The sequence below is a fragment of the Actinomadura opuntiae genome, assembly GCF_030283205.1.
Taxonomy (GTDB): Bacteria; Actinomycetota; Actinomycetes; order Streptosporangiales; family Streptosporangiaceae; genus Spirillospora.
Window position 1 is genome coordinate 1 of the sequence record NZ_JASNWF010000040.1, and the last position, 57,671, is coordinate 57,671.

The 57,671-nt window shown below is 70.0% G+C and carries 47 protein-coding genes (1 of these 47 running past the window's edge); 31 read left to right on the forward strand and 16 right to left on the reverse strand.

All coding sequences use genetic code 11. From position 1 onward, the window contains the following. The coding region (locus QP089_RS46670; protein ID WP_285921099.1) for a 2-oxo acid dehydrogenase subunit E2 at positions 1 to 119 on the forward strand (119 nt) is incomplete at its 5' end. 86 nt (positions 120 to 205) lie between these two features. Here the strand turns inward: QP089_RS46670 and QP089_RS46675 are convergent. Together QP089_RS46675 and QP089_RS46680 are read right to left on the reverse strand one after the other, a co-directional pair. Continuing rightward, complete coding sequence (locus tag QP089_RS46675) at positions 206 to 1,165, reverse strand: amidohydrolase family protein (RefSeq protein WP_285921051.1); 960 nt, start codon at positions 1,163 to 1,165, stop codon at positions 206 to 208. A 338-nt stretch (positions 1,166 to 1,503) separates the two neighbouring features. After that, complete coding sequence (locus QP089_RS46680; RefSeq protein ID WP_285921052.1) at positions 1,504 to 2,319, reverse strand: FadR/GntR family transcriptional regulator; 816 nt, start codon at positions 2,317 to 2,319, stop codon at positions 1,504 to 1,506. A 280-nt stretch (positions 2,320 to 2,599) separates the two neighbouring features. Here QP089_RS46680 and QP089_RS46685 point away from each other — a divergent pair, with 280 nt between their 5' ends. The 5 genes from QP089_RS46685 (at position 2,600) to QP089_RS46705 (ending at position 7,372) form a co-directional block, all read left to right on the forward strand. Further along, positions 2,600 to 3,472: a fumarylacetoacetate hydrolase family protein gene (locus QP089_RS46685; protein ID WP_285921053.1), complete on the forward strand. Its 873-nt coding sequence runs from the start codon at positions 2,600 to 2,602 to the stop codon at positions 3,470 to 3,472. Between the two features lie 241 nt (positions 3,473 to 3,713). After that, positions 3,714 to 4,709 carry an amidohydrolase family protein gene (locus QP089_RS46690; protein ID WP_285921054.1) on the forward strand — a complete coding sequence of 332 codons (996 nt, stop codon included), beginning with the start codon at positions 3,714 to 3,716 and terminating at the stop codon, positions 4,707 to 4,709. A 43-nt stretch (positions 4,710 to 4,752) separates the two neighbouring features. After that, positions 4,753 to 6,213, forward strand: a complete 1,461-nt coding sequence (locus tag QP089_RS46695) for an aldehyde dehydrogenase family protein (protein WP_285921055.1) — start codon at positions 4,753 to 4,755, stop codon at positions 6,211 to 6,213. Between the two features lie 160 nt (positions 6,214 to 6,373). Then, complete coding sequence (locus QP089_RS46700) at positions 6,374 to 7,126, forward strand: SDR family NAD(P)-dependent oxidoreductase (RefSeq protein WP_285921056.1); 753 nt, start codon at positions 6,374 to 6,376, stop codon at positions 7,124 to 7,126. Between the two features lie 57 nt (positions 7,127 to 7,183). Continuing rightward, positions 7,184 to 7,372: a substrate-binding domain-containing protein gene (locus QP089_RS46705; RefSeq protein WP_285921057.1), complete on the forward strand. Its 189-nt coding sequence runs from the start codon at positions 7,184 to 7,186 to the stop codon at positions 7,370 to 7,372. 24 nt (positions 7,373 to 7,396) lie between these two features. Here QP089_RS46705 and QP089_RS46710 read toward each other — a convergent pair whose 3' ends face one another. The 7 genes from QP089_RS46710 to QP089_RS46740 all read right to left on the reverse strand — a co-directional run bounded on the left by QP089_RS46710 (position 7,397) and on the right by QP089_RS46740 (position 12,894). Then, a complete protein-coding gene (locus QP089_RS46710; RefSeq protein WP_285921058.1) occupies positions 7,397 to 8,596 on the reverse strand; it encodes an FAD-dependent monooxygenase in 1,200 nt (399 codons plus the stop codon). 21 nt (positions 8,597 to 8,617) lie between these two features. Continuing rightward, positions 8,618 to 9,517: a fumarylacetoacetate hydrolase family protein gene (locus QP089_RS46715; protein WP_285921059.1), complete on the reverse strand. Its 900-nt coding sequence runs from the start codon at positions 9,515 to 9,517 to the stop codon at positions 8,618 to 8,620. Between the two features lie 61 nt (positions 9,518 to 9,578). Next, complete coding sequence (locus tag QP089_RS46720) at positions 9,579 to 10,619, reverse strand: cupin domain-containing protein (RefSeq protein ID WP_285921061.1); 1,041 nt, start codon at positions 10,617 to 10,619, stop codon at positions 9,579 to 9,581. After that, entirely contained in the window at positions 10,616 to 10,972 is a 357-nt protein-coding gene (locus QP089_RS46725; RefSeq protein ID WP_285921063.1) for a ferredoxin family protein, read from the reverse strand. Before QP089_RS46725 ends, QP089_RS46720 begins: the two co-directional genes overlap by 4 nt. Before the next feature lie 3 nt (positions 10,973 to 10,975). After that, positions 10,976 to 11,530 carry a dienelactone hydrolase family protein gene (locus tag QP089_RS46730; RefSeq protein ID WP_285921064.1) on the reverse strand — a complete coding sequence of 185 codons (555 nt, stop codon included), beginning with the start codon at positions 11,528 to 11,530 and terminating at the stop codon, positions 10,976 to 10,978. A 75-nt stretch (positions 11,531 to 11,605) separates the two neighbouring features. Further along, positions 11,606 to 12,619 (reverse strand): TAXI family TRAP transporter solute-binding subunit, encoded by a 1,014-nt coding sequence (locus tag QP089_RS46735; protein WP_285921065.1) that lies wholly within the window; start codon positions 12,617 to 12,619, stop codon positions 11,606 to 11,608. Next, on the reverse strand, positions 12,616 to 12,894 hold the full coding sequence (locus QP089_RS46740; protein ID WP_285921066.1) for a hypothetical protein: 279 nt from the start codon (positions 12,892 to 12,894) through the stop codon (positions 12,616 to 12,618). The genes QP089_RS46735 and QP089_RS46740 overlap by 4 nt, the downstream gene beginning before the upstream one ends. A gap of 113 nt (positions 12,895 to 13,007) precedes the next feature. On the opposite strand from QP089_RS46740, the gene QP089_RS46745 reads away from it, so the two are divergent. After that, positions 13,008 to 13,823 (forward strand): IclR family transcriptional regulator, encoded by an 816-nt coding sequence (locus QP089_RS46745; RefSeq protein ID WP_285921067.1) that lies wholly within the window; start codon positions 13,008 to 13,010, stop codon positions 13,821 to 13,823. Here the strand turns inward: QP089_RS46745 and QP089_RS46750 are convergent. Genes QP089_RS46750 through QP089_RS46760 form a run of 3 tightly spaced genes read right to left on the reverse strand, consistent with a single transcriptional unit; the run spans position 13,820 to position 15,835 of the window. After that, the gene (locus QP089_RS46750; protein ID WP_285921068.1) at positions 13,820 to 14,608 is read right to left on the reverse strand and encodes a class II aldolase/adducin family protein; all 789 of its coding nucleotides are present in this window, start codon (positions 14,606 to 14,608) and stop codon (positions 13,820 to 13,822) included. The genes QP089_RS46745 and QP089_RS46750 overlap by 4 nt on opposite strands. Continuing rightward, entirely contained in the window at positions 14,559 to 15,098 is a 540-nt protein-coding gene (locus QP089_RS46755; RefSeq protein ID WP_285921069.1) for a cupin domain-containing protein, read from the reverse strand. Before QP089_RS46755 ends, QP089_RS46750 begins: the two co-directional genes overlap by 50 nt. Further along, positions 15,098 to 15,835 carry a hypothetical protein gene (locus QP089_RS46760; protein ID WP_285921070.1) on the reverse strand — a complete coding sequence of 246 codons (738 nt, stop codon included), beginning with the start codon at positions 15,833 to 15,835 and terminating at the stop codon, positions 15,098 to 15,100. Before QP089_RS46760 ends, QP089_RS46755 begins: the two co-directional genes overlap by 1 nt. Before the next feature lie 331 nt (positions 15,836 to 16,166). Here QP089_RS46760 and QP089_RS46765 point away from each other — a divergent pair, with 331 nt between their 5' ends. The 7 genes from QP089_RS46765 (at position 16,167) to QP089_RS46795 (ending at position 26,943) form a co-directional block, all read left to right on the forward strand. Beyond that, complete coding sequence (locus QP089_RS46765) at positions 16,167 to 17,009, forward strand: fumarylacetoacetate hydrolase family protein (protein ID WP_285921071.1); 843 nt, start codon at positions 16,167 to 16,169, stop codon at positions 17,007 to 17,009. 31 nt (positions 17,010 to 17,040) lie between these two features. Continuing rightward, positions 17,041 to 17,967: a VOC family protein gene (locus QP089_RS46770; protein ID WP_285921072.1), complete on the forward strand. Its 927-nt coding sequence runs from the start codon at positions 17,041 to 17,043 to the stop codon at positions 17,965 to 17,967. Between the two features lie 5 nt (positions 17,968 to 17,972). Then, positions 17,973 to 19,583 carry a bifunctional 3-(3-hydroxy-phenyl)propionate/3-hydroxycinnamic acid hydroxylase MhpA gene (gene mhpA / locus QP089_RS46775; protein WP_285921073.1) on the forward strand — a complete coding sequence of 537 codons (1,611 nt, stop codon included), beginning with the start codon at positions 17,973 to 17,975 and terminating at the stop codon, positions 19,581 to 19,583. A gap of 340 nt (positions 19,584 to 19,923) precedes the next feature. Continuing rightward, on the forward strand, positions 19,924 to 20,415 hold the full coding sequence (locus QP089_RS46780; protein WP_285921074.1) for a nucleotidyltransferase domain-containing protein: 492 nt from the start codon (positions 19,924 to 19,926) through the stop codon (positions 20,413 to 20,415). Positions 20,416 to 20,752: 337 nt separating this feature from the next. After that, positions 20,753 to 22,429, forward strand: coding sequence for a discoidin domain-containing protein (locus tag QP089_RS46785; RefSeq protein ID WP_285921075.1), 1,677 nt, complete (start codon positions 20,753 to 20,755; stop codon positions 22,427 to 22,429). Between the two features lie 92 nt (positions 22,430 to 22,521). Continuing rightward, positions 22,522 to 23,871 carry a discoidin domain-containing protein gene (locus QP089_RS46790; RefSeq protein ID WP_285921076.1) on the forward strand — a complete coding sequence of 450 codons (1,350 nt, stop codon included), beginning with the start codon at positions 22,522 to 22,524 and terminating at the stop codon, positions 23,869 to 23,871. Between the two features lie 15 nt (positions 23,872 to 23,886). Next, positions 23,887 to 26,943, forward strand: coding sequence for a discoidin domain-containing protein (locus QP089_RS46795; RefSeq protein ID WP_285921077.1), 3,057 nt, complete (start codon positions 23,887 to 23,889; stop codon positions 26,941 to 26,943). A 167-nt stretch (positions 26,944 to 27,110) separates the two neighbouring features. Here the strand turns inward: QP089_RS46795 and QP089_RS46800 are convergent, their stop codons facing one another. Together QP089_RS46800 and QP089_RS46805 are read right to left on the reverse strand one after the other, a co-directional pair. After that, positions 27,111 to 28,859, reverse strand: a complete 1,749-nt coding sequence (locus QP089_RS46800; protein ID WP_285921078.1) for a beta-L-arabinofuranosidase domain-containing protein — start codon at positions 28,857 to 28,859, stop codon at positions 27,111 to 27,113. Positions 28,860 to 28,980: 121 nt separating this feature from the next. Continuing rightward, entirely contained in the window at positions 28,981 to 30,045 is a 1,065-nt protein-coding gene (locus QP089_RS46805; protein WP_285921079.1) for a LacI family DNA-binding transcriptional regulator, read from the reverse strand. Between the two features lie 108 nt (positions 30,046 to 30,153). On the opposite strand from QP089_RS46805, the gene QP089_RS46810 reads away from it, so the two are divergent. From QP089_RS46810 to QP089_RS46850, 9 genes are all read left to right on the forward strand, one after another. Continuing rightward, a complete protein-coding gene (locus tag QP089_RS46810; protein ID WP_285921080.1) occupies positions 30,154 to 31,497 on the forward strand; it encodes an ABC transporter substrate-binding protein in 1,344 nt (447 codons plus the stop codon). A gap of 13 nt (positions 31,498 to 31,510) precedes the next feature. Beyond that, positions 31,511 to 32,509, forward strand: a complete 999-nt coding sequence (locus QP089_RS46815; RefSeq protein ID WP_285921081.1) for a carbohydrate ABC transporter permease — start codon at positions 31,511 to 31,513, stop codon at positions 32,507 to 32,509. A 110-nt stretch (positions 32,510 to 32,619) separates the two neighbouring features. Beyond that, positions 32,620 to 33,405: a carbohydrate ABC transporter permease gene (locus QP089_RS46820; RefSeq protein WP_285921082.1), complete on the forward strand. Its 786-nt coding sequence runs from the start codon at positions 32,620 to 32,622 to the stop codon at positions 33,403 to 33,405. A 22-nt stretch (positions 33,406 to 33,427) separates the two neighbouring features. Then, positions 33,428 to 35,134 (forward strand): GH39 family glycosyl hydrolase, encoded by a 1,707-nt coding sequence (locus QP089_RS46825; RefSeq protein WP_285921083.1) that lies wholly within the window; start codon positions 33,428 to 33,430, stop codon positions 35,132 to 35,134. Between the two features lie 50 nt (positions 35,135 to 35,184). Continuing rightward, entirely contained in the window at positions 35,185 to 36,990 is a 1,806-nt protein-coding gene (locus tag QP089_RS46830; protein WP_285921084.1) for a glycoside hydrolase family 2 protein, read from the forward strand. A 121-nt stretch (positions 36,991 to 37,111) separates the two neighbouring features. Then, positions 37,112 to 37,555 carry a hypothetical protein gene (locus QP089_RS46835; RefSeq protein WP_285921085.1) on the forward strand — a complete coding sequence of 148 codons (444 nt, stop codon included), beginning with the start codon at positions 37,112 to 37,114 and terminating at the stop codon, positions 37,553 to 37,555. Positions 37,556 to 37,717: 162 nt separating this feature from the next. After that, the gene (locus tag QP089_RS46840) at positions 37,718 to 38,542 is read left to right on the forward strand and encodes an alpha/beta hydrolase (RefSeq protein WP_285921100.1); all 825 of its coding nucleotides are present in this window, start codon (positions 37,718 to 37,720) and stop codon (positions 38,540 to 38,542) included. Then, complete coding sequence (locus tag QP089_RS46845; protein ID WP_285921086.1) at positions 38,539 to 38,721, forward strand: SDR family NAD(P)-dependent oxidoreductase; 183 nt, start codon at positions 38,539 to 38,541, stop codon at positions 38,719 to 38,721. Before QP089_RS46840 ends, QP089_RS46845 begins: the two co-directional genes overlap by 4 nt. Further along, positions 38,718 to 39,599, forward strand: a complete 882-nt coding sequence (locus tag QP089_RS46850; RefSeq protein ID WP_285921087.1) for an NAD(P)-binding protein — start codon at positions 38,718 to 38,720, stop codon at positions 39,597 to 39,599. Before QP089_RS46845 ends, QP089_RS46850 begins: the two co-directional genes overlap by 4 nt. 167 nt (positions 39,600 to 39,766) lie before the next feature. On the opposite strand, the gene QP089_RS46855 is transcribed toward QP089_RS46850, so the two are convergent. Next, positions 39,767 to 40,489, reverse strand: a complete 723-nt coding sequence (locus QP089_RS46855; protein ID WP_285921088.1) for an alpha/beta hydrolase — start codon at positions 40,487 to 40,489, stop codon at positions 39,767 to 39,769. 262 nt (positions 40,490 to 40,751) lie between these two features. Between QP089_RS46855 and QP089_RS46860 the strand changes: the two genes are divergently transcribed. Both QP089_RS46860 and QP089_RS46865 read left to right on the forward strand, forming a co-directional pair. Beyond that, positions 40,752 to 44,027, forward strand: a complete 3,276-nt coding sequence (locus QP089_RS46860; RefSeq protein ID WP_285921089.1) for a family 78 glycoside hydrolase catalytic domain — start codon at positions 40,752 to 40,754, stop codon at positions 44,025 to 44,027. A gap of 42 nt (positions 44,028 to 44,069) precedes the next feature. Then, complete coding sequence (locus tag QP089_RS46865) at positions 44,070 to 45,761, forward strand: glycoside hydrolase family protein (protein WP_285921090.1); 1,692 nt, start codon at positions 44,070 to 44,072, stop codon at positions 45,759 to 45,761. A gap of 23 nt (positions 45,762 to 45,784) precedes the next feature. Here the strand turns inward: QP089_RS46865 and QP089_RS46870 are convergent, their stop codons facing one another. After that, positions 45,785 to 47,395 (reverse strand): hypothetical protein, encoded by a 1,611-nt coding sequence (locus QP089_RS46870; RefSeq protein WP_285921091.1) that lies wholly within the window; start codon positions 47,393 to 47,395, stop codon positions 45,785 to 45,787. A gap of 263 nt (positions 47,396 to 47,658) precedes the next feature. On the opposite strand from QP089_RS46870, the gene QP089_RS46875 reads away from it, so the two are divergent. The 6 genes from QP089_RS46875 to QP089_RS46900 all read left to right on the forward strand — a co-directional run. Next, positions 47,659 to 51,135, forward strand: a complete 3,477-nt coding sequence (locus QP089_RS46875; protein ID WP_285921092.1) for an alpha-L-rhamnosidase — start codon at positions 47,659 to 47,661, stop codon at positions 51,133 to 51,135. Between the two features lie 29 nt (positions 51,136 to 51,164). Next, a complete protein-coding gene (locus QP089_RS46880; RefSeq protein ID WP_285921093.1) occupies positions 51,165 to 52,703 on the forward strand; it encodes a glycoside hydrolase family 43 protein in 1,539 nt (512 codons plus the stop codon). A gap of 44 nt (positions 52,704 to 52,747) precedes the next feature. Next, positions 52,748 to 54,154: an MFS transporter gene (locus tag QP089_RS46885; RefSeq protein ID WP_285921094.1), complete on the forward strand. Its 1,407-nt coding sequence runs from the start codon at positions 52,748 to 52,750 to the stop codon at positions 54,152 to 54,154. 443 nt (positions 54,155 to 54,597) lie between these two features. Then, the gene (locus tag QP089_RS46890; RefSeq protein WP_285921095.1) at positions 54,598 to 55,926 is read left to right on the forward strand and encodes an ABC transporter substrate-binding protein; all 1,329 of its coding nucleotides are present in this window, start codon (positions 54,598 to 54,600) and stop codon (positions 55,924 to 55,926) included. 83 nt (positions 55,927 to 56,009) lie between these two features. Further along, on the forward strand, positions 56,010 to 56,960 hold the full coding sequence (locus QP089_RS46895) for a carbohydrate ABC transporter permease (RefSeq protein WP_285921096.1): 951 nt from the start codon (positions 56,010 to 56,012) through the stop codon (positions 56,958 to 56,960). Continuing rightward, positions 56,957 to 57,671, forward strand: the 5' portion of a protein-coding gene (locus QP089_RS46900) for a carbohydrate ABC transporter permease (RefSeq protein ID WP_285921097.1). The gene runs 116 nt beyond the window's last position; the window shows 715 of its 831 coding nt (coding positions 1-715); it begins with the start codon at positions 56,957 to 56,959; its stop codon lies beyond the right edge, outside the window. The genes QP089_RS46895 and QP089_RS46900 overlap by 4 nt, the downstream gene beginning before the upstream one ends.

Genomic DNA, 57,671 nt, shown 5'->3' on the forward strand with positions numbered 1-57,671 from the left:
CCTACCTGGCGCTGACCTACGACCACCGGCTGATCGACGGCGCGGACGCCGCCCGCTTCCTCGGCACCATCAAGCACCGCCTGGAGGAGGGCAACTTCGAGGCCGACCTCGGCCTCTGACCCGAACGTGGGCGGCGACACGGAGGCCTCCGTGTCGCCGCCGATCTCGCCACATCCCTGCGTTGTCCGGCGGAAATCCGGATGAATCAAGCGAAGCGGTTGAAGAGGCGGCCGGCGTTGCCGCGGTCGACGTCGGTCAGTTGCGCGGTGCTCAGCCCCTCGAAGGCGAGCAGATTGTCAATGTTGCGCTCCACCGTAGCTTCAGGTGCGGCGGGCCAGTCGGTGCCAAACAGGATGTGCTCGGGACCAGTGACCTGGAGAGCGGGAAGCAGGGAGTGGGCGGCGGCCGCCAGGGCCGTTTCGTAGTACAGGCCGCGCAGGACACCTGTCACGTGCCCGGGGTCGATCCCGGCGTCGGTCGGGCCCATGCCCATGGTGGTGTGTTCGGCGATCCGCCACCCCAGAGTCGGCAGGACGCCGCCGCAGTGGGCCAGGATCAGCGTCAGGTCCGGGTAGCGCTGGAAGACGCCGGTGTAGATGGCGTTGACGATGTTGCGAGCGGTGTCGAAGGGGTATTCGCTCACCGAACTGGGACGGCCGAACCCGAGCACGTCCACGTGCGGGCAGTCGGTCGGGTGCAGAAAGACCGGCACCTTCCGCCGGTCCAGGTCGGCCAGGACCGGCTCATAGAAGGGTTGGCCGAAGTAGTGGCCGAGGCTGTTGGAGTTGAGCAGCACTCCGTCCAGCTCCAGCTCGTCGAGAGCGTAGGCGATTTCGGCCAGCATCGTGTCGGGGTCGTCGAGCGGCACAGCGGCGAAAGCCCCGAACCGGCCCGGATGTGCGGCGATCAGTTCGGCGTACTCGCGATTGACATTTCGGCAGAAGCGCTTCGCGAAGGCAGGATCGTCGTCGGTGCCGGCGAACGGCCACGGTGCGGACAGGAGCTGCGTGGAGATCTCATGGCGATCCATGAACGCCAGTGCGGCCTCAGCCGTCCAGCTCGGGGAGATCTTGTAGCCACCGGCCAGGGTGAACCCGGAGTCGAACAGCGCGGCGACCGTGCCTCCCAGGTAGTGGGCGTGTATGTCGATGCGATCGCGGGCCATCAGTCTCGCCTTCTGTTGGGCGTAGGTAAGAGCGTTCAGGCGAGCGCCGCCGCAGCGTCGACGATCGAGTCGTCCCGGTACTCCGGCGCGGGTGCCTCAGCGGGGCTTGTCGTTATCAAATATAGCGCGTACGTTGGGCCCGCCATCCGTACTGCTCGCGGCCGGTGTGGGGTCGGTCTCAGCGGACTTGGTGGAGGGAGATGGAGTCCGTGGATGTTCAGCGATCAGATGCTCGGAGAAGGGCAGGTGCGGCCGACGGCGGTCAGCCGGCCGACGGGTCTGAAGGCATGTTTAGGAGGACCCCTGCCATCGAGCCGCCGGGCAGAGCCGGGAGCCTGTCAGTCGTTGCGCTCCGGGGCCGACGGATCTCGCTCCGTCCCGGCGGCGACCGGAGCGTCCGCCGGGGCGTTGCTGGTGTTGTGTTCTGCGATCAGGCGGTGGGCTCCTTCCCGATCGTGAGACTCCAGGGCGTCGACGATGGCCTCGTGCAGGGCGTGCCGGGAGGAGATGTACTCCGGCAGCGGTTGCGCGCTGCTCGGCAGCACGGCCAGGGTGTGGGACTCGATCTGGTCGAGCAGATTGATGTAGAGCGAGCGCAGCATGGCGTGCGGGCTCACGGCGGCGATTCGGGCGTGCAGCGACCAGTTCGCATGGATGAACGCCGTGGCGTCGTCGCGTTCCACGGCGACGGCCATCTCCGCCAGGATGCTCCGCATCTCCGCGATGTCGGCGAGGGAGGCATGCCAGAGCGCGTCCTCGATCAGCAGTGGATCCAGTGCGTCGCGAATGCGTATCGCCTCGGCGACGGAGGTTTCGCCGGCGTCCAGAGCCAGGACCGAGTTGCCGAGCCGCACCATGGGCGACGGCTCGGCGGCGAACACCCCGCCTCCCGGACCCGGCCGGACCGTCACCACGCCGCGCGACTGCGCTATGCGCATCGCCTCATTGAACGTCCCCACCGACACCGAGCATCGGTCGCGCAGCTCGCTCTTGGAACCGAGCCGGTCGCCGGGCGAGGCCGCGCCGGCGAGGGAGATGAGCAGTTCCGCGGTGCTCTCCGCACGCGACAACCGGGGCGACCGGCCCTCCCGGCCCCGCCCCCGCAGAGCAGGGGCGTCCCGCGACGCCTTGTCGAAGCCCGCCGGACCCGCCATCGCTCCTCCACACCACCTGGGGGGACATTGAGCATGAAGAATACCCCGGCCGCCTTGACGTCGTCCGTCAACCTGGCTCAAGATATCCATATTCATCATGCTTAATTGGGCGTTGCTTCGCGACCGCCCGAGGGCGCCGCCGCCGTCTCCTGGCCGCGCCGGCGCACCGGTCGCGACGGCGACCGCCGTCCCGGAACCGACGTCCGCACGGCGCCACCGCAAGGCCCGAAGCACCCCGCCGGGGGGTGAATCCCATCCCATCGATTGGAACAGCCGACTCATGCGCATCGCCAACCTGTCCGGCCGCCTGGTGATCGTCACCGGCGGGCCCGGCGCCGAAACCGCCTACGACGTCGAGAAGAACAGCAACGGCCGGTTCGGCTCCCGGCCACAGGCCGTCTACGACGAGTGGGAAGCGTTCACCTCCTGGGCGGCGACCGCGGACCTGGCCGGGGGGACCGCCGTGGACCCCGTCGAGCTCGGCTCGCCGGCACCCGAGCCCCGCCAGGTGCTGGCGATCGGCCTGAACTACCGCGACCACGCCGCCGAATCCGGCTTCGATGCCCCGAGCGGCGAGCCCCCGGTCTTCACCAAGTTCCCCAGCTGCATCACCGGGCCCCGCGCGACCATCGCGCTGCCGCCCGGAGGGCACGTCGACTGGGAGGTCGAGCTCGTCGCCGTCATCGGCCGGCGCGCCTACCGGGTAACCGCCGACGAGGCGCTGTCGTACGTCGCGGGATACACCGTCGGGCAGGACATCTCCGAGCGGATCCTGCAGATGGCGGCCCACCCCCCGCAGTTCGGCATGGGCAAGTCCCTCCCCGGTTTCGGGCCGGTCGGTCCGTGGCTGGTCACCCTGGACGAGCTGGACGACCCCAATGACCTGGAGCTCGGCTGCGCCGTCAACGGGGAGCAGATGCAGCACAGCCGCACGAGCGACCTGATCTTCTCGGTTCCGGCGCTGGTCGCGCGGCTGTCGGCGACGCTGCCGCTGCTGCCCGGCGATGTGATCTTCACCGGCACACCCGCCGGAGTCGGGCTGAGCCGCGAGCCGCAGCGGTGGCTGGCCCCCGGCGACGTCCTCACCAGCACCGTCCAGGGGATCGGCGAGATGCGCCACGCGTTCGCCGCGGCGAAGGACGGCGCCCCATGAGCCCGCACCGGCCGGCGTCGGTCACCTCATTCCCGCACCCCGACGACCTCGCCGCCTTCATGACCGGCGCACACAGCGGGCGTGACCCGGACGGCACCGGTTCGGACGGCCCGGCCGGGCCGTGCCGGCCCCGCACACAGGAAGGTTCACCGCAGCCATGGGCAAACGAGCACTGACCGGAGTCCGGGTCTTCGATGGAACGCGGTTGTCGCGACCGCGGACCGTGGTCATCGACGGAACCGTGATCGGTGCCGATGAGACCGGGGCCGAGGTCGTCGACGCCGCCGGCGGCGTGCTGCTGCCCGGCCTGATCGACGCGCACATCCATCTCCATGACCGTGGGACGCTCGAGCAACTGTGCGCCCACGGCGTCACCACCGGCCTGGACATGGGGACCTGGCCGCCCGAGCGGCTCGCGGCGCTGCGCGGCGTGGCGGGACTGACCGACATCCGCAGCGCGGGCACGCCCGCCATCGGCCCGGGCGGCCCCCACTCCAGGATTCCCGGCAGGCCCGCGGACGCCGTCCTCGACGACCCGGGTAAGGCGGCCCGCTTCGTCGCCGATCAGGTGGCCCAGGGCTCCGACTACATCAAGATCGTCCTGGAGGCGCCCGGCGAGGGCGGTCCCGACCAGGCCGCCGCCGACGCCCTGGTCGTTGCCGCGCACACCGCGGCGAAGAAGGTCGTCGCACACGCGTCCTCGCCCGGAGCCTTCCGCATGGCCCTGGACGCGGGCGCGGACGTGATCACCCACGTGCCGCTGGGCCTGCCCCTGGACGACGCCGACGTGACCCGCATGGCATCGCAGGGCAGCATCGCCGTCCCGACACTGACCATGATGGAAGGCATCGCCGCCGCCGTCGGCAAGCCGGAGACCTTCGACGCCTCCGTCCGCAGCGTCGCGCTCCTGCACCGGGCCAGCGTGCCCATCCAGGCCGGCACCGACGCCAACACCCAGACCGGCGTCCCCTTCCAGCCCGCACACGGCAGCAGCATCCACCGTGAACTGGAACTGCTCGTGCAGGCCGGCCTCAGCACCGCCGAGGCACTACGGGCCGCCACCTCGCTGCCCGCCCGCCATTTCGGGCTCACCGACCGCGGCGCGATCGAGCCGGGACTGCGCGCCGACCTGCTCCTGATCGACGGCGATCCGCTCGGCGACATCTCCGCCACCCGAAACATCCGCCGGGTGTGGTGCAACGGCACCGAACACGCCCCCCGTCAGGCCGACCGGTGAACCGGCGGCCGACGCCCCTCCTCCTTTCCAAGGGACGAACGCCATGAACGAGCAGATCAACGTCAAGCACTGGATCGACGGCACGTGGGTCGGGTCGCCCCGGGTGTCCGACAGCGTGAACCCGGCCACCGGCGAGGTGATCGGCACCTACGCCGACGCCGGTGTCGAGGAAGGGCTGGCCGCCATCGAAGCCGCCGCCCGGGGCTTCGCCTCCGGCTCCTGGCGGCTCGACCCGATGATGCGCGCCGCGGCCCTGAGCCACCTCGCCGACGCCTACGCCGAACGCATGGACGACGTCGTCGACACGCTCTGCCGCGAGAACGGGAAACTGCGTCCCGAAGCCGGATTCGAGGCGCACTTCATCGTCCGCGCGCTGCGCTTCGCCGCGGGACTCGCCGTGCATCCTCTCGGTCGCGTGACCGACACCCACCCCGGCCGCCAAGCCATGTCGATCCGCCAGCCCGTCGGCGTCGCCGGGCTCATCGTCCCGTGGAACTCCCCGGCCTACCTGTGCATCCGTGCGCTCGCGCCCGCGCTCGCCGCGGGGTGCACCGCCGTGGTGAAGATGCCCGGCCAGGCCGCCCAGACGGCCGCCCTCATGTGCGAGATCCTCGCCGGCGTCCCCGAACTGCCGGCCGGGACGGTGAACGTCGTCATCGAATCGGGCTCCGACGTCGCGCGGCTGCTGGTGGAGTCGCCCCGGGTGCCGGTGATCAGCTTCACCGGCAGCACCAGGACGGGACGGCTCGTCGCCCAGCAGGCGGCGGCCCGCTTCAAGCGGGTCGGCCTCGAACTCGGCGGCAAGACCCCGCACCTGGTCTTCGACGACGCCGATCTCGACCTCGCCGTCGCCACCGCCGCCCAGTCCTCGACCGTGTTCGCCGGCCAGTTCTGCATGACCGGCAGCCGGGTGCTGGTGCAGCGCCGCGTCGCCGACGAGGTGATCGCAGCGCTGGCGGACCGGCTGGAGAACGTGCGGCCTGGCCCCGCCGCCGACCCGGCCAGCCAGATCGGTCCCATGATCGACACCGCGTCCGTCGCCCGCGTGGACGCCGCCGTCCAGGACGCTCTCGCCGCCGGCGCCAAGGCGATCGTCCGCGGCGGCCCCAGCACCATCCCCGCCCTGGCCGGCGGCGCCTTCTACCACCCCACGCTGCTGTCGGTGAGCGACTCCTCGCTGCCCATCGTCCAGGAGGAGACGTTCGGTCCCGTCCAGACGGTCCAGGTCTTCGACACCGAAGAGGAGGCCGTCGCCCTGGCCAACGACACCGACTACGGCCTCAGCGCCTGCATCTGGACCCGCGATGTGGACCGGCCCGTGCGGGTCGCCCGGCAGTTGGAAGCCGGCCTCATCTCCGTCAACAGCTGGGCCAACCTGACCATCGAGTTCGAGGAAGGCGGTTTCAAGTCCAGCGGCGTCGGCCGCCTCGGCGGCCTCGCCAGCGTCGAGGACTTCCTGGAGCACAAGCAGATCACCCAGGACTACGCCCCCGTCCCCCACTGAACGTCGGTACGGCGGGGAGCGCGCTCCCCGCCGTACCGACGAAGACCATTCGCCGGGTATCGGTGCGGGTCCGGATCCACCCAGGTCCGCACCGACCCGGCGCTGCACCACCTCCCCGTCCCGCCTTCGGTGCCTTCGCGCGCCCGGTCAGGAGCGATCGATGCCCACAACCCCGTCCCACACCGGCCGTGTCGCCGTCGTCACCGGCGCGGCAGGCGGCTTCGGTACCACCATCTCCCTCGAGCTCGCCCGCCGGGGCGCCGACATCATCGCGGTCGATCTCAAAGCCGCGGAAGCCACCGTCTCGGCCGTCCACGGGATCGGCCGGAAGGGCATCGCGCTGCAGGCCGATCTCGCGGACCCGGAACAGGTCGAGGCCATCACCGGCGACATGCTCGGTTTCGCCGGCCACGTCGACATTCTCGTCAACAACGCGGGCGTCTTCCCGTTCAGGGACATCTGGGAACTCGACTTCGCCGAATGGAAGCGGATCCAGGCCATCAATCTCGATTCGCAGTTCCTCATGGCGAAGGCCGTGATGGGTTCGATGCGCGAGAGCTCGTGGGGACGCATCGTCAACCTGGCGTCCAACTCCCTCGGCCTGGCCGTGCCGAACATGGTCCCGTACATGGCCGCCAAGGGCGGTGTCGTCGGTTTCACCCGGGCCCTGGCCACCGATCTCGCGCCGCACGGGATCACCGTCAACGCGATCTGCCCCACGGCCTCCAGCACTCCCGGCGGCCAGGACTTCATCGGCGACGAGGTGCTGCATGCGGTCGCCGAGATGCAGGCCATCAAACGCATCGGAACCGCGACCGACATCGTCGGCGCCGTCTGCTTCCTGTCCAGCGATGACTGCGCGTTCATGACCGGTCAGACCATCGTCGCCGACGGCGGCCTCATGCGCGTCTGAGCAATGTGCGCGGCCGGGGCCCCGGGCGCCTGCAATCAGAAGCGTTCCGAAGTCGCCGTGATCGGTATCGACGACCACCCCCTGGCAGCCCTCTACACCCCTGCGCTCACCACGGTCGCGCTGGACGAGCCCACCTCCAGCGCCGCCGATCTCGTCCGCCGCATCGACGCCGCCCGGACCGGCGGTCCGGCCCCCGCGACGGCACCGGTTCCCCCGGCGCGTCTCATCCCCCGGGCCTCGACCTGATCACTACGGTTCGCCTCGGCCCGTTCACACGCCGACCTTCGGCTGGGCCGGCTCGGGCAGGTAGAGCCAGTCGGTGTGGGTGTAGTCGTCGTGAGCGCGGCTCGTGAAGATGTAGTTGCGCAGCAGTCGGCCGATCCCGTCGGTGTGCCAGATCTCGCCCCAGGTGCGGGCGGCGGTCTGAGCCCGGGACGCCTTGTGCAAGCGTTGGCGTTCGTAATCGGCGAGGACCTTGTCGTAGTCGTCGCCGTACTCGGCGAATCGCTTGCCCAGGGCGGCGGCATCCTCCAAGGCCTGGCAGGCCCCTTGGCCGAGATACTGGAGCATCGGGTGGGCCGCGTCGCCGAGGAGGGTGACGCGCCCGGAGGTCCAGGTGCTCAGGGGGTCCCGGTCGTAGGTCTTCCAGTAGCGGCTGCGGTCGACGTGCTGGATGCCGCGGCGCACCTCGGGGCACGCGTCGGCGAATCGTTCGTCCAGCTCCACCGGGCCACCCCAGTCCGCTTCGCCGCGGGCATAAGCGTCGCTGCGGAACACCGCAACGGTGTTGTAGAGCTCTCCGCGGCGGATCGGATACTGCACCAGGTGCATTCCGGGGCCGATCCAGATGACGACGCTGGCCTCGCCGATATGCGCGTCCAGGTCGCCCATCGGCATGATGCCGCGGTAGGCGGCGTAACCGGAGCAGACGGGCTCGTCGGCGGAGACCAGCCCGCGGACACGGGAGTTCAGTCCGTCGGCACCGATCACCGCCTGCGCCCGAAAGCGGGAGCCGTCAGCGCAGTCCACCTGAACCGCCCCATCCGGAAGATGGGCCACATGGGTGACCTCCCTGCCGTTCTCCAAAGTGATCCTGTTCTCGGAACGGCATGCCTCCAGCAGGATCTCCAGGAGGTCACTGCGGTGCATGACCAGATAAGGGGCCCCATAGCGGTCACGAAAGGCGGGCCCGACATCGAGAGTGGTCAGATGCTCGCCGGTGAGAGCGTCCATGAAGACTCCGCCTTCGGGGAAGACGGCGACATCCCGCACACGCGGGTACAGGCCGAGGTCTGCCAGGACGCGCACCGCATTGGGGCCGACCTGCAGGCCGGCCCCTATCTCGGTGAACTGGGCGGCGCGTTCCAGGAGATGGACGGGCCGGCCGGCGCGGGCGGCGGCCAGGGCGGCGGCCATGCCGCCGATCCCGCCGCCGACGACGAGCAACCCAACATGGGCAGGTGCGTTCATGGGGCCTCCGGGGTCGGCCGGTCAGCGCCGGGCGGGGGGCGGAACGGGGCCGCGCGCGGCTCCGCTGGTCGGGCAGGGCACCGCGCCTTCGGCGGAAACCTCGACGCGCAAAGTGCCGATCCGGGCGATGGTGAGTTCGACGGTGTCGCCGTCCTCGATCGGAGCAACGCCCGCCGGGGTCCCGGTGGTGACGACGTCGCCGGGATGCAGGACCGTCACGGAGGAGGCGTAGGCCAGGAAGCGCGCCGCCGACCAGATGAGGTCCCGTGTGTTGGCCTTTTGCCGGAGCCGTCCGTTGACCTTCAACTCCAGGTCGACGTCCGCGGGAGAGCCGAGTTCTTCGGGGGTGACGATCCATGGCCCCAGCGGGGTGAAGGTGTCGAAGGACTTGCGGGTGGAGCGGTCCTCGCCGCCTCGCATGGTGATGTCCATGAGCCCGGTGAACCCGAAGATGTGGTCGAGGGCCCGCCCGGGTTCGATATGGCTGGCGCTACGGCCGACGATCAGCGCGAACTCGCCCTCGTGGTCGAACCGGCGGTCGGTGTAGGGCAGTCGGACGGTGCCTTCGGGGTCCAGGAGCGAGGACGGCGACTTGAGGAAGAACCCGAGCGCGCTGATGTGGTGCGCCTCGTTCATCTCCTCCTGGTGGTCGCGGTAGTTCACCGGAGCAGCGACGATCTTCGGCGGGTCGGGCACGGGCGCGAGGAGCCGCACCGATTCCAGCGGCAGCCCTTCGGCGGTGGTCCGCTGTTCCGATGCCCGTTGCAGCAGCGGCGCGACCGCGTCGAAGTGCGCGACGAGACGGCGGGCCAGGCTGGCGGGTGCGGCCGGCAACGATTCCGCGAGCAGATCGGTGACGTCCAGGATCCGGGCGTCGCTGATCAGGCCGATGCGGTCGCTGTCGAAACGCGCGATGCGCATGGGTTCTCCTTGCACGAAAGTCAGAGCGGGATGTCGGCGCCGCATGCGGGCGGCCGCCGGCTCAGTCGTCGGTCTCGATCCGCCGGTAGAGGCCGAGGCCCTCCAGGACCGGGGCGTCGCTGACGCAGAACAGGTCCAGGCCCGGCCCGGTGCTCAATGACAGCGTCGCCCAGGACGGCACGGCTACGACGTCCCCCTGCTCGAGAGGGAACTCGACGCCGCCGACCACGGCCCGTCCCTCGCCGCTGAAGACGGTCAGGACCTGCGAACCGGTCTGCCGGCTGCCCCCGGTCACGGATGCGGCGGCGACCCTGATCATCTCGCAGCGCAGGGTCGGCATGGCGTCGCGGCCGGTGGTGGGGTCGGTGAAACGGACCCGGGCGTGGTCGGCGCCGTCGGCCAGCAGCAGCGCGAGCGCACGGTCGGTGTCGGGCCAGCGGTAGGCCAGCAGTGGCGAATGCGCCGGGGGCACGGGGCCGTCCAGTGGTTGGGGCAGGAGTCCGGGGCCGCCTCCGAAGCGGTGCTCGGATGCCGACCGGGCGGGCCGGGCGTCGACGACGGCGGCCTCGCCGGGCTGGTAGAAGACCGCGCCCAGGAACTGCACGATCGGCAGATCGAGCACGTCCAGCCAGGTCATCGGGCGCTCGCCCGGGTTGTAGTGCTCGTGGAACGTCCAGCTCGGAGTGAGGACGAGGTCGCCGCGCGACATGTGCAGGGCGTCTCCGTCCACCGCCGTCCAGACGCCCGCACCGTCCAGGACGAACCGCAGCGCGGCCGGGGTGTGCCGGTGCGCGGGGGCACGCTCCCCGGCGGCGAGGGCTTGGACCGCCGCCCACAACGTCGGTGTCGCATACGGTGCGCCGCCGAGGCCGGGGTTTGCGCACGCGAGGACCCTGCGGTCGCCTCCGCCGCCGATCGGTACCAGGTCCCGGGCCCGGCCGGCCAAGGACCGCAGCGTCGTGCCGGGCCAGCGGTGCGGGAAGGCCCGGGTGGTCGGTTGTTCGGTCAGGAGCCCTTGAAGCCGCCATAGCGGCTGCAGGTCGGCCGCCGAGACGTCTCGGTACAGGTCGTCCACCGCGGCGGGCGGCGCTGCTGGGTTCATGGCGTGGTCCTTTTCTCTTCGCCGGGGCCGGGCCAGCCGGAGACCAGCGGCGTGTCCGCACCGATCCGGCCGGTGTCGTAGGCGCCTCCGGGTTCCCCGAGCGGCTCGGACCGGCCCGCCAGCACGCCGGTGAAGAAGGCGTCCTCGTTGCCGGCCCACGGTTCGACGTCCGCCTCACCCGGGGCGTAGATCGCGTCGACGGGGCACTCGGGCAGGCACGCGCCGCAGTCGATGCACTCGGTGGGATTGATGTACCGCTTGCGGGCGCCCTCGTAGATGCAGTCGACCGGGCACACCTGCACACAGGAGCCGTCGAGCTCGTCGATGCACGCCGCGGTGATCACGTGGGCCACGGCTCAGCGCTCCCTGCGGCCGGTGACGGAGCCGAGGAAGCACAGGGTCTTCGCCCAGGCGGCGTCGGCGACGTGCCGGTTGAGCACCGCCCACGGCCCGGAGGCGATCCCACGACCGTAGAAGACCACCGTGCCCGCCAGCGGGTCTCCGGCGGTGGCGGCCGTGAACGCCGCCCGGCCGCCGAAGCAGAACCCGGGCAGGGCGACCGACCCGCAGCCGATCCCGTGGCGGCGCTCGACCTCCCCGATTGCGGCCCGCACGTCGGGGATGATCTGGTCCGGGCCGAGCCTGCCGATCGTGGCCATCGCGGTCGCGGTGTCGTCGTAGTCCAACCGCTGCCGTTCCTCGCGGTGGAAGAGGTCCGGCGCGACGGCCAGGTACCCCTCCCGCGCGAGACGGCGGGTCACGTCCTGCACGTAGTCGGTGACTCCGAAGGCTTCCTGGAGGACCACGACCGCCGCGGCCGGTCTCGCGGCCGGGTTGCAGGTGTAGGCGCGCATCGTCCCGTCGGGGGTCTCGATGTCGATCCATGTTCCGTGTTCGATCGCTGTGGTCATGGCGTCACGTTCCTTGTTCACCGGGCTGTTTCTCTGGACGCGCCCTGCTTGCGCGCCCTGGTGGCTCGCCGTTCGCTAGGCCCAGATGGCCGGTACCTGCGACTGCTGGTCGGTGCCCGCTTGCGCGTACACCGGGGCGGCGGCCGCGTGCAGCGGCACGGGTGTGCGGGCCATCAGGTCGGGTTCGAGGGGATAGGTCACCGGGCTGTGGTCGGGGTCCAGATGGCGGTACTGCCCCTCGAGAGCGGACCGGGTGTGCACCAGGCACCAGGTGACCAGCTCCGCCACGTCGTCGGGCAGGTCCTCGCGGCACAGCACCGCGAAGTCGGAGAAGTCCAGGGTGCGCAGGTCGTGCTCAAGCCCGGGCAGGTAGCCCCGGGGGACGTCCGCCGCCGGCCACTCCCAGCGCGCGAAGCCGTCGAGGACCACCTCCGGCATCGGGAGATAGCGCAACTGGCGTTCCCTGCCGAGCCGCTGCCAGGCGGGCATCATGACCGCTTCGTGGATGACGGCGTTGGCGTGGCCGGTGCGCAGCCACTCCACCACGGGGAACGGGCGTTCGTCGTAATGGACCCGTCCGCCGCGGCTCCGGACCTCCTCCAAGTCGATTCCGGCCATCTCGAGCGCCCGGTGCACCGACCAGCCGACCAGGTTGATGCCGTCGTCCGGGCTGGTGGCGAGTCGGAGCGCTCCCGGATCGGCGGCCAGCTCGGTGAGGTCGTGCACGGGCAGGGCCGAGTCGACCGCGACGACGAGCCGGTCTCGCTGCGGGATGACGCCCAGTGCCCGCAGAGCCGGCACCGGGCGGCCCGCAGCGACGCCCCACCCGCGGTGGAACAGGCGGGCGGCGGGTGTCGGCGTCAGGACCGCGATGTCGGTCCGCCCGGACAGCAGTGCCTCGATGGAGTCCCGCCCGCCCCGGCCGGACCAGATCGCGAACTGCGATCCCGCGGCGGTCCGGTCACCAACCTCCTGGGCGATCCAGCCGCAGATGCGGTGCATGTTCGCCTGGCCCCAGTCGCCGCGCAGGTGCAGCGTCACCGGCCGGTCGATCCGGGGCCCGTCGGACACCGCTCCCCCGGCGGTCATCGGCGGTCACCAGCGGCGAGCCGGCTCAGCCCCTCGCCGTCCAGCACGTAGTGGATCTCGGTGATGTCGTCGTAGAGGAAGCCGATCCGCTCGAACTCGCGCTCCAGCGCGGCGGCGTCCTCGGCGTCGTAGACCGTGACGATCGCCCCGGTGAACATGTTGACGAACAGGTGCCTGAACTGGCCGTGCACGGATTCGGCGACCGTCGGCGCGTACCCGACGATCTCCTCCGCGGACAGTCCGGGTGCCTGATGCGTGGTGAGGAAGGTAGCCACAATCACCTCTGGGAGTCGTCATGCGAAACAGTGACCCGCATACTGCGACTTACAAAAGAGTTCGTCAAGGTCTTGACGAACCTTCGGTGCCGTGCTCCGGTACCGTGTCCCGCGTGACGAAGCACCAGGACACCGGCCCCCGCACCTCCCCGGACGCCGCCGCCGGCGGGGAGCGGCCCCGCCCGGCCAACCTCATCGGCGCCGTGGACAACGTCCTTCGCCTGCTGCGGCTCTTCGAGACCCGGCAGGTGCTGCGCGTCAACGAGGTGGGGCGGGAGATGGGACTGTCACGCTCGACGGTCCACCGCATGCTGGCGACGCTGCTGCAGCACGACTTCGTGATCCAGGACCCCATCTCCCGCGGCTACTGCCCCGGACCGGCGCTGGTCGACATCGGCCTCGCCGTCGTCCAGCAGATGGACATCCGGGTCTCGGCCAAGCCCTTTCTGGAGGCCCTCAAGGACGAGACCGGCGAGACCGTTCACCTCGCCGAGCTCCGCGACGCCGAAGTGGTCTTCCTCGACGGCCTCGAAAGCGACCGGCTGGTGCGTGCCGGGAACCGCATCGGCCAGTCGCTGCCGGCCTACGCCACCGCGGCGGGCAAGGCGCTGCTGGCCGAACTCCCTGACGCGGACGTGCGCGCCCTGCTCCCGGACCGGCTGCCGGCCGTCACCGACCGCTCGATCCGGACCGTCGACCGACTCCTCGACGAGCTCGATCAGGTCCGCGACCGGGGCTATTCGACCAACCAGGGCGAGAGCGAGGAGGAACTCAGCGCCGTCGCCGCACCCGTCCGGGACCGCCGCGGCCGCACCAGGGCCGCCCTGGTGACCACCGCACCCCGCTCCCGTGTCGACCGGGCATGGATCGAACGCATCGGCGCGGCCACCATCCGGGTCGGCACGGAGTTCGGCGCGACGCTCGGCTAACCGGTACAGCGTCCGCGTGACGGCGGTCCCTCCGCCCTGCGCCGCAGGTACCGCCAATGCGACTCCACCGGCCCCGGGGCGAACGTCCGCCCGGCTTTCGCTGCGGCCGTCTCCGCGTCGATCTCGGTCACCGCGCCGTCCGCCCGATCGAGCACCAGGTTGCTGCGGCACAGCCGCTCCAACCACAGACCGGTCACGACGGCCTCGGCGATCGACCCTCCGGCGAAGACGACGCCGTGGTGGGTCAGCAGCGCCGCCCGCTGCGCGCCGAGCGTGGCCGCGACGGCGGCGCCCAGTTGCGGTGTGCGGATCAGGTCGGGCGTCTCGCCGAACAGCGGTACGCCACCGGCGAACGCCACGCCCTCGTTGCCGATTAGCCGCAACGGTGTCGCCCGGCACGCCGCCAGGTGACCCCACCACGGATGGGTGTGGGCCACCACCCGCGCATCCTCACGGGCGGTCAGCACGCCGGCGTGGATCGGCCACTCGATGTGCGGCACCGCCCCGTCGACCGGGACCCCGCTCCAGCTCAGCAGGTGAAAATCGCGCCGGTCGGCGATCTCGTCCAGCCCGAGGCCGGGACGCTTGAGCCAGAAGCCTCGGCCCTGCGGATCGCGGAGCGAGCAATGCCCCAGGGTGAGATCGTTGTGGCCGGCGGAAGCCAGGACGCGGCAGGCGTCGGCGAGCTCGTCCAGCGACTCGCCCAGTTGCCGGACGGCGGGTCCACCGCACCCGTCACGGGGCCGCCGCCGGAGTCGCCGCCCAGCTGAACGCCGCGGGTTCAATGGAGGGCACCTCGGCCCCGCACTCCGGGCAGGGTTCGCCGGCCACCGAGGCATTGAACCAGTCGAGCACCTCCGCGTAGGCCCTGGACGGCGGATCGGGCAGCTCCCATTCGCGGCGCGCCAGGACGTGCCCGCACGCGGCGCACGTCCACACCGCGCCTTCCAGCACGCTGTGACGCGCCTTGTAGCGCAGTTGCACCGACTCGTCGGCCGGGCGGATCCGATGGGGCGTGCGGGCCGGGATGTAGACCATGTCCCCCGGGTCCATGTCGAAGAGGTTCACGCTGGTGTCCAGCAGATCCACCTGAGCCCGCCCGGACATCTGCGCGATCACGCTGTCCTTCTCGCAGACCAGGAAGAAGGGCTGTGCGACCGAGTTGCGCGACAGGTAGATCTGCGGGTCCACGTGCTCGGGCAGCAGCGGCGCGTCCTCGTACTGGCCGACCTCACCGGCGGCCTTGAACACGTGCAGCATCCGACGGCGTTCCATCACCGTTCCCCCTTCGCGGCCTCGTCCAGCGCCCGCCGTGAATCGTTGGCGGTTCTGACCTGCACCACGTAGCGCTGCCAGCCCCACGTCTCGATCGGGTAGCGGTCGTTGACGTGCCCGCACTTCCCGCACGTGCGGACTCTCTCCTCGTCGAAGGCCGCCGCGGCCTCCGTCCCGCCCCACAGCGTGGGGAACATCGCCACGTGGTCGTCCTCGGAGCCGCCGTAGGCGGCCGGGGCGTGGTTCGCCGCTCCCTGCGGGGTCGCGTCGTAGTCGAAGCGCAGCAGCTCCTGGTGGCACTTCATGCAGCGGAAGATCACCGCCTCGTTCTGGTCGCCTTCCTCGGCCTGATGCTGGGTGATCGTGATCAGCGCGAACGCCTCCGGGTCCGCCGGGTCGCGCAGGAACGAGTTCACCCCGTGCAGGGGCTGCGTGGCGTAGATCTGTCCCGTCGCCAGCATCGCTTTGTGCGCGCCGAAGACCACCACGACCTCTTCGGCCGTGTTGAAGTGGAAGAAGTGCCCGAACTCGGCGTCCGGAGCGCCCCGCAGAATCGCACCGCACGGGACGATCGAACCGGCGTCGTGGTAGGGGAACAGCGGCAGAAGCGCGCAGTTCGCCCCGGCCATGCGCTCGAACACGCTCGCCTTGAGCGGTGCCCGGCCGGGGTCGGGCGGCCCGAGTCGTGCACCGGAACCTTCTTCCAGCAGTTCCTGCGTCTCGCGAGTCGAGGTCATCACTCCTCCTGGCTCTTGACAAGCGGCCCCACACCTGCTCGAACTGTTCCGAGATGAGGTCGCCTGTTTCGCATGACGACACTACGCTGTTTCATGCGCGTGAACCAGGCCCCCGGATCCGGCCGCGCCGGCCCTCCTCTGATTCACCATGTTCATCCGACTGCAGGCACTTGACACACTGAGACAACTGCACTCAAGATCGACCTAATCATCATGCTGAATTGACCGTCGAGCGATCCTGCCGCCGTCATCGACGCCTCGGGCAGGCCTCGACGCCCGGTCCGGTCGGCCGTCTCGGTCGCCCCGCCTCGTTCCCTCTTGGAGACCGCCTGTGCGTATCGCCAACCTCTCCGGCCGTCTGGTCCTGATCGCCGACGGCCGGGCCGTCGACGTCGAGCGGGCCAGTAACGGCCGCTTCGCCGCGGACCCGCAAGCCGTGTACGAACGATGGCGGGAGTTCGGCAACTGGGCCGCGAGCGCCGACCTGCCCGCGGGAGCGGCGTTCGAGCCGAGCGAGCTGGGCTCACCGGTCCCCGCTCCGCGGCAGACGCTGGCGATCGGTTTGAACTACCGCGACCACGCTTCGGAGTCGGGGTTCGCGGCCCCCGAGGGGCTGCCGCCCGTCTTCACCAAGTTCGCCACCAGCATCAGCGGACCGGTGACGGAGGTGAAGCTGCCCGCGGAGGGACACACCGACTGGGAGGTGGAACTGGTCGCCGTCATCGGCCGCCACACCGAAGCCGTGAGCGAGGCCGATGCCTGGAGCCATGTCGCCGGTCTGGCGGTGGGCCAGGACATCTCCGAGCGGATCGTGCAGCTCGCGGGACCCGCGCCCCAGTTCAGCCTGGGCAAGTCATTCCCCGGTTTCGCGCCCATCGGCCCGTGGCTGGTCACCCCGGACGAGTTCGACGACCCCGACGACCTCGAACTGCGCTGCGCGATCAACGGCGAGGAGGTCCAGAAGAGCCGCACCAGCAACCTGATCTTCCCGGTCCCCGCCCTGGTGGCACGGCTGTCGGCCGTGCTGCCGCTGCTGCCCGGCGATGTGATCTTCACCGGAACGCCGGCGGGCGTGGGCCTCGGACGCGATCCGCAGCGCTGGCTGGCGGTCGGCGACGAGCTCGTCAGCACGATCGAAGGCATCGGCGAGCTGCGACAGACCTTCGTCGCCTGAACCCCCATCCCGGCGGACATAGGAGCCTCGCATGGCACTGCACCGTCTGGCCTCCATCACCATGGGGGTCCCCAACGTCGCCGAAACCGCCGCCTACTACGCCGACTTCGGCCTCAGCCCGGACGGCGACGGCTGGTTCACCACCCGAGACGCCGGACGCCAGCTGCACATCGTCCGCGCGCCCACCCGCCGCTTGGTCGAAGTTCGCATCGGCGCCGACCACATCGACGACCTCGGCGCGGCAGCCTCCCGATTGAAGCGCCTCGGCATCGACAGCACTCTTGGCGGCTCGTCCCTGACTGCGTACGACAAGGCCACCGGCGTACGCGCGGTGGTGGAGGTCGGTCCGCGTCTAGTGCAGGACCCGGTTCCCGCCACCGTCTATAACGGCCCGGGCCGGGTCGAGCGCGCCGACTCCCGGGCACCAGGCGTCCTGCGGACCGGACCCGTGCGGCCCCGCAAACTCGGGCACGCCGTCCTGGGAACCACCGACTTCGACACCACCACCGCCTTCTTCCGCGACGGCCTGGGCTTCAAAGCCTCGGACTACATCAAGGACCACGGGGCCTTCCTACGCTGTTCCACCGACCACCACAACATCCTGGTCCTGGCCGCCCCCGTCACCTTCCTGCACCACACCTCCTGGCAGATCGACGACATCGACGACGTCGGACGCGGCGCCGCCGCCATGCTCCAAGACCACCCCGAACGGCACGTCTGGGGCCTCGGCCGCCACCACGCCGGTTCCAACTTCTTCTGGTACCTCAAAGACCCTGCGGGCAACTTCAGCGAGTACTACTCCGACATGGACTGCATCATCGACGACCAACTATGGATCCCCGAAACCCTGGAAGGCGCCAAAGGCCTCTTCAACTGGGGCCCGCCACCCCCGCCGTCCTTCCTGGCGCCCGACGATCTCGCCGCCCTCATGACCGGCGCACACAGCGAGTCGAGGTAGGGGCCGTGACCGACAACACCTCCCCCACGTTGCACGACGTCGCGATCGTCGGTTTCGGCCCGGTCGGTCAGATGCTCGCCCTTCTGCTGGGCAAGGCCGGGCACGACGTCATCGTCGCCGAACGCTGGCCGGCCCCTTATGCGCTGCCCCGCGCGGTCCACTTCGATCACGAGATCGGACGCATCTTCCAGGCCGCCGGTGTAGGCGAAGACGTCCGCGCGATCACCGATCCCGTGCCCGACCATTACGAGTGGCGCAACCGGGATGGTGAGGCGCTGGTACGCATCGACTGGTCCGGTACCGGCCCGTCGGGCTGGCCCACCGCCAACTTCTTCTGCCAGCCCGAATTGGAGGCCGTCCTCTCCAAGGCCGTCGAGAAGGTGCCCGGTGTCGCCGTCCGCCGCGGATGCGAGATCACACAACTCGAACTCCGCGACGACCATGTCCGCCTGGGGGCCAGAGGGGCCGACGGTCCGGGCGAGATACGCGCCCGCTACGTGATCGGCGCCGACGGCGCCAACAGCTTCGTCCGCTCCACGATGGCCACCACCGTCACCGACCTCGGTTTCTTCTACGACTGGCTGATCGTCGACACCCTCCCGCACGAGCGGACCACCTGGTCGCCGATGAACTGGCAGCTGTGCGATCCCGAGCGGCCGACGACCATCGTCTCCGGCGGGCCGGGACGACGGCGCTGGGAGTTCCTGCGGCTGCCCCACGAGAGCGTCGAGGAGCTCAACACCCCGGAGACCGCCTGGCGACTGCTCGAGCCGTGGGGGCGCACGCCCGAGAACACCACCATCGAGCGGCACACGGTCTACACCTTCCAGGCCCGCTGGGTCGACCGCTGGCGCGAGGGCCGGCTGCTGCTGGCCGGGGACGCCGCCCACCAGATGCCCCCGTTCGCCGGGCAGGGCATGTGCTCCGGCATGCGCGACGCGATCAACATCGCCTGGAAGCTCGGCCTCGTCCTCCGCCGCCGCGCCGACGCCGGGCTGCTGGACACCTACACCTCCGAACGCAGTGAGCACATCCAGCACGCGATCGGCATGTCCATGGCGCTCGGCCAGGTCATCTGCGTCCTCGACCCCGGCAGGGCCGCAGCCCGCGATGCGAGGATGATCGCCGCCGGCGCCGACCCGCAACACGCTCTGCCTCCCGCCCCGCCGCCCGTCCTGGGCGACGGCGTGCTGCAGCGAGCACCCGACGGGACCCGCGCACCCGACGTCGGGCACCTCACTCCGCAGTACGAGGTGACTCATCGGGGTCGCACCGCGCTGCTGGACCACTTCACCGGTGGCGGGTTCACCGTCCTGACCGACGGCGCCTCCCCGCTCGACGCACTCGACGACACCGACCGCGCGTTCCTGTCCGAAATCGGCGCGACCCTCGTCGCCCTGCACGACAGCGAGGCGCCTCGCGAGGGGTACCTCGACGCCACCGGCGGCTACCTGCCCCACATGCGCGAGCACGGCCACGTCGCCGCGGTGATCCGGCCCGACTTCTACCTGTTCGGCACCGCAACCGACGCCAAGGGCCCACGAGAGCTGATCGGTCAACTCCGGGACCACTTGCACCGGCCCATGGCCTTTCTCCGCACCGACCCACACCAATGACCTGCTGATGACCTAAATCCGTGATGCGACGGCCGCGCTTGCGGCGGCAGCACTACGCGACGGGACTGCGGCGCCAAGGGGGCCAACGGGACGGCGGAATCTCCAGCACACGGCTGACCGGCTCGACCTCGAACCGTTCGCGGTGGGTATCGACGAACTCGACCAGCGCGGCGGTTTCCGGTCGAGTTCCCGGGCGAAATAGGCGCTCGCCGCCTTCAAGGTTTCATTCGCCCGCCGCAGCTCGCGGTTCTCGCGCTCCAGTTCGGCGATCCTTTGCGCGTCGCTGGTGGTGGTACCGGGCCGCCCGCGCTCTCTTGGGAGAGCGAAAGGAGTGTTTGCCATGACCGGCGATGATGTGTTGTATATCTTGGACGTACTCGGAAAAGCTGGCGCGGATGTCTGGGTCGGCGGTGGATGGGGCATCGATGCCCTGCTGGGGAGGCAGACCCGCCCCCATCGGGACCTGGATCTCATGCATCGCCATGAGCAAGAGCCGACTGTCGTTGCGGCTCTTACAGAAGCCGGCTTCGCCGAGTCGCTCAACTGGCGCCCCGTGCGTTTCGTCGTCGCGGATGCGACGGGACGCCAGATCGACCTGCATCCTCTGGCCTTCGCACCCGATGGAAGCGCCACTCAGGCTTCGTTGGAACCAGGGCGCCCGTTCATCTATCCAGCGGGCTGCTTCGTCACCGGCACGATTCACCACAGCACCGTTCCCTGCCTGTCAGCTGAACAGCAGGTCTACTTTCACCAAGGCTACGAGCCCAGCGACCGGGACCGTCACGACATGGCCCAGCTCCGCGAGGCGTTCGGGATCACTACGCACTTCTGATCAACAGCACTCACCTGTCGGACAGGCCAAACCGGTAGTGGAGAGGTTCCAGCGTCTGGCCCACGGCCGACCGTCTCCGATGTCGATCACCGAATGCTCTCCTCGCCGCCGCTCAACCAAGGGCTGAAGCACCGCGGGAAGGATCTCGCCCGGTATGCGGGCCTGCCGCAGAAAGATACTTAAATTTAGGCTTGACTTAAGTAGCGAACGAGATCAGTGTCGCCCCTAGAGAGCACTCCATGAGGAGGCCCCGGCTCTGGAGATCTTCATGTCCGCAGCTTCTGCACCCCCAGGTCGTTGGTCCGGATCGCTCAGAGGCCGGTCGATTCTCGCCGTGGTGGCTCTGCTCGGCGCTTGTCTGAGCGCGTTCGTGACCACGGCCGCGGTCGGAGCCCCCGCTGCACACGCCGAGACCGTGCCCCCGCCCCCGGCCGGCTGGACCACCGTGTTCAGCGACGATTTCGCCGGGGCCGCCGGTTCGCCGCCGTCGTCGGCGAACTGGTTCTACGACATCGGTACCGGATACGGCACCGGCGAGACCGAGCAGACCACCAGCTCCACCGCCAACTCCTACCTGGACGGCAGCGGCCACCTGGTGATCAAGGCCATCAACAACGGCGGCACCTGGACCTCCGCGCGGCTGGAGAGCGCGCGCGATGACTTCCAGGCCCCGCCCGGCGGCAAAATGGAGATGACGGCGTCGATCAGGCAGCCGAATCCCGCCAACGGTCTGGGGTACTGGCCGGCGTTCTGGGCGCTGGGGTCGCCGATGCGCTCGGGCGGCGGCTGGCCCGCCTCGGGCGAGATCGACATGATGGAGGACGTCAACGGCCTCAACCAGGCGTCGCAGACCCTGCACGACGCGTCCAACAGCCCCGGGCACGGGTTGATCGCCTGCCCGGACACCTCTTCGACCTGCCAGACCGGCTACCACACCTACTCGGTCATCATCGACCGCACCAACACCAGCGCCGAGACCCTGCAATTCCTCATGGACGGCACGGTGGAGAGCACCATCACCGAGGCATCGGTCGGCACGTCCGCCTGGCAGCAGGCCATCGACCACGGTTTCTTCATCATCTGGGATCTGGCGATGGGCGGTAACTACCCGAACGGGGTCTGCAACTGCAGCACACCGACCTCCGCCACCACCTCCGGCGCCTCGATGAGCGTGGCCTACGTGGCCGTGTACGAGCAGGGCGGCAACTCCACCCCCGCCGCCAAGGCCACCGCTACAGGCAGGGTCACCGGCATCAACGGCCTGTGCCTGACCAACCAGAACTCGCTGAACACCGAGGGCAACCCGATCGGCGTCAGCGCCTGCAACGGTGCTTCCGGCCAGACCTGGGCGACCTACAGCGACGACACCCTGCGCGTCCAGGGCGGCTGCCTCGACGTGGTCGCCGCGGGTACCGCCAGCGGCACCAACGTCGACTGGTACGCCTGTAACGGCACCAACGCCCAGGTCTGGCAACATCAGGCCAACGGTGAACTGGTCAATCCGCACTCCGGCCTCTGCCTGACCGATCCAGGCGGCAACACGGCCGCCCGGCTCGACATCGAGACCTGCACCGGATCCCCGCAACAGCAATGGACCGTGCCCTCCGGCGGCGGTGGCACCTGCTCGACGACCGACCTCGCGCTGGGCGGGACCGCCACCGCGTCGTCGCAGGAGTCCGGCGCCTTCCCCGCACCCGACGCGGTCGACGGGAACACCGGTACCCGCTGGTCGTCGGCTTTCAGCGACCCGCAATGGCTCCAGGTCGACCTGGGCGGCACCCACTCCATCTGCGGTGTGTCGCTCAACTGGGAGACCGCCTACGGCAAGGCGTTCCAGATCCAGGTCTCGAACGATGCGAACACCTGGACCGCCGTCTACTCCACCGCCACCGGAACCGGCGGCGTGCAAACCCTCCCCGTCACCGGGTCAGGCCGGTACCTGCGGATGTACGGCACCGCACGAGCCACCCAGTGGGGCTACTCCCTCTGGGAGCTCCAGGTCTACGGCACCTGACTGCGGCCAGAAACCGTTCGACCAGCGCGACGCGCAAGAACGCCTATCGAAAGGACGTCCGCTCGCTCACCCCCGCCCCGAAGGAGATGCGCATGCATCCCGTCCCAGCCCATTGGTCGTTCAGGAGAGCCTGCCCGGCCACCGCCTTCGCCGGGCTGCTCGTAGCCGCGCTCATCGTCCCGGGGCCGGCCGGCCCCGCCACGGCGGCGACGTGCGGCTCGTCGGACGCGGCGCTGAACCGTCCCGCCACCGCGTCATCCACCGAGAACGCCTCGTTCCCCGCCTCCGCCGCCGTCGACGCCAACTCCGGTACCCGCTGGTCCAGCGCCTTCAACGACCCCCAGTGGCTCCAGGTCGATCTCGGCACCACCCAGGACATCTGCCAAGTCGACCTCAACTGGGAAACCGCCTACGGCAAGGCCTTCCAGATCCAGGTCTCCGACAACGCCACCAGCTGGACCCCCATCTACTCCACGACCACAGGCACCGGCGGAAACCAGACCCTCAATGTCACCGGCACGGGCCGCTACATCCGCATGTACGGCACCACCCGCGCCACCCAATGGGGATACTCGTTGTGGTCATTCGGCGTCCACACGACCGGGACGACCACGCCTCCGGCCGACGAATTCTGGGGCGACACCTCGACCATCCCGCCGGCGCAGAACGTCCTCATGGTCAAGGTCCTCAACCGGACGAACGGGAAGTATCCCGACAGCCAGGTCTACTGGCGCTTCAACGGGCAGACCCACTCGATCGCCGAACAGCCTTACCTGGACATGCCGGTCAACTCCGCCGGCCGAATGTACTTCTTCCTCGGCTCCCCCGACAGCCGGTACCAGGACTTCATTGAGTTCACGATCGGCGCCGACGTCTTCAACGGCAACACCACCCGGGTCGACGGGTTCGGCCTCAAGCTCGCCATGCGGCTGCACGCCCACGACGGTTACGACGTGTCCGTCGGCGAGGACCAGGCCATCTTCCAGGAGGAGCGCTCGGCCACCTTCCAGCGGTTCATCGACGAGATGCCGCCGGAGTTCGACTCGCTGGCGACGGTGGAGGCCCCGTACCGGATCCCCGCGCCCGGCAACGCGCCCGTATTCCAACCGGGCGGCGCCCAGGCGGACTACTTCACCTCCTACGCCGCGTCCGCCGGCGTCTCAGCCACCACCGCCCAGGTCACCGGATGCGCGGGGCCGCTCGCGAACGACGCCGCGAAGTGCTCGGCGATCAACCGGCACGTCGCGCAGCTGCCGCAATCGCAGTGGTCCGACCCGTCGCTGTTCTACCAGGCCGCGCCCGCGAACTACTACGCCGAGTTCTGGCACGACCACGCCATCGGCCACCTCGCCTACGGCTTCCCGTACGACGACTACGCCGGCCAGTCCTCCTTCATCTCCCACGGCGACCCGCAATATCTCCTCGTCGCCGTCGGCTGGTAATCCAGGGAGACTCCCATGACCGCACTCCAGCGGCATACGAGCGTTCTCGCGCTCCTGGTGGTGCTCGCCGCGCTGATGTCCGTCCCCGCCCGCGTCGCGCACGCAGCGTCGCTGCTGTCCTTGAACAAACCTGTCACGGCGTCGTCCACCGAGGGCGCCGCGTTCCCCGCCTCCGCGGCGGTGGACGGCGATCCGGGGACCCGCTGGTCCAGCGCGTTCAGCGATCCCCAGTGGGTGCGGATCGACCTCGGCGAGACCAGGCACATCACCCAGACCGTCCTGAACTGGGAGGCCGCCTACGCGACCGCCTTCCAGATCCAGGTCTCCGGCGACGGCGCGAACTGGACGACCCTCTATTCGACCACCTCCGGGACGGGCGGAACCCAGACCCTCAACGTCAACGGCGACGGCCGCTACATCCGCATGTACGGGACGGCCCGCGCCACCGGCTACGGGTACTCCCTCTGGGAGTTCTCGGTATACGGCGACGTCGGAACCAACCCGCCGCCGGGCACGGGGACGCCGATCTCGGCGTACAAGCAGGTCACGGCGTCCTCCTGGGAGGGGGGCAACGCCCCGGCGGCGGCCCTGGACGGCCGCACCGACACCCGTTGGTCCAGCGGGTTCAGCGACGACCAATGGCTCCGCGTCGACCTCGGCGGCACCGCGACGATCACCGGCGTGACGCTCGACTGGGAGGCCGCCTACGCGACCGGCTACCACATCGACGTGTCGGCCGACGGCACGTCCTGGACGACCATCCAGTCCACGACCACTGGCAAGGGAGGCACCGAGAAGCTCGCCGTCACCGGCAAGGGCCGCTACATCCGTTTCTCCGGGACGGCCCGGGCGACCGGCTACGGGTACTCGCTCTGGGAGTTCCAGGTCTTCGGGACGGTCGACTCCTCCTCCGCCGGCCCGCCGCTGCTGTCCCCGCCGGCCAAGGCGCCGGCGACGACCGGCGAGTTCGCGCTGTCGGCACCCGCCGACCACGCGATGGTGACGAGCACCCGCCGTCCCGCCCTGTCCTGGGCGGGCGTCGCCGGCACCGCCCGCTACGAAGTGTGGATCAACGTCAGCCGCACCGACTACGACTTCACCGCGTCCGGTTCGCTGCTGGACCTCTACACCAAGGTCGCCGAGACGTCCGGAACGAGCTACACCCCGTCATGGGACGTCGGCGACCGCTGGACGTACAAGTGGTACGCCGTCGCGGTGAGCGGCTCCGGTGCGCGCAGCACCTCCGACATCCGCACGTTCAGCGTCTACCTTCCCGACATCGAGACCGTCGACGACGGCGTCGCGGTCATCAACGGCGCCAGGGACCTGAACAAGAACGGCTCCATCGAGCCCTACGAGGACTGGCGGCGGCCCGTGGAGGACCGCGTCGGCGACCTTCTCGGCAGGATGACCACCGAGGAGAAGGCGTACCAGATGTTCTACAACGCGCAGGCCTACGCCACGTCGGGCTGGCACTTCGGCCCCGCACAGCCGAACGATCTGGACAAGGTGCTGCGCAACGCGGCCGACACGCGCCTCGGCATCCCGCCGGTGTCTGCGGGCGACACGATCGCCGGCTACGAGACGACCTATCCACTGCAGAGCGCCCTCGCGGCGGCGAAGGACTACCCGCTCGACTACCGCCTCGGCGACATGCAGCGCCGCGAGGAACTCGAGGTCGGCGCCCGCGGCGTCCTCGGGCCGCTCGCGGAGGTCGGCACCAAAGTGCTCTACCCCCGCATCCAGGAGGGCAACGGCGAGAACGCCGAGGTCGCCGCCGCGCAGGTGCGGGCGCTGGTCGCCGGCCTGCAGGGCGGGCCGGAGCTGAACCCCGGCTCCGTCCTCGCCACGGTCAAGCACTGGCCCGGAGAGGGCGCCGGCGGCGAGGCCGGCATCACCTACGACGCAACGACGATCAAGTACCACATGATCCCGTGGCGGGCGGCGATCGACGCCGGCGCCGTGAACGTCATGCCCGGGTACGCAGGCAGCTCCTACCTCGATCCGGGCGGACCGGGCGCCGGCAGCAGCGCACCGATCCTGCGCTACCTGCGCGAACAGCTCGGCTACACGGGACTGATCACGACCGACTGGCTGCCGTCGTCCGCGTGGGTCAGCGCGGCCGACGCTGGATCGGACGTGATGGGCGGCGCCGACCCCGGCGCGTCCGGCTTCTCCATGGCCGACTTCATCGCGCAGGTGCCGATCAGCCGGATCAACGACGCGGTCACGCGGATACTGCGGCTGAAGTTCAAGCTCGGCGTCTTCGACCACCCGTACGGCGACCCGGTGAACGGCCCCTACCGGTTCCACCAGCCGTCCTACGTGGCGCTCGCGAACCAGGCCGCCCGGGAGTCGATCACCGTGTTGAAGAACGGCGGCGTCCTGCCGATCAGGCTGAAGCAGGGCGACGACATCGTGGTCGCGGGGCCGCGCGCCACCGACGGCGCCTCCTGCTGCATCTGGACCAGCTACTTCCACCAGAACTACGGCTCACTTACCCTGCTGGAGGCGATCAAGGCGCGGGCGGCGCAGGCGGGCGTGACCATCCACCAGGACAGCGCGCCATCACCGAAGCTGGCCGTCGTCGCGGTCGGCGAACCCTCCTACACCCACCGGACGGCCTGGGTGGACGAGCAGCCCTACCTTCCGGCGGACCAGCTCGCCCTCATCAGGCAGTTCCACGACCAGGGCGTCCCGGTCGTGGTCGTCATGGACCTGCCGCGCCCCACGGTGATCAGCGAATGGGATGGCATCGCCGACGCCATCGTGATGACCTACCGGGGCGGCGAGGAGGTCGGACCGGCGACGGCGAGCCTGCTGTTCGGCGACTACCAGCCGCGCGGACGGCTGCCGTGGCAGCTCCCGCGCAGCGCTGACCAGATCCTCGTACCGGGCGGCGTCGACCGGCCCGAGGATGCCGTGGAGAACTGGGACATCCCCTACGATCTCGGCGCCACGGCCGCCGAACGCGCCGACATCCGCGCCCACATCGACGCGGGCGAGCCCCCGCCCACCGACTACGGCAATCCCCTCTACCCCTACGGCGCCGGAATCCAGAACTGGCCCTGACACCATTGCCGGCGCCCCGCCGCCTCCCAAGTGAGCCGGCGGGGCGCTCCACCTCGCCTGAGCACCATTCGTCACCACGGACACAGCCCTTGCCGTGATCCTCCTGGTTCCCTCACGGCCTCCGAGGAGAACTACGCCTCCGGGCCGAGGCGGACTGGCTGTAGCGATCAGATCAAGCGGGGGGCGTCGAGGTCGTGGTAGACACGGTACGGTCGGCGTTCGGGGACGAGGGCGAGAGGTCTGAAGCTGCCGATCGGCTGTTCGGTTGCGCCCCGGTAAGCCGGCTGGAATGTGAGCGTGTCGTCCCGGCGGACCAGCAGACGCTCGATGTCGATGACCTCCAGCGGGGCGCCTGCCGCGAAGGGAGCGCTGAAGTCCGCCTCCTGAGCCAGGACGACGGGGCCGTGTGCGAGGGCGACACGGTGGGGGTGGAAGCGGTCGACCGGCAGCGCTCGCAACCGGGCCCCGGCCGTCACGGTCAGCTCATCGCCAGGGATCCAGGTCCTGCGGATGACCGCCCAGCCGTCGTGGACGGGGGCCGGAATGTCCCGCCCTGCGATGGTCAGGCTCAGGCCCGTTGACCAGTCGGGGACGCGTACGCGCAGTGTCATCTCGACAGGGCTTTCGGCGCTGACGCGCAGCCGTACGTCGTCTGCGCTGGGGAAGGTGGTCTCCTGCCGCACGGTGACCTGGCGGCCGCCGTAGGCGAAGGCGACCTGTGAGGGTACGAACAGGCCGATGGCCAGCCCGTCGTCGGCCGCGAAGTAGACCAGATCGGCCAGATGCGCGACATTTTGCAGGTAGGTGCCCGAGCAACATGGCCAGGCGTCCCAGTGCGGCAGCTTGGTGGCCGTGCCCAGCCGGTAGTCGGCGTAGTACGGGGTGCGGCCGTCGGGGCGCACGGGTGGGGTTGCGCCGATGCCGCTGTGGACGATGCGTTCTGCCCAGTCGAGGTAGCGGGCCTGGCCGGTGGCGGTCACCAGATAGGTAGCGATCTTGAAGGCCGCCCAGGAGCCGCAGGTGATCTCCGCGGTGTCGGTGCGCCATTCCAGGGCGCGGCCGAGTGAGCCGTCGTCGGGCAGGCTCCATTCTCCCGGTCCGTAGCCGCCGGTGGCGTAGCTCTGGGTGATGGTCACCCAGTCGTGGGCATTGCGCAGGATGCGCAGGTAGCGATCGTCGCCGGTGACGGCGTGCGCGGCTGCGGCGCTGGCGAAGGTGTTGACGTGGCTGTAGGCGTGCAGCCATACCGGCACGTCCCATGCCTGGCCGGGAGCGGGCGTGCGCTCGAAGTGGTCCCAGTAGGCGTCGTAATGCCATATCCGGGCGAAGTCGGCCAAGGCGGCGTCGCCGCCGGCGAGGTGGCCGTAGTAGAGGTTCTCCGCGAGGGTGTACCACTCCAGCAGGCCGGCGGGCTGACGGCCGTCGCGGTCGGTGGGCGTGGCCGGCCGCCGGGATCGATCCAGCGTCTCCGCCGCGCGGTCCGCCACCCGTTCCAGGACGCGCAGCGAATCTTGGTAACCGGTGTGAACGGCGGTGTCGACCAGCCCGCAGAACACCTTCTCCAAGCCGTAACTGCGCATGCGGGCGTCGCCGCTGTCCGGCAGCGTCGCGGCCCAACCGTCCACCAGGTCTACGGCCCGCTGACGCAGGCTGTCGTCATCGAGTGCGGCGCCGAGCCTGGCCAGGCCGCTGGCCCACTGCCCGAAGGTGGCCTCGGTCGTCCGGCTGGCCCACCCGGCCATGTCGGCGCCGGGTGCGGGCAGCCCGGCTTCGCGGCGGAATCCCTTGAGGACGTCGTCGATGGCGAGGCCCCCGTAGGTGGCCGCGGCGTCGGCGACCCGCTCGGCCAGCGGGCCGCGCAGGCGTACCTGTCCCGTATAGCCGAGTTCGCGCAGCTGGGTGGAATCAGAAGTCACGTGCATCGGCTCCTCGGGGAGGCCTTCGCGTTCGTGCGGCCGAGCCGGGCAAGGTCCCGGCGTGGGCGCCATCGCGGTTAGGGAACCAGTCTGCTGAACGCCGGCACATCAAGGGGTGCGGTCAGTCACATGAGGGACGGCCGGCGCTGCTCTCCCGAACGACCAGCGAGAATCGGGTGACGGTGTCGTTGACGGGCAGCTCGGTCCTGCTCTGTGCGCGTGCCAGGAGCCGGGCGACCGCGGTTTCGGCGATCTGGCGCTTGTCAGGGGCGATGGTGGTCAGGGTCGGGGTGCTGTAGCTGCCTTCGTCGATGTCGTCGAAGCCGACGACGGCGACATCCTCCGGGACCCGCAGGCCGTGTTCGAGCAGAACCCGGATCGCGCCCTGGGCCAGCAGGTCGGTAGCGCAGAAGACCGCGTCGGGACGAGCGGTGGACCGGCCGAGCAGCTTGCGCATGGCGATCATGCCGTCCTTGCGGTGGTAGCCCGCCGTCGGCAGGATCAGGCGCGGCTCCACCTTGCACCCGCCGGCCTCCAAGGCCTGGCGGTAGCCGGTGGTGCGCAGCCGGGCTATCTCGGAGCTCGCCTTGCGCTGGGAGCCGATGAAGGCGATGCGCCGTCGTCCCAGCGCAAGCAGGTGTTCGGTGGCGGCACGCGCGGCGGCCACGTTGTCGATGCCGACATGATCGACGAGACCCTGGCTGGAGCGCTCGCCGAGCAGCACGATCGGCGTACGGTCCCGGCGGCCCTCCAGTTCCGCACCGCTGAGGGCGACGGGGCTGTAGATCAGGCCCTCGACGAACTGGGTGGTAGTGCCGTTGAGGACCGCGAGCTCGCGGTCGGGATGGCCCAGCGTCTGCATGATCATGACAGTGAGGCCGCGTTCCTGTGCGACCTCCACCACCAGACGGGCCAGCTCGGCGAAGTAGGAGACGTCCAGCTCCGGGACGGCCAGGCCGATGATGCGGCTGCGACCGCTGCGCAGGCTGCGGGCGGCATGGTTGGGGCGGTAGCCGAGCTCCTCGATCGCGCGCAGGACGCGGGCTCGCACGTCCTCGCTCACGTGGGGATAGTCGTTGATCACGTTGGAGACCGTCTTGCGGGCCACGCCCGCTCGCGCCGCCACATCCGCCTGAGTGACCGTCATCCCCGCCTCTGGATCGTTGGCACAGTCGCTGATCGGCACGAGTATAGCCTTTACCACGTGGCAGGCCACGTGGTAAAAAGTGGCGCACCAGCCGCGAAACACATTCGAAACTCCACGAACCCCTGTCGCGGCCTCCCGGAGGACCCCATGAGAATTCCTCGACGGCTCGCGCCGATCTGCCTCACGATGTCGGCGGCGACTGCCCTGACCGCCTGCTCCAACACCGCCGCGACCTCCGGGCACAAGTCCAACACCCTCACCATCTCGGTGTGGGGCGTCAACGAGGACATGGACAGCATCAAGGCCGCGGCCAAGGGCTTCGAGCAGGCCAACCCCTCGATCAAGCTGAAGTTCAACAAGACCGACTGCGGCGCCGACTACGCCGTCTGCAAGACGCTGATCGCCGGGCGCAACATGTCCGACGTCCTGGTCACCGGTAGCTGGAACTTCAACGAGATGGCCAACGACGGCGTACTGGCCGACCTGACCGATCGGATGGCCGCCGACGGGGTCAAGGCATCGGACTTCGTCCCCGTGGTCATCGACTCGGACAAGGCCGCCAAGGACGGGCGCTTCTACGCGCTGCCGATGGGCTACAACGTCCAGTCGCTGTTCTACAACAAGGACATGTTCGCCAAGGCCGGACTCAAGGAGCCTCCGGCCGATGGCAACTACACCTATGACGACCTGCGGAAGTGGGCGCTCAAGCTCACACTCGACGCCGACGGCAACAACGCCGCCAGCCCGAAGTTCAACCCCAAGCGCATCGTGCAGTGGGGCTACAACAACCGCATCGCCGAACCGTCAGAGCCCGGCTTCTCCCCCGTGCTGTGGGCCTACGGCGGCGGAGTCCTGGGAGGCGACAAGCGCGACCGGTGCGACCTGGAAAAGCCCGCCACCGCGCAGGGCATGCAGCTGCTGCAGGACATGATGTGGAAGGACCATACTGCGGTCACCCCGCAGATGGAGCAGGAGACCCCCGGCTACCTGCGCTGGATCCAGGGCAAGGTCGCGATGCAGCAGGGCTCGCATGAGCAGGTCACCATCGCCGCCCAGCAGAACCCGTCGCTGAAGTACGACATGGCGGCGCTGCCCAAGGGCCCCGCGGGCAACGCGACGCTCATCCAGGTGCACAGCTGGGCCGCCTACGCCAAGTCACCCAACGTGGACAACGCCTGGAAGTTCGTGAAGCACATGGCCACCGCGGGCGCGGGCAAGCAGATGGGGCTCATCCCGGCCTACAAGGACGTGGCCGAGGGGCCAGCGTTCCTGAAGGCGCCGGGCGAGCCGTCCCACCTCAAGCAGGCACAGCTCGACCCGGCGGCCTGGCCGTTGACCCGTACCAACATCGACCCCAAGGGCGTGCTCAGTGCGGTGCTCGGACAGGACGGGTTCGGACCGGCGCTGAACGACATCATCACCGGCAAGAAGCCCGCGGCCGAGGCCCTCAAGGGCACCTGCGCCAAGGTCGACAAGATCCTCGGCTCCTGAAGGGAACGCCGAGATGGGTCGCCTGCGGCCAAGGGCCGCATCGCCGTCCTCGCGAGCGCCGCACGCACGCGCCCGGCGCCGCGAGGCGGGCACCGCGCTGCTGTTCCTGCTGCCCCAGCTGTTCGGGCTGGTGGCTTTCGTCGGCCTGCCGCTGGCGGTGTCGCTGTATTACTCCTTCACCCACTGGGACCTCGTCGCCCCCGCCCCCACCTGGATCGGCCTAGAGAACTGGAGCCACCTGCCGAGCGACGAGCGGGTGCCCAAGGTGCTGTGGAACACGGTCAAGTTCATCCTGACGGGGACCACCAGTTTCCTGTTGCTGTCGCTGGTGGCCGCGCTGTTCACCTACCGGCCGCGGCGCGGGGTGGCGGTCTACCGGGCACTGCTGTTCCTGCCGTACGTGCTGTCGCAGATCGCGGTCGGCATCGTGTGGCGGTGGATGTTCAACACCGAGTCCGGGCCGATCACCGGCGCGTTGGAGCTGTTCGGGCTGAAGGGACCGGAGTGGCTGCTCGATCCGGCCACCGCGATGCCCGCCATCGCGCTGGTCACCACCTGGCAGGGAATCGGCTACGGGATGACGCTCTACGTCGCCTCGCTGCACGGAGTGCCGGCTTCGCTGCCGGAGGCCGCGAAGATCGACGGCGCCAACGCCTGGCAGCGCTTCCGCCACGTGCTGCTGCCGATGATCTCCCCGACGGTGCTGTTCCTCATGGTCACCTCGCTGATCGGCGCGTTGCAGTTGTTCGACCCGGTAGTGGCCATGACCACCTCGGGCGGCAACATCAAGCTGGCCGGCGGTCCCGACGACTCCACACGCACGGTGGTGCTCTACATGTACAACCAGATGTTCAACTACAACGAGCGCCTGTCCGGACTCGGGTACGCGGCGGCGATCGCCTGGGTGCTGGCGCTGCTGACCTTCGCGCTCACGCTCGTGCAATGGACGTTCGGCAAGCGGTGGGTCTTCTACACCGGTGACCCCTCCGCCACGAAGGGCGGCGAGGGATGACGGTCACCGGCACCGCGGGAGTGAGCACGCGATCGCGGCCGTCCGCGCGGCGTGCCCAGATCATGCGGCCCGTCGGCAAGCGGGCCAGGACGGGCGCCTACCACATCGGGATGAGCGTGCTGGTGGTGATCTACATCCTGCCGGTGCTGTGGGCGGCGTCGATGTCGCTGCGCACCGACGCGAACATGTTCGACGCCGACCAGCTCATCCCGCACCCGGTCACCTTCGAGCACTACACCAACCTGTTCACCATCCTGCCCGACTTCGGCCGCTACGTTGGCAACACGGTGCTGATCGCCGTGCTCGGAACGGCAGGCACGCTGCTGTCGAGCTCGCTGGCCGGGTACGCGCTGGCCCGCTTCAGCTTTCCGGGCCAGCGGGCACTGCTGATGGTGATCCTGCTGACGTTGATGGTGCCGCCGCAAGTGACGCTCATCCCGCAGTACGTCATCTTCCGCAACCTGAACTGGATCGACACCCCGCTGCCCATCATCGTGCCGATGCTGTTCGGCAGCGCCCTGCCCACTTTCTTCTTCCGGCAGTTCTTCCTGACGCTGCCGCGTGAGCTGGAAGACGCCGCAGCGATCGACGGGGCGGGCCGCTGGCGCACCTTCTTCTCTGTGATGGCGCCGTTGGCCGGACCGGCCTACCTGGCGATGGGGCTGCTGACCTTCGTGCAGCTGTGGAACAACTTCTTCGTCAACACCATCTACCTGCAAGACCAGAACCAGTGGGTGCTCACCCAGGCGCTGCAGAGCCTCATCGGCCGCTACAACAGCCAGTACGGCGAGATCATGGCCGGCGTCACCCTGGCCTCCCTGCCGGTCATCATCGGCTACATCTTCGTCCAGCGCTGGGTGGTGCGCGGCATCGCCTTCAGCGGCATGGCCAACTGACCCCCTGGAAAGGAAATCGTCCGTGAAGGCACCTGCCACGACCGCGACCGTCCGGGTCGATCCGGCTCGCCTGGCCGACCATCCGCTGTCGAAAACGAAGTTCGCCGTCTTCAACAGCGGCATCGTGCACGCGGCCACCTACCGGCGCGACGAGGCCGCCCTGCGGGCCACCCGCCCTGAATCGGTGCGCATCGACATCGGCTGGGGCGCAGAGTGGATCGGCTACGAGCGAGAGATCAGCAAGCGCACCGGCGACGGATTCGCCTACGACTTCTCCGAGCTGGACGAGATCGGAACGTTCCTGAACGGGCTCGGCATCCGCCCCTACTGGTCCTACTGCTACGTCCCCGCCCCCTACCAACCCGAGGACGGCGACTGGCGCGACCTGGACAAGGACGACAGCGACTGGGTGGAGATGGTGCGTGCCTACGTCGAAGGCGCGCGCGAACGCGGAGTGCAGGTCGGCTACCACGAGGTCTATAATGAGCCCGACCTGCGCGACGAGAAGACCGGCGAGGCGGTCTTCTTCGGCGGCGACCTGAAGGACTACCTGCAGCTCTATCGCGCCACCGCGACGGCGATCCGCCGGGCCGACCCCGACACCCCGGTGGGCGGCCCGGCACTGGCCTCGGTGATGGCCAACGAGCACTGGATCCCGGCCTTCCTCGATGTGGTGCGAGCCGAAGCGCTGCCGCTGGACTTCTTCTCCTTCCACCACTACGGCACGCACAGCGTCAAGGTCGCCTTGGCCAAGGTGCTGCGGCACCTGGACGAGCGCCCCGACCTGGGCCAGGTGGAGGTCCACCTCAACGAGTACAACTCCTACCCCGTCGACTACCCGCGCGGCGGCATCCAGGACGGCCACCACATGGCGGCCGCCATGCTCGCCGACTTCGCCACACTGCTGGCCGTACCCGGTCTGACCAAGGTGAGCTGGGCGCAGTTCCTCGACAGCGGCCACGGCAACTACTCCGGCATGGTCACCATCGACGGCGAGCGCAAGCCCGTGCTCAGCGCGTACGAGTTCTACCAGAACATGCCCACTGACCGGTGCGTCCTGCAGGTCGACGGCCCTGCCGAGGTGGGCGGCCTGGCGGGGGCCGAACCCGGACGGCTGTGCGTGGCGGTGTGGAACCGCGCGTCCCGGGCCGTCCGCGCCGACCTGGATCTGGGCGACGACACCTTCGAGACCGTCGTGCTGCGCAGGATCGACGCCGAGCACGACGGTACGGCCGCCGAGCAGCGGCCGACCGGCCGGAACCAGCGACTGGACCTGCCTCGCGGCGGTGTCGCCCTGCTGGAGGTGCGCACCGCCGCCCAGCCGACCGCTGCGGCCGCGCCGGCGGGGACGGTTCGCCGGGTACGGCACCACTACACTGCGCGCACCACCACCTCCTGGGCCGACCTGGAGGAGAGCACCACCACATTCCGGCTCGGTACGGCAAGCGATCCGCATGCTGTACCGGTCATCACAGCCGACCTGACCGGCTGCGGCGGCTCGATGACCGTCAGCGGGCGGCTGAGCGGAGCGGACGGTGGTCCGGTGTCACAGGGTGATCTCACCGTACGCATCGATGGACCACGGGAGTGCCGGCAGGTCGCCCTGCGCAGCGAGTACAGGCACGTGGTGGACCTGGCCGACCTCGGCGCCGACGCCGGCCAGGTGCGCGTCACGGTGACGTTGCGTGAGGCGCCCGAGCACACCTTCGCGGTCGTCACTCTCACCTGACCCGACTTCGGCCGACGCGACAGCGCATCACCGGGGACCTAAGGAGTACCTTGCCCACGCCCTTGCACGACCATCATCCACGTCCACTGCTGGCCCGCCCCACCTGGCGGGACCTGAGTGGCGAGTGGCAGTTCGCCTACGACGACGGCGACGTCGGGCTCGCCGAGCGCTGGCAGCGCCGCGCCGAGATGTTCGACCGGACGATCAGGGTGCCCTTCCCGCCGGAGTCCCCGGCCAGCGGTATCGGTGACACCGGCTATCACCCGGTGCTGTGGTACCGCCGGATCTTCACCGTGGACCCGCCCCGGCCGGGCCGGCGCGTGATGCTGCGCTTCGGCGCCGTCGACTACCGGGCCGATGTGTGGGTCAACGGTGAGCACATCGCCTCGCACGAGGGCGGCCAGACACCGTTCGGCGCCGACATCACCGACGCGCTCGCCGCCGACGGGCAGCAGGTTCTGACCGTGCGCGCCTTCGACGACCCGCACGATCTGGAACAGCCGCGCGGCAAGCAGGACTGGCAGGAGCGCCCGCACGTCATCTGGTACGAACGCACCACCGGCATCTGGCAGCCCGTCTGGCTGGAGGAGGTTCCGGGCGACCATGTCGAGCAGCTGCGCTGGACGCCCACCGAGACCCCCGGCGAGGTCGATCTCGACCTGCGGCTCGCCCGTCGCACCACGGGTGCGGTCCGGGTGTCGGTGCGCCTGGAACTCGACGGGCGTGTCCTGGCCGACGAGACCTCCACGGTGACCGGATCCCGGCTGCGCAGGCGCCTCGTCGTGCAGGAAGGCGACCACGATGCCGAGCCGCACCACCTGCAGTGGACACCCGAACAGCCGACTCTGTGCCAGGCGACCATCATCGTGCGCGCCGTGGACGGCGCGGAATCGGGTGACGTCGTGCACAGTTATGTCGGCTTCAGAACCGCCGGCACCGAGACCCGCTCCTTCCTGCTCAACGGCCTGCCGTACCCCCTGAGGCTGGCCCTGTCGCAGGGGTACTGGCCGCAGTCTCACCTGGCGGCGCCGAGCGCCGAGGCGCTACGTGCCGAGGTCGAACTCATCAAACAGCTCGGCTTCAACGGCATCCGCGTCCACCAGAAGGTCGAAGACCCCCGTTTCCTGTACTGGTGCGACCGGCTCGGCCTGCTGGTGTGGGCCGACTCGGCGGCGAGTTTCTCCCACAGCCCTCGTTCCCTGGCTCGCACGACCCGCGAGTGGATCGAGATCGTCGAACGTGACGCCGGCCATCCCTGCGTGGTGGCGTGGGTAGCGTTCAACGAGAGCTGGGGCGTGCCCCAGCTCGCATGCTCCGCCGCCCAGCGCGATGCTGTACGGAGCCTGTATCACCTGCTCAAAGCGCTCGACCCGTCCCGGCCGGTGATCGGCAACGACGGCTGGGAGCATGTCAGCGGCGATTTGCTCGGAATTCATGACTACACCCACGATCCCGAAGCAATCCGCGACCGATACGGCGACGCCACCCGCCTCCGCCACACGGTGACGGGCGGACGGCCCGGTGGCCGCCGACTCACCGTCAACGACCAGGCACCCGCCGTGCCGGTGGTGCTCAGCGAGTTCGGCGGCTTCACCCACGCTCCCGACGACCCGACCGCCTGGGCCGGCTACGGAGTCACCGATTCCCCCGAGCAACTCCTGGAACGGCTCGCCGCGCTGTTCGAGGCCGTCCACGCCGCCAAGGACCTGGCCGGCTTCTGTTACACCCAACTCACCGACACCGCACAAGAGCGCAACGGTCTGCTGACCGAGGACCGCAAACCCAAAGCCGACCCGGTCGTGATCGCCCGCATCGTCCAAGGCCGACCCTCGCGTCCGTCGGGTGTGTCGACCTGACGGCGACGTCCGCGGCCGCGATGGGCTGATCCGCGCCCGTAGACCACCGTGCGGATAGCGTCGAACGGCCTGGCTACACGTTGATGTACTGTGCGGCGAGGACGGCTCCCACGTGGGTGGTGTGTTCGATGATCTGGTCGGCATCGAGGGGCGGGGCGCCGTCCAGCCAAGCGGTGAGGAGTTCGACGAAGCCGCCGACGCCCATCAGGGTGCTCATGCGCAGGGCCGTCTCGTCGACGTCCGGGCGGAAGTGAGGGCGTCCCGCCTCGATGACCAGGTCGGTGAAGGACTGGATAGTGTCGCGGCGGCGCTGCTGGAGGACCGGGCTGCCGGCGTGTTCGCCGAAGCCGATGCGGGCGCGGCGCGGATCGCCGGCGACGGACCGGACGAACGTGGTGATCGTGGCGCGGAGCTGGGCGATCGGGTCGGGTCCTGCCGCGATGATGGCCTCGGTGAGCAGGGCGTGACCGCGGCCCAGCCCTGGTCGCCCCAGATCTCCAGCGCCGCTTCCACCAGCCGCCGGCGCCGGTCGGCCCGGCGCTCGTCGGCGCTGCGGCCCCCGTAGGTGCGTGGTCCAGATCTCACCTTTCCATCTTGACGGCAGTCGCCCGCAGAATCAGTGTCACGGCGGGCCCGCCGGGCCGCGTGGATCACCGCGTGGACGCTTCGGCCGGTCACCGCGCGCATCCCGCTGAACGGCCTCGGGGTGCGATTCTCGCGCGGGTTGGTGGCCCGAGCGCTGGCCCGCCTGGGCCCGGCGGTCCCCGGCAGCCGCATCACCGGTGTCCGGGCACCGCGCGGCGAGTGGGTGCGGGGGCCGGGGGTCGGGCGCGACGACACGGTGATCCTCTACCTGCACGGCAGCGCCTACCTGCTGTGCTCGGCGCGGACGCACCGGGGGCTGACCTCCCGGTTGTCGGCCGCGACCGGGCTGCCGGTGTTCGCCTGCGACTACCGGCTCGCGCCCGAGCACCGCTTCCCCTACGCCGCCGCCGACGTCCGGCAGGCCTATGACTGGCTCCGCCAGACCTGCGGGTACGACGCCGACCGGATCGTGGTCGCGGGCGACTCGGCGGGCGGGCACCTGGCCGTCGACCTGGCGCTGCAACTGGAGCGGGACGGGCTGCCGGGCCTGGCGGCACTGGTGCTGTTCTCCCCGCTGATCGACCTGTCCCTGCAACCGGCCGAACGCCGGGAACGGATCCGCCGCGATCCGATGATCTCGGCGGCCACGGCGCGCCGGCTGGTCGGCCAGTACATCCGGGACGCCGACCCCGAATCCCCGAGGCTGGTCCTGGCTCCGCAGGCCGGGGAGCGGATGCCGCCCACGTTGGTCCAGGCGGGCGGGGCGGAGATGCTCGCGGCCGACGCCGAGCATCTCGCGGAGGTGATCACCGCCGGCGGCGGGCGGTGCGAGCTGCAGATCTGGCCGGGTCAGATGCACGTGTTCCATGCGCTGCCGCGGATCATCCCCGAATCCCGAGCCGCGCTGAGCGAGGCCGCGGCGTTCGTGCGCGAGATCGTCGCGGCTCGCTCCCGGGCCGCGGCATGAGCGGCGGGAGGACCCGCGGGGCGCACGCGGTCGTAACCGGCGCGGGCAGCGGCATCGGCCGCGCGTTCGCTGCGGAACTGGCGCGGCGCGGCGGCAGGGTCGTGTGCGCCGACCTCGACCCCGCGACCGCCCGGCAGACCGCCGAGCGCATCGGCGCGAGGGAAGGGGCTCGCGGATGAGGGACCTGTCCGTCCTGATCATCGGGGCCGGGTTCTCCGGCCTCGGCACGGCCGTCGCGCTGCGGCGCGAGGGAATCGACGACTTCGCCGTCCTCGTGCGGGCCGACGACGTCGGCGGCACCTGGCGCGACCACACTTGCCCCGGTGCGGCCTGCGACATCCCGTCCTTGCTGTACTCCTTCTCCTTCGCACCCAACCCCGGCTGGTCACGAACCTATTCGGGCAGCACCGAGATCCTCGCCTACATCCGCCGCATCGCGGACGCCCACGACCTGCGCCGACACATCACCTTCGGCGCCGACGTCACCGGGCTCGGTCTTCCAACGCACCCCCGTTGGGTCTGTCCCCCGCCGGAATCCGCACCAGCGACGGCGTCGAACACCAAGTCGACTGCATCGTGTTCGCCACCGGATTCCACGTCAGGAAAACCGGAACACCCTTCCCCGTCACCGGCCGCGGCGGCCGCGACCTCGCCACCGAATGGAACCGCGGCGCCCAGGCCTACAAGAGCGTCAACGTCGCGGGCTTACCCCAACCTGTTCATCACCGCCGGCCCCGACTCCGGCCCCGGGCACAACTCCCTGCTCGTCTACAGCGAGGCCCAGATCAACTACATCGTCCACGGCATCCGCACCATCCTGCACCGCAACCTCGCCACCCTCGACGTCAAGAAGAACGCCCAAGACACCTACAACCGCCGCATCCAGCACCGCCTCACCCGAACAACCTGGAACTCCGGCTGCAGCAGCTGGTACCTCACCGCCGACGGCTTCAACGCCACCATGTACCCCGGCTTCGCCACCCGATACAAACGGCAACTCGACCACCTCGACCTCGACCACTACTACCTCAGCCACACGCCCGCCGCCGAGGCCTGAGGAGAACCAGATCGGCAAGCCGGTCGGCCTCTCCAAGACGGAGTTGTGCCAGCGAGATCACCTTCACCCGTAGGTACGAGAACCGCAGCACCGACGACCCGGACATCGATCCCGACCCGCTCGAGTCCTGCGACGCCGACGACGCGAACGGCTCGTGGGCCCGCTGGTCAGAGCCATCCGTGATCGGCGAACCACTCCGCACACCAACTGGTCCACCGCGCGACGTAGGGCGTGCCCGTGGCCAGTCCGAGGCCGTGGGCGCCGCCCGGTACCACGTGCAGTTCGACTGGGACGCCGGCCCGGTGCAACGCAGAGGTGTACCGCAAGGCGTGTTCGACATCGACTGATTCGTCGGCGGCGGTGTGCCAGCAGAAGACAGGGGGCGTCGAGGGATGGACGCCGTATTCCAAAGACGCCTCTCGCAGTGCGGCGTTCGGAGCATCAGCACCGAGCAGGGCTCTCGACGAGCCCAGGTGGGGGCGGTGGGTGAACGAGATCACGGGATAGCAGAGCACGGTGAGGTCCGGCCGTTCGGCGCCTTCGGCGTCCCAGCCTCCCGACAGCCAGGCGGCCAGGTGACCGCCGGCTGAGAAGCCGAGAACGGCGACTCGGGACGAGTCGGCGGTCTCCCCGGCTGCGCCCCCGCGAAGGGCCCGCATGGCGGCCCGCGCATCGTCCAACGGCGCCCGTGTTCCCTGCGGCTCGGTGCCATAGCGCAGGACGCACGCGTGCAGGCCCAGGCCGTTCAGCCAGTCGGCCACAGGCTCGGCTTCATGCGGGGAATGGGCCCTGTAGCCTCCGCCTGGCAGCACGAGCACCACCGGTACCGGGGTCTCCGCGTCCGCCTCGGCGTGGAAGATGCGGAGTTGATCGTTCAAGTTCCCGGTCATCCCGCGGCTCTCCCGTTCGCGAGTTGCTCAGCACCCACAGAGGCGGGCGGCAATTGAAAGCATTTAAACATGTCCGGCGCCAAGCCGGAAGGCCGAGGTCATAGCCTCTGGCATCGCGTTCTTTGCTGCTCGACTCCTTGACCTCCCCCTGCTCCAACGCTACGGTTTTGGCTCTATTGAATAGTTTCAAACGCTCGGGAGCGCCTCTTTGCAGCCCTCGCGATCTCACCGCCCGTCGCCGGCCGGCCCGTTGCGGCCCGTCATGCTCACCACGGAGCGCGTGGTCGACCCTCTGGGGGTCGATGAGGGGCGGCCGCTGTTCGGCTGGCGGCTGGAAGGGGACGGCCGCGGCCGGGCACAGAGCGCATACCGCCTGGTCGTGGCTGTCGAGACAGACCCCGCGAGCACCGGCGCGCAGATGCTCTGGGACAGTGGTTGGCGGGAGGGCGACGAGAACGTTGATGTGGCTTACGGCGGCCCGTCCTTGTCGGCGCGCACACGATACCTGTGGCGTGTGCGCGTGGCCGATGAGCACGGCCGACGCTCCGCGTGGAGCGATCCCGCCGCTTTCGAAACCGGTCTGGCACCGGGAGGTCCGGACGCACAGGCCGCTTTTCCCGCCGCGTGGATCACCGCCCCCGGCGAACTGGAGTCGGCCGCCCTGCCCGGGCTCGACACAGCGGATGGGCAACACGACATATACCGGATCCGCGCCGCTTGCCCTGATCCCGCAACGGGCCGCAAGAACTGCGCCACGGTCTTCCGCGTCCGTTTCGCAGCCCGGTCAGGCGCCGTACCTGCCGCCGCACGCTTGCTCGCCACCGGCTCCGGCACGGTGACGGCGGTACTCAACGGCGTCCCCGTCCCGGTTGACGGCCTCCCCTCCCCCGCCCTGGCCGTGGCCATGGAGAAGCCGGTGGACGGCCATCATGCGCTAGCCGTCCTGGTACAGGACGATGACGAGCAGACCGGGCACGGCCCGGTCGACCGCGACAGCGGGCCGTACCTGCTCGCCGCTCTCACGGACGGCACCAGGAAGGCACGCCCCGGGCCCGCCGTCCCGCACGCGGTCGCCACCGACGATTCCTGGCGTGCCAGGCCGCTCTGTGCCGACGGTGAGGAGGACTGGACCGACCCGAGCCTGGACGACCGCGACGACGGCCGGTGGCCGCGCGCCATCGCCGACCGCCGCAACGGCGATGCCCCGGACGGCCGCGTCCCGTCGTCGCTGCGCCCCAGTCCCTATCTGAGACGTGCTTTCGAACTGCCGGCCCCGGTAACGAGGGCCCGGCTGTACGCCACGTCGCTCGGCCTGCATGAACTGCGCCTCAACGGTGTTCGTGTCGGCGATGAAGATCTCGCGCCCGGATGGACCGACTACGACCACCGCGTCACCTACCGCACCCACGACGTCACCGGCGTGCTGGCTCCGGGGGCGAACACTTTGGCGGCCGTGCTGGCCGATGGCTGGTACGCCGGAAACATCTGCATCTTCGGAGATCGGCACTACGGTGCGGTCCGCGCGCTGGCGGCCATGCTGGTAGCGGACCATCCCGACGGCAGCACGACCACCGTCGTCACCGCCGCCGACGGCCGCTGGCGCGCGAGCCGCGGTGGCGTGTGCTACGCCGACCTGCAGAACGGCGAGGTATACGACGCCCGGGAGGAGCCCACCGGCTGGGACACCTCCCGCTACGACGATTCCGGCTGGACGGCGGCCGTCGCGGCGGACGCCCCGCCCGGTGCCCGGATCGTCAGCGCGCTCGCCCCGCCCGTCCGCGCCCAGCGCCGGATCACCGCGGCCTCCGTGACCGCCCTGCCCGGCGGCCGGCTGCTCACGGACTTCGGGGAGAACCTGGCCGGGCGGGTGCGCATCGACGTGCGCGGCACGGCCGGTGCCCGCGTGCTGCTGCGCCATGCCGAGGCGCTCAGGCACGACGGCGAGCTCTACACCGAGAATCTGCGAACAGCCCGAGCCACCGACGAATACGTCCTTCGCGGAGCCCCTGACGGCGAGAGCTGGGAGCCGCGTTTCACCACGCACGGCTTCCGCTACTGCGAAATCATCCCACTCCCCCCGTCCGACGGCAGCGGCCCTGCTCCCACCGTCGATTCGGCCACTGCCGTCGCGCTGTGGGCGGACATGCCGGCCACCGGCGATTTCGCCTGTTCGCATGCGGGGCTGAACACCTTGCACCGCAACATCGGGCGCTCACTACGAGGCAACTTCCTGTCCGTGCCCACCGACTGCCCGCAACGCGACGAACGCATGGGGTGGACCGGCGACATCCAGGTCTTCGCTCCCACCGCCGCCTTCCACCATGACATCCGCGGCTTTCTGCGCAGCTGGTTGCGGGAACTGCGCGGCGCCCAGCACCCTGACGGCGCGGTGCCGCACACCGTCCCCGACATGTTCCGGCGCACCGTCCCCTACGGCGAGCGGGAGAGCGCGGCTGGAGCGGCGGGCTGGGGAGACGCCGCGGTGACCGTGCCCGCCGCGCTGCTGACCGCCTACGGCGATCGGCGAGCCGCCGGCGAAGCCCTGGACTCGATCGCCGCCTGGCTCGACCACCTCGCCGGCCACAGTGAGCAGGGAGTGCGGCCCGCCGGCGGTTTCGGTGACTGGCTGGCCCTCACCGACACGCCCACCGATCTGGTGGCCACCGCCTACTACGCCCACGCCGCACGCACCGCCGCCCGGCTCGCGGCTGCATGCGGTCACACCCATCGGCATGACGCGTGGACGGCGGCCTACCAGCGGGTACGAGCGGCCTTCCGAGAGCGATGGGTGGGCGGTGGCGGCGTCCTGCGTCCGGCGACGCAGACCGCGTACGTCCTCGCCCTGCACATCGGGTTGCTCGATCCGCATGAGATCGCGGACGCGGCCGACCGGCTGGCCGACGAGATCGCCTCTCGCGGGCACCACCTGACGACGGGGTTCCTCGGTACGCCATGGCTGCTGGACGCCCTGGCCGACGCCGGCCGGCTCGACGTCGCCCACCGGCTGCTGCTCCAGGACACCTACCCCTCGTGGCTGTACCCGGTCACCACGGGCGCCACCACGGTGTGGGAACGCTGGAACTCCTGGTCTGACTCCACCGGTTTCGCCGACGCCTCGATGACCTCGTTCAACCACTACGCCTACGGCGCCGTCGGCGACTGGGTCCATCGCACCATCGGCGGGCTCGCCCCCGCAGAGCCCGGATACCGCCGGGTCGTGGTCGCTCCGCGGCCCCCCGAGTCCATCGGCTGGGCCGAGACGTCGTTGCGCACCGTCCACGGCACGGTCGCGGTCGGCTGGCGACGTGCTCCCAGCGAACTCACGGTCGATCTCCAGCTGCCGCCCGGTGTCACGGCCGAGATCCGCCTCCCGGCCCTGTCCGGCGGCGGGGGTGAGCTCACCGAGTCGGGCCGCGCGGTCGGCGACGCCGAACACGTCCGGCAGCTCCCGCCGCGGCCGGATTGCGCCGCCGTCCTCGAGACCGGCTCCGGCAGCTATCGCTTCACCTTGGCCCGGCGTGCCGGGCTTCCGTCCTGAGCCCGGCGTCCGGTCGACCCATCCCCGGAAGGAACCGCCCCCGTGCCGTCCCCTTCGCCCGTCTCGCCCGCCGCCCCCCTGCCCGACGACTCCCCCGATCCGCGGATAGCGGCGTCGTGGCGGCGCCTGCAGAAAGACGACTACGACGTGGACCCGGTCCTGCATGACGGGATGACCGGCGAATGGCCCGCCGACCTGCCCGGCCGCCTCATCCTCGGCCTCAGCCGGCTGGCCGCCGTCACGGGCCGCGCTCCCCGCCGACTGCAGGACCTGGTCGAAGCGCTGCCCAGCCGGCTCAACGCCGCCGGATACCTCGGGCCCGTCCACCGTGACGCCACCGACGAGCAGCAACTCGCGGGGCACGGCTGGCTGGTCTCCGGCCTGCTCGCCCACCATCGGCTCACCCGCGACGACCGCTCCCGGCAACTGGCCCTGGACATCGTCGGCAGCCTGTTCCTGCCCGCCGCCTCCCGGCTGCCTGACTATCCGCGGCGCAGGCGGGGCGACGACACGGGCGCGGGCGCCTCCGGCCGCGTCATCGGCCGCAAGAGGCGCTGGCTGCTCTCCTCCGACACCTATTGCGTCTTCATCGCCCTGGAAGGTCTGGTCGCCGCCTACAGCGAGACTTTCGACCAGGCCATCGCGGACGCGATCGAGGAGCTGGCCGGGCTCGTCGACCGCGATGATCTGGTCGCCGCCCGAGCACAACTGCATGCGACCCTCACCGCCGCCCGCTGCCTGCACGCCTTCCACGAGCTGACCGGCTCGGCAGCCGTACTGGCCACCGCCCGCCGGCTCTACGAGCTGTACGCCGCCCACGGCCGCACCGCGAACTCGGCGACCTGGAACTGGTTCGGCCGCGCCGACTCCTGGACCGAACCCTGCGCCGTGGCGGACTCGCTGATCTTGGCGCTGGGCCTGTGGCGCACCACCGGCGACATCCGCTACCTGGACGACGCGCACGCGATCGAGCACAACGGGCTCGGTCACGCACAGAAACCGAACGGCGGCTTCGGCCTGGACGCCATCACCGGGCCTGGACGGCCGTGGCTGTCCAACGTCCACCCCGACGCCGCATGGTGCTGCTCGATGCGCGGCGCGGTCGCCCTCGCGGAGCTGCAGGAGCGCTCCTACAGCGTGACCCCCGGCAGTGCACCCGCCGACAGCGGACGCGCCGCCGACACCCTCGGCATCGACCTCTACCGCGACGGCATCGCGCGGCTCGACCTCCCGGCGGGGGCCCTCGTGCTGCGGCAGCGCACCGGATACCCGGTCAGCGGCAGGACCATGATCGAGGTCCTGCGCTCCGACCTCGGCCGGCCGCTGCGCATCCGTTTCATGCTGCCGTCGTGGACCGATCCCGCGCGGACCACGACCACGGTGCGAGCGGATGGACCGGCGACACAGGAGGAACCTGGACAGTTCATCACCACCCCGGCCGCGGGAGACCGGTACAGCATCGACTTCCCGGTGAATCTGCGTGTGCGGCCCGAAAGCGGGGACATGCGTGCTCTCACTCTCCGGCACGGAGTGCTGCTGCTGGGTGCGGAAGGCGCGGACGGCGCCGACCCCACCTTGCCGCCGCCCGCGCACATCGACTTCGCCGATCCATGGCGTGCCCGCTACCGGCATGGCCACCGCCAGTTCTCTCCGGTACGGGATGTCTTCGAGCGGTCCGGAGACGCCGCCACCGGCTTCCGGGCGCGCGTGGTCTTCGTGCCCGGAAGCCGGTGACGAATGCAGGTGGAGGCGCCCGATCAGGGGTAGCGCGTGTCCAGCATGACGCGCGGCGCCGACCGGCCGGCCCGGTACTGGTCGATCAGATCGCGGACGAGATTGAGGTAGTAGAAACCCCACCCGTCGGAATTCGGGCCATCGAGACGAGTGACCTTCGTCGGCTCGATGTCGTTGCTGCCCGGGACGCTGAACTGGTCCGGCGCCCCGAACTCGTTCCACTGTTGGACCAGGGCGAGTTCGGGCTCGTAGTCGTAGATGCCCTGCACCTGCCGGACCAGGGTGGCGCCCGACATCCGAAGCTGCGCGTCCCAGTTGCCGTATGCGCCGTAGTACTCGTTACCGCCGAGCGATGCGGCCGCGGTGACCATCTCCGCGCGCTGCTGCTGCAGCCCGAAGAAGCCGATCCAACCGACCGGCGGCCCCTCGGTGCGGTTGGATACGGCCTCGAAGACGACCTTGCGGCCCTTGAGGTCGGCGACGTTCCACTGCCGCACCATGAAGGACGTGTCCGTGCCGGGCGGTTCGGCCCAGCGCAGCACCTCCCCGCTTGCCGCGTCCTTGAGGTAGTACTGGTTGCGGGCAGCGGGCTCAGGGGGGCGCGCGGTGAGATGCGCCGGGTAGTCGGTGCCGATCGCGTTGAAGGACAGCACCTCCTGGGTGAGGACGAACGGGTCGCTGGTAATGGTGCCCGTCTGCTGCGCGGCGCCCTCGGCAGGCTTGGTGGAGACGTACTGGATCTCCGGAACGCCGGGGTAGGCGGCGTTCACCGGCATTTTGGCGATCTTCCATGCCGGGTCGGCCTTCCAGCCCTGGAGCCCCTTGGAGAAGTCGCTGACCGGTGTGGACTGCCCGTCGGCGTAGGGGGCGCGGGTGATCCACGACCACTGGCCGCCGGGGTTGAGCACGATCTCGCGGAACGCGCCCATCCAGCGCACGGTGAAGTCGGGGTCGTCCCAGGTCGGAGGGTCGGTCCAGCGAGCGCCGGTGTAGACCGTGAGCAGGGGCTTGCCGTCGTGTTCGAGGAACAGCGGCCGCAGTTTCGGATCCGCGAGGTACTTGGTCTTGATCCGGTCGATCTGAGCCTTCCAGTTCGCCGTCTGGCCGGCGGTGCCGTTGTCCAGCCCGAGGAGCAGCACCACCTGGGGCCGCTTCCTCAGGCCCGCGTACGTCCGGAGAAGAGCGTCCGAGCCCGCCATGATCTTGTCGGCGACCCCGTTGCCCCAGTTGCCGCCGAGATTGTTCGACCAGTCCAGCATGATGAAGTCGTAGCCCGCCCAGAGGATCCACTGCGCGTGCTGCTTGATCACCTTGGGATCGCTGGAGTCGTACTTGCCCAGCACCGGCTCGGCCTCCGCCGAGTCGAAGTGGTCGATGTTCTGCGGGCCGAACCAGGTCTCGTAGCCGATGCCGAACCGGGTGCGGCCGCGCCGGCCGCGAGCCGATCCGCGGGGCCGGGAGGCGGCTCCGCTCAGACGGGTGCCGTCCGGCATGGGCGGGGACGTCGCGGGGGCGGCCTGAGCGACGCCGGTGCCGGCGCCGAGGGTGACGGCGCCCGCCGCCAGAGCGGCCGTTCCGGTCCTCAGCAGGGTGCGCCGCGGGACGCCGGCCGGTTGGGGAGAGTCGTCGGACATCGGTCCTCCGGGGTGATTGCGCGGACGGTACGGGAGGTGGGGGTCTGCCACGGTCGACTGCGGCGATCCGGGCTAGAACGATTCATTCACGGCCGCATCCGAACCTTGGCGTAGCTCCAGGCGGCCGTCAAGGCTCTGCATCAACTTTCTGATCGCCGACCGCCATCTACCGTTCTGTACAGGGACAATGCTGCAAAAGCATTCACAACACTTCGGTCGCCTCCGCCCTCCAACCCGGTTGACTGGGCTCGATGCCACCTCTCATGATGGTGAATGCATTCAATGAATCGGAGATCGCAATGCCGTTGCGCGGGAAGTCCAGCCCCGCCCCCACCAGCCTGAGGGTGGAGGACCACCACACACTCGACACCGAGAACGGGATGGCGGCCGCTGGGCGCGCCCTACCGGTTGCAGGTTCCGGCAGGCCCCGTCTGTCATGGACGGTGCCGCTCGTACGCCAGGGACAGCGGCAGACCGGCTACCAGATCGTTGCCTGTCATGAACGCGACTTCACCGAACCCTCCCGGCCCGAAGCCGCTCCGGTTCTGGTTTGGGACTCCGGGCGGGTCGACGGGGACCGCAGCGCCCACGTGCGCTGGGGCGGCCCCGAGCTGCCGGCCCACTCCACGTTGCGCTGGCAGGTCCGGGTGTGGGACGAGTACGAACAGGTCTCACCGTGGTCATCTCCTGCCCCCCTGGTCACCGGGCCGCTGAGCGCGGCCGACTGGACAGCGCAGTGGATCGAGGTACCGCCGGCGAGGGCGGTCCGCACGGATTTCACCCTCGACGCGCGCGAGGTCGTCAGCGCCCGGCTCCACCTGGCGGGCCACGGCCTGCTCCGGGCGTACCTGGATGGCCTGCCGGTCAATCCCGACGCCAGCGACCCCTCGCGGACCGCGCTGTCGCGCGCGGCCGCCAGGACCTACGACGTGACCCGCCTGTTCGACGGCGGGAGGCGGCATGCACTGAGCATCGCGGCGGGCATCGGCTCCTACGGACAGGTGCTGTCGCATGTTCGGCTGCTCGTAGAGCTTGTCGCGCAATTGCGCGACGGCACCAGCGTCCGTATCGCCACCGGCCCGCAGTGGCGTCACGGCGCCACCTCGCTCGTGCGCGAGGACACCTTCTATCTCGAGGAGCACGACGCGCGGATCGGTGACGGCTGGACCCGGAGCGGGTTCGACGATGCGACCTGGGAGCCGGCCGCGCCCGCGGGCATGCCCCTCCCGGCCGTCGTCCCTGATGCCGGCCCCCCTGTCACGGTGACCGAGGAGCTCGCCGCGCAGCGGCGCGACGTGCACGGCTCGCACGTCTACGACCTGGGTCGCAATATCGCCGGCCGCAGCCGGGTCGTGCTGCGGGGGGCGGCCCCCGGGACACGGGTGAGAGTCGTGCACGGAGAGAAGCTGGACGCGGCCGGTCATGTCAACACCCTCAACATCCGGCTTCCCCATGACCGGGAACGTGAGCGGCAGGTCGTCGAATGGACCTGCGCCGGCGACACCGACGTCATCGAGGCGTGGTTCGCCGTCCACGGCTTCCGCTATGTCGAGGTGCACGGCGTGCCGGAGGGCACCGCGGTGGAGGTCACCGGGCGGGTGCTGCATTCCGATGTCGCCCGGACAGGATGGTTCACCAGTGCCGACCCGGTATTGGAGGGCTTGGTGGACACCGCTCGGCGGACGCAGCTCAATAACACCCACGCCCACCCCGAGGACTGCCCGACTCGTGAGGCGGCCGGTTGGACCGGCGATGCCGCGGTTTCGGCCGAAGCGGCCTTTTCTCATCTGGACATGGCGGGGGTCTACCGCCACTGGCTGCATGATGTCGCGGCCGATCAGCGATCCAACGGCGCGGTTCTCGGTGTCTCGCCGCAGTTGCTCGGCGAGCAGGAGCAGCCTGCCGACCCGGTGTGGGGCGCCGCCATGACACAGATCCCGCTGCTGCACTGGCGGTACGTCGGCGACGAGAGCCTGGTGGCGGAACTGCTGCCCGCCATGCGCCGGTGGTGCGACTGGCAGCTGAGCACCGTCGTGGACGGCGTGGTGCGCCGCGCGGAGATCAGTTACGGCGCCGACTGGCTGGCTCCCGAACGGACTCCTCCGGTGATGCTGCAGACGGCCGCCGTCCTCCGCTCACTGCGGGCGCTCGCCGAGCTCGAGGCGGCCGCCGGCGATGAGGCCGAAGCGGTTCGCCGGACCAGCCAGGCCAACGATCTCACCCGTTCCGCGCGCGCAGCGCTGCGCGATCCGGTAACCGGCGTCTGGGCCAACGCCGGCCAGGGGTCGGCCGCGCTCGCCCTGGTCTGCGGTCTCGCAGTCGGCCCCGGCGAGACCTCTCCCCTGCGCGACCACCTCCGAGCGGATGTGGCCGCTCGCGGGAACCGGATCGCCAGCGGTTTCTCCGCCACCCACGCCGTGGTCCGGGCACTGGGAGACGCCGACGGCGGGACGGCCGTACTCGCCGCGATCCGCCAGCCCGAGCAGCCCGGAATCGGCGCGATGCTCGCCGAGGGGCCCGGCACGTTCTGGGAGACCTGGTGGATCGACGACGAGAACGCCGGCGTCGCCTCCCTCGACCACATCGCCCTGGGGGCGCCCTTCGCGGCCTGGGCCTGGACCGATGTGCTGGGCCTGCGTCCGCTGACCGAAGGGTTCCGCCGCTTCGCCGTCGCCCCTGCGCTGCCCGGCCCGGTCGGCCGTGCCGGTGGCACCGTCGACACTGTCCGGGGTCGAATCGCCTTCGACTGGCAACTGGAGGCCGGAGACCTGAATGCGGCCTTGGAGGTCCCGGTCGGCGCCACGGCCGTCGTTACGTTGCCCGGTGTTCGCGCGGAGCGGATCATTGTGGACGGCGCCGAGGCCGCTGCCCATCCGTACGCACTCGTTACCGGCGGAGCCCTGGAGTTGCCCGCGGGCCGGTACCGGCTGTCCGCACGGGACGTGGAAACCGCGGCCACCGCACCCGCCATCGCCGCCACGCCCGAGGTGCCCCCGGGATCCACTGTCAGCACCGACGTCCTGATCCCCCCGGGCTTTTCCGTGCTGACGGCCGTCACCGACCCCGGGTGGTCGGCGGTCCTGAAGGGCGACCGGCTGGAGATCGGTGCACCTGCCACCGCAGATCCGGGCAGCACCGCATGCGTGAGATTGTGCACCGCCGCGGGCGGCCAGGAGGTGGCCAGCCGAACGGTGCGAGCCGGAGCATCGGGCCTATGGTTGTCCGATGGAGTCCTGGCCGATGGCTGGACCACCGACCCCGGTGTCGACCTCGTCGTCCACGACGCCCTTGTCTGCTCTCCGGTGTTCCATGCTCCGATCCCAGGGCCGATCCTGGAGGTGTCCGGCCCCGACCTGCTGCCTGACGACACCCGATGGGTGCGGCTGCCCTTCACCGATCCGGCCGATCTGTCGCACGCGAATTTCGCGTTCGCCGAGTTCGACCTGTGCCTGCCCGGGCCGGCGGGACGCCTGGTGGTGCCGGTGCTGCGGCTGACCGCCGCAGATGGCAGCGTGGTCGAGGGCACCGAGCGCATGCTGCCCGCCTGCTGGAACCGAGTGAGCATCGACCTGGCGAACTGGGCCGGGCTCGGGAACGTCGTCGAATGCGCTCTCGGCGCGCGATGGCTGAACGTCCACGACCCTGCCCGCGGCCCTAAGACGCCGCTGGCGGGCGGGCGCAGCCCGCTGCCCTTCCGGGTAGGCCACGTCGGCTGGACGAGCGCCCCCCGTACCTGGTGAGCACCGCCCCTACATCAAGGGACCTCTCTGTGAGCACGATAGTCAACCCGGTTGTGCGCGGCCTTGCGCCCGACCCGTCACTGTGCCGTGTCGGCGATGACTTCTACCTCGCCACCTCCACGTTCGATTTCCTTCCGGGGATCCGCATCCACCATTCGACCGACCTGGTGAACTGGCGGCTGCTCGGCGGCGCGGTGACCCGGCCGGCCCAGTACCGCCGCGACGGTGAGCCGGGCGAGTTGATGCTGTACGCGCCGACCATCCGCCACCACGACGGCCGCTTCTACCTGGCCTGCACCAATTTCTCCGACGGGCAGGGCAACTTCCTGCTCAGCGCCGAGGACCCGGCGGGCGAATGGTCGGACGCGGTTTGGATCGACACGCACGCCTTCGATCCGTCGCTGCTCTTCGCCGACGGGACCTGCTACTACACCCGCCGTACGCTGGAACCGCTCCCGGACGGCCGGCTCGGACCCGTAGTGCAGTGCGAGATCGACCCGGCCACCGGCCGGATGCTCGGCCCGATGCGCGAGCTCACACCCGACTACGCCGGGTTCTGCTCCAACGACATCGAAGGCCCGCACCTGTACAAGATCGACGACTGGTACTACCTGTTCAGCGCCGAAGGCGGCTCCTGGAAAGGGCATATGCAAACCTGCGCCCGCAGCCGATCACCATGGGGGCCGTTCGAGCCGTGCCCGCACAATCCCGTCCTCACACACCGCCACCGCGTCGGCCACCCCATCCAGACCGTCGGACACGCCGAACTCATCGACGCGCCCGACGGCTCCTGGTGGGCGCTGACGCTCGGCACCCGTCACGAGGCCCGTAACGGCTTCGTCTACCACCACAATCTGGGCCGCGAGACGTTCCTGGCGCCCGTGGAGTGGACGCCGGACGGCTGGCCGGTCATCGGCGAGAACGGCACCATCGAAATGCGGATGGCCACCGCCCGCCCCCTTCCCTCCGCTAAGGCGAGCACCGTCCGGCCACCGAAGACGATCTGGGCCGCGGGCTGGACCACCCAGGGGCTCCCCGTCGAGGGGCTGACCGGCGGGCAAGGGGACTTCACGCTTCCGTTCGCCCGTCCCCTCGACAGCGACGACCGCTCGAGCGGCATCGGCGCGGTCTTCCTCCCTCAGCAGGAGGACGCCGCCGGGTTCACCGCGACCTTGCAGGCCGCACCGGGAACGCCCGCAGAGGCCGGCATCGCCGTGCATTCCTCGCCGCACCACTACTACGCCCTGCTCGTCACCACCGGCCCGGGCGGGGGACGGGAGACCGTCCTGCGGCGCCGCGTGGACGACATGATCACCGAGAGCCGCGCGCCGCTTCCCGGCACCGGCTCGGTGGGGCTGAGCATCACCGCGACGGCCGAGACCTACACGTTACATGTCGCCGAAGCCGACCGGCCGCCTCGGGTGGTGGGCTCGGGATCGGCGCGGCTGCTGTCGGCCGAGACGGCCGAAGCGTTCGTCGGCTGCCGGTTCGCGCTCGTCGCCACCGGCGACGACCAGTGCCCGGCCGCCCGCTTCACCGACGTCGCCGTCTCATGGGACCCGGTGTGAGCGACCCTCCGGAACCGGTCCCCCGCAGCGCGGGGCGGTGGGCGGTGGCGGTCGCGGCGGGCACCCAGATGATGGTCGTCCTCGACACCGCGGTGCTCGCGATCGCATTGCCGCGCATGGCCGCCGATCTGCACATCCCCACCGGAGCGCTGCCGTGGGTGATGAACGCCTATGCGCTGCCGTTCGCCGCCTTCCTCCTCCTCGGCGGGCGAATCGCCGACCTCGTCGGCCCGGTCGCCACTCTGCGGATCGGGCTCGCCGTCTTCGCCGCCGCCAGCGCCGGCGCCGGACTGGCTCCCTCGCTGGGGGTGCTGCTCGCCTGCCGGGGCCTGCAGGGCCTGGGTGGTGCCATGCTGTCCCCCGCCAGCCTGGCGCTGCTCACCCGTTCCACGGCGGCCGGCACCGAGCGTGAGCGCGCCATCGCCGTGTGGGGGGTGACGGCCTCGGTCGGCGCGTCCGCGTCGGCGCTGTTCGGCGGCCTCCTCACCCAGACCCTGGGCTGGCGCTGGGTCCTGCTGATCAACGTGGCGATCGCGCCCCTGCTGGCCGCCGCCGGCCGGGGCCTCCCCCGGGACGTCTCCCACGAGAAGCGCCCCGAAGGGCTCGATCTGGTCGGGATGTCGCTGCTCGTCATCGCCTTCGGGGGGATCGACCTGGCGGCGACCGCCACCGGCGGCGGCTCGCAGCCGCTGCGCAGTATCCTCGCCGGTGGCGTGGCCGCCGCCGCCCTGGGCGGGCTGGTAATGGCCGAGCGGCGGGTGCGGCATCCGCTTCTGCCGCTCCGGTTGCTGCGTTCGCCTCGGGTGGCCTATACCAACGCCGCTGCGGTCGCACTGCTGGCGGGCACCGCGGCAACGACGTACTACACGACCCTGTACGCGCAGGACGTCAGCGGTCTTGCGCCCCTGACCACGGCGGTGTGCATGCTTCCCGCCACCGTGTCGAGCGTGCTGACCGCCCGGGCCGTACCACGACTCGTCGTCGCTGTGGGCACGCGCAACTGCCGCACCGCCGGTCCGGTGCTCGTCGCGCTCGCCCAGTTGGGGCTCGCCGCCGGCGAACACTCCCACGTGGAGTTCGCCGCGCTCATCCCCTTGCTGGTCGTGCAGGCGGTCGGCTCGAGCATCTCGGTGATCACGCTGACCTCGTCGGCGACTCGGTCGCTGCCCGCTCACCAGGCGGGACTGGCGGGCGGACTGATCACGGTGTCCGGGCAGAGCGGCGCCTCCATCGGGCTCGCGACGCTGACGGGACTGGCGGCGGCGCTCACCGCGACGGTGGACGGTTCAACGGCCGCCGCCAGGTCGGCCGCCATCGTGGGCCAGGTGACGATCGCCCTTCCGCTGGGCGCCGTCCTGGCCACGGCCGCCGCCCTTCTGGCCAGGCGAATTCCCCCTGGCGAGGCGGGCTCTCCGCAGGCTGGCGCTCCCGCCGGGGATACCGGACAGTAGGCCAACGGGGCGTTGAAATGATTCATCCATCAGCGCCCCCACTTCACCGCCGCCTTCGGACGCACCTCCGCGCGGATTCCCGAACGGGACTCCTTCGCGACCTCAGCAGAGCAACTCTCACCAGCAATGAGACCGTTCCGGTCGCGCCAGCCCGCACCCTCGGTCGTTACTTGGGGGCAACCTATTGACACGACCGAAACGATACGCCATCGTCAATGAAAGCTTTCATTAAGAGCCGTGCCGTGCCTGCCGAGCGCCCGTGCCGGCGGTCCGACGCACCGGACTCCACCGAACCGTCGGCGCCTCCGCGATCCGGCGCGCGGTGACGAGAGCTTCGCCTTCTGCGGAGCCGGTCCGCCCGTGGCGAGCGGGGGCGTCGCATCACCCGGACATGGCCGGCGTGGTGCCGGAGACGGTCAGGTGACGGTAGAGAGGACAAGACAATGACCATAAGGGCCGGACATCGCCGAGGGCGTTCCCTGGCAGCGGTCGCCGCGACCGCCCTGCTCGCCCTCGTGAGCGGCTGTGGAGGTTCCTCCTCCGGCGGGCACGGCGGCGTCGATGGAAGCAAGATCGTCCTGTCGGTGCAGAACCAGATCGTGCCGCAGTTCCAGCAGTACGCGGCGGCGTACGAGAAGGCCTATCCGAAGCGGAAGGTCACCGTGCAGTCATTGCCGGACGACGCGACCCAGTACGTCCAGCAGCTGGTCACCGCGCGGCTCGGCAACAAGCTGCCGGACGTGCTGATGAACGTCGACTACGCGGCCAACCAGCTCGCCGCCGGCAACGTCACGCTGGACATCTCCGACCGGCTGAAGAAGGGCACCGGCGGGCTGAAGGGCAGCAGCTTCCTGCCGCAGTTCCTCGGCCAGTACCGGCCGGTCAACCACCCCGACCAGATCACCGGCCTCCCGGTGAGCGCCGACTCAACCACGCTGTTCTACAACAAGACCCTCTTCAAGAAGGCCGGCGTCACCGAGTACCCGAAGCCGACCTGGACCTGGGACGACCTCTACCGGGTGGCGACCGAGATCCAGAAGAAGTCGGGCGGCAAGTTCGCCGGCCTGTTCGCCCCGCTGGGCATCGGTGACCAGGCGGCCGTCTACGCCCCGGTCATCCACGCCTACGGCGGCTACGTCTACGACCCCAGGACCAAGAAGTCGGGCATCGGCCAGCCGGCCGCCATCCAGGCCTGGACGCAACTGCTCAAGGCCTACGGAACGGCCTCGCCGAAGTACTCGGCCGACCTCGGCAGCCAGCCCGTGTTCATGAAGGGGCGCTCTGCCATGGCCTTCTCGGTCCGGGCCACCGTCCCCGCGACCAAAGAGCAGCTCAAGGACGACTGGGACACCCAGGTGATGCCGAAGATCAATGGCCGGAGCACCGTCGGCGGCGGCTCGTACGGCCTGTCGATCAGCAAGGGCAGCCACAACCAGGACGCCGCCTGGGCCTTCCTCGCCTGGTTCTACGACCCCAACGGCGGCATGAAGCTCGCGCAGGCCACCGGCCAGGTCGTGCCGCCCACGCAGCAGGGGGTGAACAACGGCGCCTGGCGTTCGCTGCCGGCGCCTCCCACCAATGAGGAGGCGTTCGCGCAGGACGCCAAGGACGCGTTCCTGCCGCCTCCCCTGCCCGGCAAGGCCCAGAAGGTGCTCACCGACAGCGTGATCAAGGCGGTGCAGCAGGTGCAGCTCCAGCACCGGCCGGTCGCCGCCGCCTTCGCGGACGCGGAGAAGGCCGTCAACCAGGCCCTTCAGTCGGCCACGAACTAGTCGGTACGTTCCGGGGCCCGTCCTGGTGGCGGGCCCCGGAACGAGGTCGGCCCGCCGGCCGGCGGAGAGAGAATGGTGCAGTAATGGCTTCGGCTCTGGACAACCAGCCCGCCCGGCGGACCGTTCCACCGGCGTACGGCTCCCGCCCACGGGCACGCGACCAGCGCGGGCGCCGGAACACGATCGCGGCGGTGCTCTTCCTGACGCCCAGCATGATCGGGTTCACCCTGTTCGTCATCCTGCCCGCCCTGGGCGCCTTCGCCCTGAGCTTCTTCGAGTGGGACCTGTTCGGCACGCCCCGATGGGCGGGCCTGGCGAACTTCTCGCGGCTGTTCCAGGATCCGCAGATGTGGACGTCCCTGCGGATCACCGTCGAGTTCGTCGTGCTCGGCGTCATCCCCACCATCGTGATCGGCTTCGTGCTGGCCGTGCTGATCAACAACCGGATGCGCGGGATCGGCGCGGTCCGCATCCTGTACTTCGCGCCCATGGTCGCCTCGTCCGCCGTGGCGGCCGTGCTCTGGGCCTACATGTACGACCCGCACGCCGGCATCGCCAACCGCGTGCTCGGCTGGGTGGGGCTCGGCGGCACCGCCTGGCTGTCCAGCACCACCTGGGCGCTGCCCGCGCTCACCCTGATGATGATCTGGCTGGGCCTCCCCCTGGTGATGATCCTCTATCTGGCCGGCCTGCAGCGGATACCCGCCGACATCTACGCCGCCGCCGCGCTCGACGGCGCCGGCTGGTGGCGCCGGCTCTGGAGCATCACCTGGCCCAACGTCCGGGCCACGACCATCCTCGTGGCCACGCTCCAGGTGATCAATTTCGTCAGCAACTCCCTGGAGGTCTCGCTGATGATGACCGACGGCGGGCCGCTCGGCCACACCCAGACCCTGGCGCTCTACGCCTACAAGACGGCATTCGGCGAGACCGACATGGGCTACGCCAGCGCCCTGTCGCTCTTCCAGCTCGCCCTGATCGCCCTCATCGTCGGGCTGTTCAAACTCTTCACCCGTCTGCGGAGGTCGGCATGATCCGGCGCAAGTCCTGGGCGGCAACGGCGCATTACACCGTGACCGTCGTGGGCGGTCTCGTCATGGGCCTGCCGCTGTTCTATCTGCTGTCGGCGTCGCTGATGTCGGCGCACGACATCCAGTCCAACCCTCCGCACCTGCTGCCGCCGACGGTGGTCTGGCACAACTACGTCGACGCCTACCACTTCCTGACCCCGCGAGTGATCGCGAACTCGTTCATCTTCAGCTTCGGCATCCTGCTCGTCCAGCTCGTCATCACCGTCCCCGCCGGTTTCGCCCTGGCGAAGATCCCCTTCCGGTGGACCGGGGCGGTGCTGGCGGTGATCATCGTGCCGATGTTCGTGCCGAGCAACATGACGCTGATCCCGCTGTACATCATCACCCACCAGCTGGGGCTGGTGGACACCTACCCCGGCATGATCCTTCCGATCGCCGGCCAGACCGCGTTCGCGGTCCTGCTCTTCCGCCAGTTCTTCGTCACCCTCCCGGCCGGGCTGATCGACGCCGCGCACATCGACGGCGCCGGATGGACCCGCACCCTGCTCTCGATCGCGCTGCCGCTGGCCAAGCCCGCGCTGGCCGCCTATTGCTCGATCAGCTTCCTGACCGCCTGGAACACCTACATCTGGCCCCAGGTGATCGCCCCCGACCGCAAGCACGCCGTGATGACCGTCGCCCTGGCGCCGCTCGCGCAGGGCCAGTACACAATGA

Bases quoted from the DNA above. Each gene is read 5' to 3' on its own strand.
- QP089_RS46755 (WP_285921069.1), bottom strand. From the start codon at position 15,098: ATGGAACGCCGTCGGATGCTGCACGTGTTCAAGGCCGCCGGTGAGGTC.
- QP089_RS46875 (WP_285921092.1), top strand. From the start codon at position 47,659: ATGATGGTGAATGCATTCAATGAATCGGAGATCGCAATGCCGTTGCGC.
- QP089_RS46850 (WP_285921087.1), top strand. From the start codon at position 38,718: ATGAGGGACCTGTCCGTCCTGATCATCGGGGCCGGGTTCTCCGGCCTC.
- QP089_RS46760 (WP_285921070.1), bottom strand. From the start codon at position 15,835: ATGACCTCGACTCGCGAGACGCAGGAACTGCTGGAAGAAGGTTCCGGT.
- QP089_RS46680 (WP_285921052.1), bottom strand. From the start codon at position 2,319: ATGGCGGGTCCGGCGGGCTTCGACAAGGCGTCGCGGGACGCCCCTGCT.
- QP089_RS46730 (WP_285921064.1), bottom strand. From the start codon at position 11,530: ATGACCACAGCGATCGAACACGGAACATGGATCGACATCGAGACCCCC.
- QP089_RS46815 (WP_285921081.1), top strand. From the start codon at position 31,511: ATGGGTCGCCTGCGGCCAAGGGCCGCATCGCCGTCCTCGCGAGCGCCG.
- QP089_RS46810 (WP_285921080.1), top strand. From the start codon at position 30,154: ATGAGAATTCCTCGACGGCTCGCGCCGATCTGCCTCACGATGTCGGCG.
- QP089_RS46685 (WP_285921053.1), top strand. From the start codon at position 2,600: ATGCGCATCGCCAACCTGTCCGGCCGCCTGGTGATCGTCACCGGCGGG.
- QP089_RS46715 (WP_285921059.1), bottom strand. From the start codon at position 9,517: ATGCGCATCGCGCGTTTCGACAGCGACCGCATCGGCCTGATCAGCGAC.
- QP089_RS46860 (WP_285921089.1), top strand. From the start codon at position 40,752: ATGCTCACCACGGAGCGCGTGGTCGACCCTCTGGGGGTCGATGAGGGG.
- QP089_RS46895 (WP_285921096.1), top strand. From the start codon at position 56,010: ATGGCTTCGGCTCTGGACAACCAGCCCGCCCGGCGGACCGTTCCACCG.
- QP089_RS46695 (WP_285921055.1), top strand. From the start codon at position 4,753: ATGAACGAGCAGATCAACGTCAAGCACTGGATCGACGGCACGTGGGTC.
- QP089_RS46770 (WP_285921072.1), top strand. From the start codon at position 17,041: ATGGCACTGCACCGTCTGGCCTCCATCACCATGGGGGTCCCCAACGTC.
- QP089_RS46795 (WP_285921077.1), top strand. From the start codon at position 23,887: ATGACCGCACTCCAGCGGCATACGAGCGTTCTCGCGCTCCTGGTGGTG.
- QP089_RS46720 (WP_285921061.1), bottom strand. From the start codon at position 10,619: ATGAACCCAGCAGCGCCGCCCGCCGCGGTGGACGACCTGTACCGAGAC.
- QP089_RS46870 (WP_285921091.1), bottom strand. From the start codon at position 47,395: ATGTCCGACGACTCTCCCCAACCGGCCGGCGTCCCGCGGCGCACCCTG.
- QP089_RS46675 (WP_285921051.1), bottom strand. From the start codon at position 1,165: ATGGCCCGCGATCGCATCGACATACACGCCCACTACCTGGGAGGCACG.
- QP089_RS46820 (WP_285921082.1), top strand. From the start codon at position 32,620: ATGAGCGTGCTGGTGGTGATCTACATCCTGCCGGTGCTGTGGGCGGCG.
- QP089_RS46710 (WP_285921058.1), bottom strand. From the start codon at position 8,596: ATGAACGCACCTGCCCATGTTGGGTTGCTCGTCGTCGGCGGCGGGATC.
- QP089_RS46855 (WP_285921088.1), bottom strand. From the start codon at position 40,489: ATGACCGGGAACTTGAACGATCAACTCCGCATCTTCCACGCCGAGGCG.
- QP089_RS46700 (WP_285921056.1), top strand. From the start codon at position 6,374: ATGCCCACAACCCCGTCCCACACCGGCCGTGTCGCCGTCGTCACCGGC.
- QP089_RS46790 (WP_285921076.1), top strand. From the start codon at position 22,522: ATGCATCCCGTCCCAGCCCATTGGTCGTTCAGGAGAGCCTGCCCGGCC.
- QP089_RS46735 (WP_285921065.1), bottom strand. From the start codon at position 12,619: ATGACCGCCGGGGGAGCGGTGTCCGACGGGCCCCGGATCGACCGGCCG.
- QP089_RS46890 (WP_285921095.1), top strand. From the start codon at position 54,598: ATGACCATAAGGGCCGGACATCGCCGAGGGCGTTCCCTGGCAGCGGTC.
- QP089_RS46780 (WP_285921074.1), top strand. From the start codon at position 19,924: ATGACCGGCGATGATGTGTTGTATATCTTGGACGTACTCGGAAAAGCT.
- QP089_RS46845 (WP_285921086.1), top strand. From the start codon at position 38,539: ATGAGCGGCGGGAGGACCCGCGGGGCGCACGCGGTCGTAACCGGCGCG.